54 protein-coding genes (1 of these 54 only partly in view) are annotated in these 57,671 nt (G+C 33.5%); 18 read left to right on the top strand and 36 right to left on the bottom strand.

What is annotated here, in order from left to right:
• A protein-coding gene (locus AC07XU_RS07005) for a polysaccharide biosynthesis/export family protein (protein ID WP_494942906.1) crosses the window boundary here: on the bottom strand, positions 1–502 show its 5' portion. It extends 230 nt beyond the left edge of the window; the window shows 502 of its 732 coding nt (coding positions 1–502); its start codon is at positions 500–502; the stop codon falls past the left edge of the window.
• A 5-nt stretch (positions 503–507) separates the two neighbouring features.
• Positions 508–942, bottom strand: a complete 435-nt coding sequence (locus AC07XU_RS07000; RefSeq protein ID WP_494942905.1) for a response regulator — start codon at positions 940–942, stop codon at positions 508–510.
• 208 nt (positions 943–1,150) lie between these two features.
• Between AC07XU_RS07000 and hemW the strand changes: the two genes are divergently transcribed.
• The 6 genes from hemW (at position 1,151) to AC07XU_RS06970 (ending at position 6,043) form a co-directional block, all read left to right on the top strand.
• Complete coding sequence (gene hemW / locus AC07XU_RS06995) at positions 1,151–2,293, top strand: radical SAM family heme chaperone HemW (protein ID WP_494942904.1); 1,143 nt, start codon at positions 1,151–1,153, stop codon at positions 2,291–2,293.
• Positions 2,293–3,078 carry an SDR family oxidoreductase gene (locus tag AC07XU_RS06990; protein WP_494942903.1) on the top strand — a complete coding sequence of 262 codons (786 nt, stop codon included), beginning with the start codon at positions 2,293–2,295 and terminating at the stop codon, positions 3,076–3,078. Before hemW ends, AC07XU_RS06990 begins: the two co-directional genes overlap by 1 nt.
• Before the next feature lie 109 nt (positions 3,079–3,187).
• Positions 3,188–3,739, top strand: coding sequence for a fasciclin domain-containing protein (locus tag AC07XU_RS06985; protein ID WP_494942902.1), 552 nt, complete (start codon positions 3,188–3,190; stop codon positions 3,737–3,739).
• 186 nt (positions 3,740–3,925) lie between these two features.
• Positions 3,926–4,807: a cupin-like domain-containing protein gene (locus tag AC07XU_RS06980; protein WP_494942901.1), complete on the top strand. Its 882-nt coding sequence runs from the start codon at positions 3,926–3,928 to the stop codon at positions 4,805–4,807.
• Between the two features lie 249 nt (positions 4,808–5,056).
• On the top strand, positions 5,057–5,680 hold the full coding sequence (locus AC07XU_RS06975; RefSeq protein WP_494942900.1) for a hypothetical protein: 624 nt from the start codon (positions 5,057–5,059) through the stop codon (positions 5,678–5,680).
• Positions 5,681–5,722: 42 nt separating this feature from the next.
• On the top strand, positions 5,723–6,043 hold the full coding sequence (locus tag AC07XU_RS06970) for a hypothetical protein (protein WP_494942899.1): 321 nt from the start codon (positions 5,723–5,725) through the stop codon (positions 6,041–6,043).
• 194 nt (positions 6,044–6,237) lie between these two features.
• Here AC07XU_RS06970 and tnpA read toward each other — a convergent pair whose 3' ends face one another.
• The gene (gene tnpA / locus AC07XU_RS06965; protein ID WP_494942898.1) at positions 6,238–6,525 is read right to left on the bottom strand and encodes an IS200/IS605 family transposase; all 288 of its coding nucleotides are present in this window, start codon (positions 6,523–6,525) and stop codon (positions 6,238–6,240) included.
• Between the two features lie 625 nt (positions 6,526–7,150).
• Here tnpA and AC07XU_RS06960 point away from each other — a divergent pair.
• The 8 genes from AC07XU_RS06960 (at position 7,151) to AC07XU_RS06925 (ending at position 15,947) form a co-directional block, all read left to right on the top strand.
• The gene (locus tag AC07XU_RS06960) at positions 7,151–7,765 is read left to right on the top strand and encodes a sugar O-acetyltransferase (RefSeq protein WP_494942897.1); all 615 of its coding nucleotides are present in this window, start codon (positions 7,151–7,153) and stop codon (positions 7,763–7,765) included.
• Between the two features lie 524 nt (positions 7,766–8,289).
• Positions 8,290–9,558 carry a DUF5690 family protein gene (locus AC07XU_RS06955; protein WP_494942896.1) on the top strand — a complete coding sequence of 423 codons (1,269 nt, stop codon included), beginning with the start codon at positions 8,290–8,292 and terminating at the stop codon, positions 9,556–9,558.
• A gap of 1 nt (position 9,559) precedes the next feature.
• Positions 9,560–10,426, top strand: coding sequence for a carbohydrate kinase family protein (locus AC07XU_RS06950; protein ID WP_494942895.1), 867 nt, complete (start codon positions 9,560–9,562; stop codon positions 10,424–10,426).
• A 45-nt stretch (positions 10,427–10,471) separates the two neighbouring features.
• Positions 10,472–10,699 carry a DUF433 domain-containing protein gene (locus AC07XU_RS06945; RefSeq protein WP_494942894.1) on the top strand — a complete coding sequence of 76 codons (228 nt, stop codon included), beginning with the start codon at positions 10,472–10,474 and terminating at the stop codon, positions 10,697–10,699.
• A 250-nt stretch (positions 10,700–10,949) separates the two neighbouring features.
• Positions 10,950–12,047, top strand: coding sequence for a vWA domain-containing protein (locus AC07XU_RS06940; RefSeq protein ID WP_494942893.1), 1,098 nt, complete (start codon positions 10,950–10,952; stop codon positions 12,045–12,047).
• 110 nt (positions 12,048–12,157) lie between these two features.
• Positions 12,158–13,642 (top strand): P-loop NTPase family protein, encoded by a 1,485-nt coding sequence (locus AC07XU_RS06935; RefSeq protein WP_494942892.1) that lies wholly within the window; start codon positions 12,158–12,160, stop codon positions 13,640–13,642.
• Positions 13,643–13,718: 76 nt separating this feature from the next.
• Positions 13,719–14,975, top strand: a complete 1,257-nt coding sequence (locus tag AC07XU_RS06930; protein WP_494942891.1) for a metallophosphoesterase — start codon at positions 13,719–13,721, stop codon at positions 14,973–14,975.
• A 90-nt stretch (positions 14,976–15,065) separates the two neighbouring features.
• Positions 15,066–15,947 (top strand): UbiA prenyltransferase family protein, encoded by an 882-nt coding sequence (locus tag AC07XU_RS06925; RefSeq protein WP_494942890.1) that lies wholly within the window; start codon positions 15,066–15,068, stop codon positions 15,945–15,947.
• Positions 15,948–16,022: 75 nt separating this feature from the next.
• On the opposite strand, the gene AC07XU_RS06920 is transcribed toward AC07XU_RS06925, so the two are convergent.
• The 3 genes from AC07XU_RS06920 to AC07XU_RS06910 form a co-directional block, all read right to left on the bottom strand.
• On the bottom strand, positions 16,023–16,712 hold the full coding sequence (locus AC07XU_RS06920; protein WP_494942889.1) for a response regulator transcription factor: 690 nt from the start codon (positions 16,710–16,712) through the stop codon (positions 16,023–16,025).
• A gap of 81 nt (positions 16,713–16,793) precedes the next feature.
• On the bottom strand, positions 16,794–18,464 hold the full coding sequence (locus tag AC07XU_RS06915; RefSeq protein WP_494942888.1) for a sensor histidine kinase: 1,671 nt from the start codon (positions 18,462–18,464) through the stop codon (positions 16,794–16,796).
• Positions 18,465–18,478: 14 nt separating this feature from the next.
• Complete coding sequence (locus AC07XU_RS06910) at positions 18,479–20,371, bottom strand: S9 family peptidase (RefSeq protein WP_494942887.1); 1,893 nt, start codon at positions 20,369–20,371, stop codon at positions 18,479–18,481.
• A 222-nt stretch (positions 20,372–20,593) separates the two neighbouring features.
• Between AC07XU_RS06910 and AC07XU_RS06905 the strand changes: the two genes are divergently transcribed.
• The 3 genes from AC07XU_RS06905 to rfbC are packed head-to-tail and all read left to right on the top strand — an operon-like array spanning position 20,594 to position 23,297.
• Positions 20,594–22,402, top strand: coding sequence for a tetratricopeptide repeat protein (locus AC07XU_RS06905; protein ID WP_494942886.1), 1,809 nt, complete (start codon positions 20,594–20,596; stop codon positions 22,400–22,402).
• A gap of 38 nt (positions 22,403–22,440) precedes the next feature.
• Entirely contained in the window at positions 22,441–22,743 is a 303-nt protein-coding gene (locus AC07XU_RS06900) for a DUF4286 family protein (RefSeq protein ID WP_494942885.1), read from the top strand.
• The gene (gene rfbC, locus AC07XU_RS06895) at positions 22,743–23,297 is read left to right on the top strand and encodes a dTDP-4-dehydrorhamnose 3,5-epimerase (RefSeq protein ID WP_494942884.1); all 555 of its coding nucleotides are present in this window, start codon (positions 22,743–22,745) and stop codon (positions 23,295–23,297) included. Before AC07XU_RS06900 ends, rfbC begins: the two co-directional genes overlap by 1 nt.
• A gap of 94 nt (positions 23,298–23,391) precedes the next feature.
• Here rfbC and AC07XU_RS06890 read toward each other — a convergent pair whose 3' ends face one another.
• The 26 genes from AC07XU_RS06890 to AC07XU_RS06765 all read right to left on the bottom strand — a co-directional run bounded on the left by AC07XU_RS06890 (position 23,392) and on the right by AC07XU_RS06765 (position 53,402).
• A complete protein-coding gene (locus tag AC07XU_RS06890) occupies positions 23,392–24,234 on the bottom strand; it encodes an OmpA/MotB family protein (RefSeq protein ID WP_494942883.1) in 843 nt (280 codons plus the stop codon).
• Between the two features lie 79 nt (positions 24,235–24,313).
• Positions 24,314–24,985 (bottom strand): DUF2461 domain-containing protein, encoded by a 672-nt coding sequence (locus AC07XU_RS06885; protein WP_494942882.1) that lies wholly within the window; start codon positions 24,983–24,985, stop codon positions 24,314–24,316.
• A gap of 24 nt (positions 24,986–25,009) precedes the next feature.
• Complete coding sequence (locus AC07XU_RS06880) at positions 25,010–25,417, bottom strand: DUF983 domain-containing protein (RefSeq protein ID WP_494942881.1); 408 nt, start codon at positions 25,415–25,417, stop codon at positions 25,010–25,012.
• 24 nt (positions 25,418–25,441) lie between these two features.
• Positions 25,442–25,747: a hypothetical protein gene (locus tag AC07XU_RS06875; protein WP_494942880.1), complete on the bottom strand. Its 306-nt coding sequence runs from the start codon at positions 25,745–25,747 to the stop codon at positions 25,442–25,444.
• Between the two features lie 51 nt (positions 25,748–25,798).
• Positions 25,799–27,151, bottom strand: coding sequence for a DUF4302 domain-containing protein (locus AC07XU_RS06870; RefSeq protein ID WP_494942879.1), 1,353 nt, complete (start codon positions 27,149–27,151; stop codon positions 25,799–25,801).
• Between the two features lie 3 nt (positions 27,152–27,154).
• Positions 27,155–28,549 (bottom strand): substrate import-associated zinc metallohydrolase lipoprotein, encoded by a 1,395-nt coding sequence (locus AC07XU_RS06865; protein ID WP_494942878.1) that lies wholly within the window; start codon positions 28,547–28,549, stop codon positions 27,155–27,157.
• 7 nt (positions 28,550–28,556) lie between these two features.
• Positions 28,557–30,035 carry a RagB/SusD family nutrient uptake outer membrane protein gene (locus tag AC07XU_RS06860; RefSeq protein WP_494942877.1) on the bottom strand — a complete coding sequence of 493 codons (1,479 nt, stop codon included), beginning with the start codon at positions 30,033–30,035 and terminating at the stop codon, positions 28,557–28,559.
• 11 nt (positions 30,036–30,046) lie between these two features.
• Complete coding sequence (locus AC07XU_RS06855; protein ID WP_494942876.1) at positions 30,047–33,712, bottom strand: SusC/RagA family TonB-linked outer membrane protein; 3,666 nt, start codon at positions 33,710–33,712, stop codon at positions 30,047–30,049.
• 27 nt (positions 33,713–33,739) lie between these two features.
• A complete protein-coding gene (locus tag AC07XU_RS06850; RefSeq protein WP_494942875.1) occupies positions 33,740–34,693 on the bottom strand; it encodes a FecR family protein in 954 nt (317 codons plus the stop codon).
• A 68-nt stretch (positions 34,694–34,761) separates the two neighbouring features.
• A complete protein-coding gene (locus AC07XU_RS06845; RefSeq protein WP_494942874.1) occupies positions 34,762–35,355 on the bottom strand; it encodes an RNA polymerase sigma-70 factor in 594 nt (197 codons plus the stop codon).
• 89 nt (positions 35,356–35,444) lie between these two features.
• A complete protein-coding gene (locus AC07XU_RS06840) occupies positions 35,445–35,981 on the bottom strand; it encodes a DUF420 domain-containing protein (RefSeq protein WP_494942873.1) in 537 nt (178 codons plus the stop codon).
• A gap of 27 nt (positions 35,982–36,008) precedes the next feature.
• Complete coding sequence (locus AC07XU_RS06835) at positions 36,009–36,716, bottom strand: SCO family protein (RefSeq protein WP_494942872.1); 708 nt, start codon at positions 36,714–36,716, stop codon at positions 36,009–36,011.
• Positions 36,716–37,084: a cytochrome C oxidase subunit IV family protein gene (locus AC07XU_RS06830; RefSeq protein WP_494942871.1), complete on the bottom strand. Its 369-nt coding sequence runs from the start codon at positions 37,082–37,084 to the stop codon at positions 36,716–36,718. Before AC07XU_RS06830 ends, AC07XU_RS06835 begins: the two co-directional genes overlap by 1 nt.
• A 27-nt stretch (positions 37,085–37,111) precedes the next feature.
• Positions 37,112–37,819 carry a cytochrome c oxidase subunit 3 gene (locus tag AC07XU_RS06825; protein WP_494942870.1) on the bottom strand — a complete coding sequence of 236 codons (708 nt, stop codon included), beginning with the start codon at positions 37,817–37,819 and terminating at the stop codon, positions 37,112–37,114.
• A 31-nt stretch (positions 37,820–37,850) separates the two neighbouring features.
• Positions 37,851–38,429, bottom strand: coding sequence for a cytochrome c oxidase subunit 3 (locus AC07XU_RS06820; protein ID WP_494942869.1), 579 nt, complete (start codon positions 38,427–38,429; stop codon positions 37,851–37,853).
• A 10-nt stretch (positions 38,430–38,439) separates the two neighbouring features.
• A complete protein-coding gene (gene cyoE, locus AC07XU_RS06815) occupies positions 38,440–39,345 on the bottom strand; it encodes a heme o synthase (protein ID WP_494942868.1) in 906 nt (301 codons plus the stop codon).
• Between the two features lie 8 nt (positions 39,346–39,353).
• Positions 39,354–40,415, bottom strand: a complete 1,062-nt coding sequence (locus AC07XU_RS06810; RefSeq protein ID WP_494942867.1) for a COX15/CtaA family protein — start codon at positions 40,413–40,415, stop codon at positions 39,354–39,356.
• Positions 40,416–40,505: 90 nt separating this feature from the next.
• Positions 40,506–42,398 carry a cytochrome c oxidase subunit I gene (locus tag AC07XU_RS06805; protein WP_494942866.1) on the bottom strand — a complete coding sequence of 631 codons (1,893 nt, stop codon included), beginning with the start codon at positions 42,396–42,398 and terminating at the stop codon, positions 40,506–40,508.
• A 21-nt stretch (positions 42,399–42,419) separates the two neighbouring features.
• Positions 42,420–43,646, bottom strand: a complete 1,227-nt coding sequence (locus tag AC07XU_RS06800; RefSeq protein WP_494942865.1) for a cytochrome c oxidase subunit II — start codon at positions 43,644–43,646, stop codon at positions 42,420–42,422.
• Positions 43,647–43,707: 61 nt separating this feature from the next.
• Positions 43,708–44,946 carry a quinol:cytochrome C oxidoreductase gene (locus AC07XU_RS06795; protein ID WP_494942864.1) on the bottom strand — a complete coding sequence of 413 codons (1,239 nt, stop codon included), beginning with the start codon at positions 44,944–44,946 and terminating at the stop codon, positions 43,708–43,710.
• 15 nt (positions 44,947–44,961) lie between these two features.
• The gene (locus AC07XU_RS06790; RefSeq protein ID WP_494942863.1) at positions 44,962–45,567 is read right to left on the bottom strand and encodes a c-type cytochrome; all 606 of its coding nucleotides are present in this window, start codon (positions 45,565–45,567) and stop codon (positions 44,962–44,964) included.
• Positions 45,539–46,075, bottom strand: a complete 537-nt coding sequence (locus AC07XU_RS06785) for a DUF3341 domain-containing protein (RefSeq protein ID WP_494942862.1) — start codon at positions 46,073–46,075, stop codon at positions 45,539–45,541. The genes AC07XU_RS06790 and AC07XU_RS06785 overlap by 29 nt, the downstream gene beginning before the upstream one ends.
• A 2-nt stretch (positions 46,076–46,077) precedes the next feature.
• Positions 46,078–47,550 (bottom strand): NrfD/PsrC family molybdoenzyme membrane anchor subunit, encoded by a 1,473-nt coding sequence (gene nrfD, locus AC07XU_RS06780; protein ID WP_494942861.1) that lies wholly within the window; start codon positions 47,548–47,550, stop codon positions 46,078–46,080.
• 22 nt (positions 47,551–47,572) lie between these two features.
• Positions 47,573–50,677 carry a TAT-variant-translocated molybdopterin oxidoreductase gene (locus AC07XU_RS06775; RefSeq protein ID WP_494942860.1) on the bottom strand — a complete coding sequence of 1,035 codons (3,105 nt, stop codon included), beginning with the start codon at positions 50,675–50,677 and terminating at the stop codon, positions 47,573–47,575.
• Between the two features lie 47 nt (positions 50,678–50,724).
• A complete protein-coding gene (locus AC07XU_RS06770; RefSeq protein ID WP_494942859.1) occupies positions 50,725–52,023 on the bottom strand; it encodes a c-type cytochrome in 1,299 nt (432 codons plus the stop codon).
• Positions 52,024–52,421: 398 nt separating this feature from the next.
• Positions 52,422–53,402 carry a deoxyhypusine synthase family protein gene (locus tag AC07XU_RS06765; RefSeq protein ID WP_494942858.1) on the bottom strand — a complete coding sequence of 327 codons (981 nt, stop codon included), beginning with the start codon at positions 53,400–53,402 and terminating at the stop codon, positions 52,422–52,424.
• Between the two features lie 364 nt (positions 53,403–53,766).
• Here AC07XU_RS06765 and AC07XU_RS06760 point away from each other — a divergent pair, with 364 nt between their 5' ends.
• Positions 53,767–54,912 carry a retropepsin-like aspartic protease gene (locus AC07XU_RS06760; protein ID WP_494942857.1) on the top strand — a complete coding sequence of 382 codons (1,146 nt, stop codon included), beginning with the start codon at positions 53,767–53,769 and terminating at the stop codon, positions 54,910–54,912.
• Between the two features lie 47 nt (positions 54,913–54,959).
• On the opposite strand, the gene AC07XU_RS06755 is transcribed toward AC07XU_RS06760, so the two are convergent.
• From AC07XU_RS06755 to AC07XU_RS06740, 4 genes are all read right to left on the bottom strand, one after another.
• Entirely contained in the window at positions 54,960–55,412 is a 453-nt protein-coding gene (locus tag AC07XU_RS06755; RefSeq protein ID WP_494942856.1) for a VOC family protein, read from the bottom strand.
• Positions 55,413–55,486: 74 nt separating this feature from the next.
• The gene (locus AC07XU_RS06750; protein WP_494942855.1) at positions 55,487–56,275 is read right to left on the bottom strand and encodes an ion transporter; all 789 of its coding nucleotides are present in this window, start codon (positions 56,273–56,275) and stop codon (positions 55,487–55,489) included.
• A 30-nt stretch (positions 56,276–56,305) separates the two neighbouring features.
• Complete coding sequence (locus AC07XU_RS06745) at positions 56,306–56,752, bottom strand: DUF4440 domain-containing protein (protein WP_494942854.1); 447 nt, start codon at positions 56,750–56,752, stop codon at positions 56,306–56,308.
• A gap of 61 nt (positions 56,753–56,813) precedes the next feature.
• Complete coding sequence (locus tag AC07XU_RS06740; RefSeq protein WP_494942853.1) at positions 56,814–57,644, bottom strand: alpha/beta hydrolase; 831 nt, start codon at positions 57,642–57,644, stop codon at positions 56,814–56,816.
• Positions 57,645–57,671: the final 27 nt, after the last annotated feature.

Raw genomic sequence — 57,671 nt, 5'->3', positions numbered from 1 at the left:
TATTCGCATAAAAATCGAAATCGCCAGCTGCACCAATTAGCTCTAAAAGCGTGTTTTTCTCTTTCTCTAAAATATATTTACCAGGGCTTTTAAATTCTCCAATTAGCGTAACTTCTTTATTCAAAACTTTTATCTCTACAACCGGCTCAACAATCCACTTTTTATAAATCTCTTTTAAGGATGCTTTTGCTTCAGCAATTGTTAGGTCTTTAACCCTAAATGCTCCAACTTTAGGTATTGTAACATTACCAGCAGCATCTACCATTAACCATTTCCCATAAACTTCTCCAGAATTGTAAATGCCATAAATAGAACCAACACTTAAATCATCGTGATCCCAAACGCTGATATTTATTTTATCATTGTTTCTTAATCGGTATTCGTAAGGCTGCTTATTTTCTAGTAATGAGGCATCAATTGCTGAATTTGTTACCAAAATATTTTGCGTGCCGCATGAGCAAAACGCAAGAGTTACAAATAAACCCAGTAGTGTATATTTCATGATCATTAAAATAAAAATGGAAACAATCTTTTTCTAAATCCTTTACTTTCGGCAATGAGCGTTTTTAAACTCCCAATTTTAGTAAGCACTTTTTCGATACTTTTTAAAGTATCCTCATTTTTTATAATGTAATCGAAAGCTCCGTACTTAAGTGCATCAACAGCGGTTATAATTTTGCTCTGACCGGATAGAAAAACCACATAAATGTTAGGGTTAATTCTTTTAATTTTCTTGAGCACATCTAAACCATTCATGTTAGCCATATGTTGATCTAAAAAAATAATATCAGGACTATCAATTAAGTGGTTGATGCATTCACTACCATTTTGAAATTCAAATAAATTGGTATAGCCCAAATTTTTTAAATGCTGAACATAATATGCTCTGCTTAATTCATCATCGTCTACTAAGAAGATTTTTTGATCTATTAAATTTTTCATTGTTTTGTTTTGCAGGCTCAATTCAAGTGCGATGCCAAAAACTTAACAAACTGATTATTAATTAATTAAACAGTATACACAATCTACAAATTCCAAAAATTGGAAACGTATTCTGTAATTCGGATAAAGAAATCATAGCATTTAAACATTTTTAGCCCAACATATCAACTATCAATTTTATTGCAACTACCTTTGTATTTGATTTTTTATGCAAAGTATTTACATCCACATTCCGTTCTGCAAAAAAGCATGTACTTATTGCGATTTTCATTTTACAACTTCATTTAAATACGCAGATGAAATGGTTGATGCCATTTGCAAAGAAATAAGGTTAAAAAAAGATAGAATTACTGAACAAATAGGCAGTATTTATTTTGGCGGAGGAACTCCTTCTGTACTATCATCAGCTTCGCTACAAAAAATTTTTGATACGCTTGTCAATTGCTTTTCTATATCAGCCGATGCTGAAATTACTATTGAGACAAACCCCGATGACTTAGATACTAAAAAAATAAACGAGCTTAGAACATTGCCTATTAACAGATTTAGTATTGGTATCCAATCATTTTTTGAGGAAGATTTGGTTTGGATGAACAGAGCCCACAATGCTACTGAAGCTGTTTCTTGCATTAAAAGAAGTCAAGATGCAGGTTTTGAAAATTTAAGCATTGATTTAATTTATGGTTATCCGTTACTTACTGATGAAAAATGGTTCGCTAACATCGATAAAGCAATTGAGTTACAAACTCCACATATTTCTGCATACTCATTAACTGTAGAAGCTAAAACAGCCTTGGCTATTGCTATAGCAAAAGGCAAGCAAAGCGATGTTAGCGATGAGCAAAGTGCATCACAATTTTTAGAGCTTACTAATAAACTTCAACAGGCAGGTTTTGAGCATTATGAAATTTCTAATTATGCCTTACCAGGAAAATATGCCATCCACAATACCAATTACTGGAGAGGCGTTTCATATTTAGGTATTGGCCCTTCTGCACATGGTTTCGATGGACAAAACCGATACCTTAATGTTGCCAACAATGCCAAATATTTAGCAGAATTAAGCAACGGCAAACTTGCAGAAACATTGGAAGAACTAAGCGAAACAGACCATGTTAACGAGTACATTATGACATCCTTACGTACCATGTGGGGAATGGATCTTACTCAAATCAGTAACATGTATGGAGAAATTTATGCTCAAGAAATTTCTAAGCAAATTGAACCGTATATTGAAAATGAAAAGGTTATATTTAGCAATAACATAATTAAACTAACTGATAAAGGAAAGCTTTTTGCAGATGGAATTGCTGCAGATCTTTTTGTAGATGATGATTTAAAAAGAAGGTAATGAATAACAAAGTAATTTGGATTACTGGGGCTTCATCTGGCATTGGAGAAGCATTAGTTTACGCTTATGATCAATTAGGCGTAAAATTAATTATCTCATCAAGAAAAACTGAAGAATTAAATCGAGTTAAAACCAGTTGCAAAAACCAAGCTAACATCCAAATTCTAACATTAGATTTAGAAGATCATCAATCTTTATCTAGCAAAGCTGATGAAGCAATTCAAGCATTTGGTAAAATTGATGTGCTGATTAACAGCGGCGGAATAAGTCAACGAAGTTTGGCATTAGAAACTGATTTAGCAACTGAGCAGCGTTTTATAAACATTAATTTTTGGGGTACAGTTATTTTAAGCAAAGCTATTTTACCTCAAATGATTGCTCAAAATACAGGTAGCATTGTATGCATTAGCAGTTTAGTTGGCAAATTTGGCACAAAATACCGTTCTTCCTACTCCGCATCTAAACATGCTTTACATGGTTATTTCGATTCGTTAAGGGTAGAAATCAGCAACCCGAAAATTCATATTATGCTGGCTTGCCCAGGTTTTATAAAAACTAATGTTACCATTAATGCCTTAACAGCAAATGGAAAAGCGCAAGGCACAATGGATAAAGCTCAAGAAAATGGAATGCATCCCGAAATTTTTGCTCAAAAACTGCTTAAGGCAATTGATCATAAAAAAGACGAAGTTTACATTGGTGGCAAAGAAGTTTATGGTGTTTTTATCAAAAGATTTTTCCCAAAATTATTCTCTAAAATAATTAAGAAGGCAAAAGTAGTATAGCGAAAATATTTGTAATATACTGATAATTAATTTATTACAAATAATATTCAATTGTTTAAATCCGGCATTGCTTAATCTGCGTATCTCCATTCATAAAACTCAAAAAATTATGAAAAAAATATTATTCTCAGCAATTGCCGTAGTAGCTATGGCATTTTCAAGCAATGTTTACGCTCAAAAAAATCCAATGGTTGGTGGTGCAGCAATGTATGCCGATAAAGACATTGTTGATAATGCAGTAAACTCAAAAGATCACACAACTTTAGTAGCAGCAGTAAAAGCAGCTGGCTTAGTAGAAACTTTAAAATCTGCTGGTCCGTTTACAGTTTTCGCACCAACCAACGATGCATTTGCAAAATTACCTGCAGGCACTGTAGAAACTTTAGTTAAACCAGAAAACAAAGCTACATTAACAACCATTTTAACTTACCATGTTGTTGCAGGTAAATTAGGTTCTAAAGAAGTAGCTGCTGCAATTAAAGCTGGTGGTGGTAAAGCAGAATTAACTACTGTACAAGGTGGTAAATTATGGATTTACATGGAAGGCAAAAACGTAATGATTAAAGATGAAAAAGGTGGAACTGCTAAAGTTACAATTGCAGATGTTTTCCAAAGCAATGGTGTAATTCACGTAATTGATACGGTTTTAATGCCGAAATAAGAGGTCAGTCATCCCTCTAGATTTACTTAAAAAAGCGCCCCTACAAGTTGGGGCGCTTTTTTTACTTAACATCAATTTATCATAGCCATAACATTTATGAGATAAATCATATTTTTTTCGAATATTAATTTACACTTTTGTATAGGTGAACTATACTTTCGCCTGAAATTTACTTTATCGCACATTATGAGCTTTATTTTAAAACCTGTTGATACCGTTGAGACGATAAGTCCGGAAGATTTTAAAAAAAATTACCTGGATGCCAGAAAACCATTAATACTTAAAGGCTTAACAAAAGATTGGCCAGCTAGAGAAAAATGGACAACCGAATACCTTAAACAAATTGGCGGCGATATTGAAGTTAATTTGGTAGACAACTCGAAAGCAGACCCAACCAAGCCTATCAATGCATCAATTGCAAGCATGAAATTTGGCGATTACCTGGATCTGATTAAAAGAGAGCCTACCGAGTTACGTATTTTCTTTTTTAACTTATTTAAACACGTTCCAAGTTTAATCAACGACATTAAAATTCCTAAAGATTTAATGGGCGGTTTTATAGAAAGCATGCCTGCAATGTTTTTTGGTGGCTCAAACTCTGTTACTTTTTTACATTACGATATAGATTTACCTCATCTTTTTCATACGCATTTTGGCGGAAGAAAACATATCATCTTATTCGACAATAAATGGAAAGAGCGTTTGTATTGTTTGCCCAATGCTACCTATGCTTTAGAAGATTATGATGTAGCTAACCCTGATTTTGAAAAATTCCCTGCCTTAAAAGGCGTAGAAGGTTACGAAGTTTTCTTAGAACACGGCGATACTTTATTTATGCCTACCGGAATGTGGCATTGGATGAAATATGTTGACGGTTCATTTTCATTAAGCTTAAGAGCTTGGGATGCATCATTATCAAGAAAAGCTGCGAGTGTATTTAACTTGGCAGTAAAAGGTGGTGTTGATAGTGTGATCAAAATGATTTTCAAAAAATCTTATGCCGAATGGCGTGAAAGAAAAGCGGTTCAAATTGCAGAAAAAGCATTAAAAAAAGGATTACCGAAATAAGTTTTTAATTCCCCTAGTTAATTTAGGGGGTAAAGCAGTTTAAGCGGGGCATCGGTTACGGTAGCCCCGCTTTTTGTTACAAGGTTTTTGTAGCTTAATCAAGTCATTCGATGAATATTTTCCGCAATTCGTTATTCATCGGATGACTTCCATCGCTAACAAAAACCTTTTCACGTCAATCGGGTTTATTTAACTTTGGTTTATGCAAAAATCAACAACATGATCAAATAAAAATAATATATTAGCTAAATGATAAGAAATTTAAAAATCTTAATCATCCCTCTAATATTTTATTTTAATGCAAATGCCCAAGATTACTATCGATATCAAAGGCTAATTAATGCTATCGATGAAGACATTATAAACAATGATTTAAAATCGGCATTAGCTAAAACAAACACCATTTACAACGACTATGATTTTATATATGCCCGTCATTGTATTAAAGCATTACAAATTAGTTGTGAACTTAATGATAGTCTCAAAGCAGAAGTTTGGCTTAAAAAATCATTTCTACAAGGGGTTCCAAAATGGATAATTTATTATAATGATATAACTAAAAAGGCAACTACTTATAAAAACACACAAACTATTTTGGCAGATTATGATGTTTTACATCAGCAACATTTAAGCAAACTTAATCTATCTGTACGCAAAACTGTAGATAGCTTAAGAGTACTTGACAAAAAATATACTGATAAAGTTAATTTAGATAATAATATACTTAAACTGATAATTTATAATTTGCAATGGCGGCGAAATAGCAGAAAGCAAGTAGAAATTTTAAAACCAATAATTACGAAATATGGATTTCCTGGAGAGAGATTAATTGGTTTTGTTGATACAATTAACCTTTCTTCAAAATATAAATAAAATTCATGGTACCGTTATTTAATCAGCAATTCTTCAGGAATAATGTTTACGCATTATTTTAGTATAAGAAGGAAAGACTTAAACAATTTATTATTCCCAAATATTAAAACGGGTTATTTACCCCCTAATGAGTATGCTGGTTTTAATGACTTTTTAGGACAATGGGGCAAAAGAAAATACAATAATTATCACTATAACGTTTGGCACAAAGATAAAGACCTTTCTCATCTGCCAGATATTGAAAAAAGAAGAGTCGAAATTGGCATGGAGACATTTGCAAGGCAAGAAGAAAAAATAAGTTTATTTAAAAAAATACAAACACCTAATGAAAAGAATAAAAAAATACTATTAGAGATTTTTTAATATACTAAAATTGAAATCAACACTCAAACCCATTTAAACAAGTAATCACTGTCAAATTCAATTTCAAATTTTTTCAAGAAATCTAAATACTCGTCCTTAAATGACACTTTTTGGTGGTGCTTTTTCTGATTTTGAATATAGCTAATGACATTATCTAATTGGCTATGGCTATATGAAAATGCACCAAAACCTTCTTACCATTTAAAGCTAAATTTTGAAAATTGTTTTTGATTGATAAAAGCATTAGACGACTTTTTAATTTCTCTAACTAAGTCTGAAAGGTTACAAGTTGGCCGCATTCCAATCAATACATGAATATGATCTGGCATTCCATTAATTGAAATTAACTTTTGATTTTTATTTTGAATAATACCTGTTATGTATTTGTACAATTCATCTTCCCAAGAAAAATCAATTAGTGCATTTCGGTTTTGAACTGCAAATACAATTTGAATATAAATTTGCGAATAGGTATTTGCCATAATTGAGTTTTAATTGCAAGTAAGTAAAATGTTTAATTTTAATAAATTGAATATACTAAATCAGCAGGATTTATTGTATCTATTGATAGCATACAAAATTATCCCAGCGGGATAAAATCTTTATAGAAATTTAAAAACCAATATTCGACCCCAGCTGGGGTCGAATGATAATTATTTTGAATCTATAAATATTTGACCTCGTTGAGGTCAAATGAATAGGTTTATACAATCTATTAGAGATCAATAGTTTTAATAATCGTAATTAATTAACACTTATAAGTCACTAAAGCTATATCAAACCACTTGATTTTAATAATTTGAAACTAAAACTATAAAATGGAAGTTTTTAGTTTTAATAAGTAATTCTTCTTTTAACAATTTACTAAATTATCCCAGAGGTATAAAATATTTATAGCTAATGATATAGAAAATATTCGACCCCAGCTGGGGTCGTACATCGATTGATTATTAAACCTATAGATATGTGACCTCTCCGAGGTCTATTAAATTTACAGGTAATAAATATGCGCTTTAGTATAAACAGAGCGTTAAATTAAAATATTTATGATTCACTATGGCTTCATCAAACCAGTTGATTTTATTAATTTGCAACTAAAACTATAAAATGGAAGTCGATAAATTCTCAGAAAAACAAAAAATGCTAGCGGGTAAAGCTTACCAAGCAGGCGATGCAGAATTAGCTAAAGAGCGATTAAAAGCTCGTGAAATTGTTTATGAGTTTAACAATTTAGCTCCAAAGCATATTAAACAACGCAAAGAGTTGGTTAAAAAGTTGTTCGGTAAAACCGAAAGAATGTTTTACATAGAACCACCTCTTAGATGCGATTATGGTTACAATATTGAAATAGGTGATAATTTTTACGCAAACTTTAATTTGGTAATTTTAGATTGTGCCAAGGTAAGTATTGGAAATAATGTCTTTATTGCACCAAACGTTGCAATTTACACTGCTGGGCATCCTATCCACCAACATCTCCGCGATCAAGAATATGAATGGGCACAAGAAATTACTATTGGAAATAGCGTTTGGATTGGTGGCAATGTAGTGATTAATCCTGGGGTTAAAATTGGTTCTAACGTTGTGATTGGCTCTGGAAGTGTAGTTACCAGAGACATTCCAGATAACGTTTTTGCAGCTGGCAATCCTTGCAGGGTAATACGCCAACTTACAGATGCAGATAAGGATTATTACTATAAAGATTTTAAACTTGGCGAATAGTTTCATTAACCACAGATAAAAAAGGATAAACACAGATAAAATTTTTTCTGAAGTGTTTAACACAGCTCTTCGGAGTTTGTAACTCCGAAGCCGTACCGAAGGATCTCTGATCCTAAGTAACTACAAATTGAATTGGAAAATAATAATTCGACATTACAAATGTTGAATAGCATTGACTGTAAAATATCGAATTAAATTAAACGTTGGCGGAGACGCCAACGTATGAGCTTTTTCATCTTGGCGTCCTCGCTAACATCTGCAGAAAAGATTTTAAACACAGCTCTTCGGAGTTTATAACTCCGAAGCCGTATCGAAAGATCTCTGATCCTAAGTACACCACAAATTGAATTAAAAATATAATAATTCAACATTACAAATGTTGAATAGCATTGACTGCAAAATATCGAATTAAATTAAACGTTGGCGGGACGCCAACGCTGGAGTTTTCTCATGTTGGCGTCCTCACCAACATTTATAGAAACAAACTGACATTGCTTTTCTAAAAAATTAGCCTATATTCAAAAATGGTTAATACAAACAAGCAGCAAATTAAAACCGGACTTTATGCAGCGGTAGTTGTTTTTTTAGCCTACACCATGATTTTCGGCTTCAGAAAATCCTTTACTGTTGCCACATTTGATGGCTTAACCATTGCAGGTTACAGTTATAAAACAATCTTGGTAATCAGTCAAATGTTGGGGTATTTACTGGCTAAATTTTATGGCATCAAATTTATTTCAGAACTAAAAAGAACAGGAAGAGGGAAAATCATCATAGTCTTAACCTCAATTGCTTGGCTAAGTTGGCTGTTTTTTGCTATTGTTCCTTTACCATATAATATCATTTTTTTGTTTATAAACGGTTTCCCTTTGGGTATGCTTTGGGGAGTAGTATTTTCTTATGTAGAAGGGCGCAGAAGTACCGATTTTATTGGTGCAACTTTGGCAGTTAGTTTCATTTTTGCTTCGGGCTTTGTAAAATCTGTTGGCGCTTGGCTAATGGTAACATTCGGCATAACAGAGTTTTGGGTTCCATTTTACACCGGTTTAGTTTTTTCGTTACCCTTAGTTTTATTTATCTACTTAATGGAAAAAATACCTGCTCCAATAGAAGATGATATAAAATTTAGAGCAGAACGTATCCCCATGACTAAATTAGATAGGCAAAAATTCATTACAGACTTTTTAGGCGGCCTAATTGCATGTGTAATTATCTACTGCTTTGCTACCATTTTTAGAGATATAAGAGACAATTTCGGCGCCGAGATGTGGAAAGAAATGGGTTATTATAATCAGCCAGCTATATTTGCAAAAACAGAAACGCCAATAACCCTTATTGTTTTAATATTAATTGGCAGCATGGTTTTAATTAAAAACAACTTTTTAGCCTTAAAAACTGCACATTACTTTATTTTTATTGGTTTCATTTTGGCAGGTACATCTACTCTACTTTTTAAAACAAATGCACTAAGCCCAATATGGTGGATGACTTTAGTTGGCCTAGGCCTTTACATGGTTTACATTCCTTTTAACGCTGTATTTTTCGATCGTTTAATTTCTACATTTAAATACGCCAGTAATGTTGGGTTTTTAATTTACATCGCCGATTCTTTTGGTTATGTTGGCAGCATAGGTGTGTTATTAAGTAAAGAGATTTTTAAAATTCAACTGAATTGGGTTGCATTTTTTTCGAACAGTGTGATGATTTTATCTGTTGTTGGAGGGTTGTTAACCATATTCTCATTAATTTATTTTAGCAAAAAATATAAATTAATGGTACCAAATCAAAAGTAAGATGCAAAAAACAGTAGTTTCTATTGGCGAAATTTTATGGGATGTTTTCCCAGAAGGCAAAAAAGCGGGTGGCTCATCTATGAATGTTGCCTTAAATTTACATAAACAAGGTATAAACAGTAAATTTATTAGTGCCATAGGCGATGATAATAATGGAAAGGAATTAATTGATTTTTTGGCATCTAATGATTTCCCTACAACCTTAATTCAGGTTAACAACTTGCCTACAAGTACAGTTGAAGTTAAACTTGATGAACAACAACAGGCAACTTATACCATTGTAGAACCAGTTGCTTGGGATGCGATTGAACTTAGCGATGAAATTATTGATACGGTTAAAGATGCCGATGCTTTGGTTTATTGTTCATTAACCTGCAGAAATGAAACAAGCAAAAACACAATTCTGAAATTATTAAACCACGCCAAATTAAAAGTTTTTGATATAAACCTACGAGAACCATTTTATACGCTAGCAACTTTGAAACTGCTGCTTTCTGCTGCAGATATTTTAAAAGTGAATGAGCATGAGTTGGTCTATTTAAAAAACGAGCTTAATTTATCGGGTAATACAGATGAGCAGTTAGTAAAACAATTAAGCTTGACTTTCGACATCCAAATTATCTGTTTAACTGTTGGCGAAAAAGGTGCTTATGTTTTACATGATGAATTTTTCCATCATCACAAAGGCTACGCTATTAAAGTAGCCGATACTGTAGGTGCAGGCGATTCATTTTTGGCAACTTTTGTAGCAAGTTACCTAAATGGTTATCCGATGGATGCAGTTTTAGATAGAGCTTGCAAAGTAGGTTCTTTTGTAGCATCGCAACATGGCGCAAATCCAACTTATGGTGATGAGGTTTTTAATTAGAAATTTTTACATGTATTTTTCTTAACTTATTATAAACTCTTGACCATGGAAAATTTCATAAAATATATAAATATTGATCCAAATGTGCATTTTGGTAAACCTTGCATAAAAGGCACAAGAATTACTGTTCAAGATATTTTAAGTTGGCTGGCTTCTGGTATGTCATCTGAAGATATAGTTCACGATTTTCCGAAATTACAAGAAGAACATATTAAAGCGGCTTTATTTTTTGCTGCCAACAGCGAAACTAGAACTCGCTTAATCTCTGCATAATGAAATTAGTGCTTGCGTTAGGGATTGTAAGGGTTTGTGCCGTTTTTCACGGCACCGAAGCGAAGCGTAGCCCTGCAAAGCCCGACCCTTGCGCAGCTTGGGAAACGCCCAAATTAAGTTAGCAATTTTCAGTTTACAGTTGGCAGTTGTAACTTTCAGCTTTAGTCTTTCAACTCCCTTAAATATGACACCACGCTTAAAATACTAAGTTGCTAAACTTTTACCTTCGATAATTCGTTTATACAAGCACATGAGAGGTTTCGAGTTTTCTAAATTTTTACCCAGCGATTTACCAAAAGGTGGTTTCGACGAACTGTTAAAGCTTTTTACCGAATTGCTAAACTACACCGCGGGTGATGCTGGTGAAACTTTAGCTTGGATGAATGAGCTAGATAAGCAATATAAATTTACCAATAACGATTATGGGATGGGTGATTTTATTGACGATTTGAAGGAAAAAGGTTATCTAAAAGAAGAAAATGGTGAACAAAAAATAACTGCTAAAACCGAACAAACCATCAGAAAATCTGCTTTAGAAGAAATTTTTGGTAAACTGAAGAAAGCCGGAAAGGGAAACCACAACAGCAACATTTCTGGAATTGGTGAGGAGAAAAATGCTGACAGAAGGGAATATTCTTTTGGCGATAGTCTGGATCAAATAGACATGACAGCTTCTATCCAAAATGCACAAATAAACCATGGTATTGGAGATTTTACATTAACAGATCGGGATTTAGAAGTAGAAGAAAAAGATTATAAAACCTTAACTTCAACAGTGTTGATGATTGATATTTCGCACTCGATGATTTTGTATGGTGAAGACAGAATTACTCCAGCCAAAAAAACTGCAATGGCTTTAGCAGAGCTGATTAAGACGAAATATCCGAAAGATACCCTAGACATTGTTGTTTTTGGTAACGATGCTTGGCCAATAACCATTAAAGATTTACCTTACTTACAAGTTGGCCCTTACCACACTAATACCTTAGCAGGATTAGAACTCGCAACAGATTTACTAAGAAGAAGAAAAACACATAATAAGCAAATTTTTATGATTACCGATGGTAAGCCAACTTGCCTTAAAGAGAATGGTAGATATTATAAAAATAGCATGGGTTTAGATAGAAAAGTAATTGGTAAAACAATGAATATGGCTGCACAATGCAAGCGATTAAATATTCCAATTACCACCTTCATGATTGCTCAAGACCCATATTTACAACAATTTGTTCGTCAGTTTACACAAGTTAACTGTGGTAGAGCTTTTTATAGCTCATTAACCGGCTTAGGCGAATACATTTTTGAAGATTACATTAAAAATAGAAGAAAAACTTTTAGGGGAAATTAAAATTGAAGTCCGAAAGTTATTGGTCCGAAAGACGGAAAGATATGACACATTATTAGGCTTCCAAACTTCGGACTTACTGACTTTACTGACTTCCCGACTAAATAAAAAATATGCAAGCAAAAACATTAGGCGAATTAAAAGCCAGCAACTATATTTCATTAAGCGTTAAAGACGAATTAAGAAAAAATCTAATCGCTCAGTTAAAAGCTAAAGAAGAAGGCTTTGAAGGGATTTTAGGTTATGAAGAAACCGTAATTCCAGAACTACAGACTGCAATTTTATCACGACATAACATTTTGTTGCTAGGTTTACGTGGCCAAGCAAAAACAAGAATTGCCCGTTTACTGGTTAATTTATTAGATGAATATATTCCTTACGTTGCTGGAAGTGAAATTTTTGATGACCCATTGAATCCAATCTCGTGGTTTGCTAAAAATGAAATTGCTACCAAAGGTGATGATACTCCAATTTTATGGCAACACCGCAGCGAACGCTATACCGAAAAGTTAGCTACGCCAGATGTTACCGTAGCCGATTTAATTGGTGATGTTGACCCAATAAAAGCCGCAACTTTAAAGTTAACTTATAATGATGAACGTGTAATCCATTTTGGTTTGATACCAAGAGCACACCGTAGCATTTTTGTAATTAACGAATTGCCAGATTTACAAGCTCGTATACAAGTGGCATTATTTAATATGCTACAAGAAAAAGATATTCAAATTCGTGGTTTTAAATTACGTTTGCCTCTTGATATTCAGTTCGTATTTACGGCAAACCCTGAAGATTACACCAATCGTGGTAGCATTGTAACGCCATTAAAAGACAGAATTGAAAGTCAGATTTTAACGCACTATCCTAAAACGATAGAAATTTCTAGAAAAATTACTTTTCAGGAAGCGAAACTTACAGAAGAGCAACGTACGTTAATTGAAGCTGATGGTTTGGTAAAAGACCTAGTAGAGCAAATTGCTTTCGAAGCTCGTAAAAGTGAATTTATAGATCAAAAATCTGGAGTTTCAGCACGTTTAACCATTTCTGCCTATGAAAATCTGATTAGCAACGCAGAGCGAAGAATGCTAATCAACAATGAAAAAAATACTTTTGTTAGGTTATCAGATTTAAGTGGAATAATTCCGGCAGTAACTGGTAAAATAGAATTAGTTTATGAAGGTGAGTTAGAAGGACCAGCAAAAGTTGCCCATACCCTAATTGGCAAAGCGATTAAAAGTTTATTCGCACGTTATTTTCCAGATCCGGAAAGAGCTAAGAAAAGTAAAAATGCTAATCCTTATACCAAAATTACCGAATGGTTTACCGAAGGCAACACTATTGCTGTTGCTGATGACCAAGATTTAGCAAAGTATACCAAAGAGCTAAAAGCAGTTGATGGTTTATATGATTTGGTTAAAAAATTCCATCCAAAATTAAGCGAAAATCAAACCTTATTATTGATGGAATTTGTATTGCATGGTTTGGCAGAATATTCTCAGGTAAGTAAAAACTACATTAATGGTGGTTTTGGTTTCGCAGATATGTTTGATAGCTTGTTTAATGTAGATTTAGATGATGAGGAAGATGAAGATTTTAGGTAACAAGTTAAAAATTAGTTGTAAAACTATGAATCGTAACTTTATTAAAATTTTTAATCTAAAGCTATAAAACTTTTAAATGTCTCAGTTCATTACGTTATCTATCATCACATTAATTCTATTAGTTCTAGATTTTTATTGTTTTAGGGCAATTTCATCAGTTTTTAAAAATTGGAAACCAAATACTAAAAAATGGTTTAAAATTTCTTATTGGGGCTATACTATATTATTAATTATAGGTGTTTTTGGTTCTGTATATTTTAAAAATTCGTTATTTCTATCTTTAAAATCTATTATCCTGGTATCATTCTTTTTAACATTGGTATGCAAATTAATGTTGCTTCCATTTTTGTTGGTAGATGATTTAAGGAGATTGTTACTGAAATTATTTAAACCTAAAAAGAAAGAGATTGAGCTCGCTAAAGAAGAAATTACAGCCGATAAAATTAGTCGCTCAGCATTTTTAGTAAAAGCAGGCTTGGTAGCCGCTGCTGTTCCTTTAACATCATTAAGTTGGGGTATTGTTTCTGGTGCTTATGATTATAGAGTTAACCGAGTAAAATTGGTTTTGCCCAACTTACCAAAAGCATTTGATGGCATTACCATGGCGCAAATATCTGATGTGCACTCTGGTAGTTTTTACAACAAAACCGCAGTTAAAGGCGGTATTGATATGCTTTTGGCAGAGAAACCTGATTTTGTATTTTTTACAGGCGATTTGGTTAATAATTTAACCAACGAAATGAGAGATTATCAAGATATTTTCTCGAAAGTGAAAGCACCGCTAGGTGTTTTTTCGACTTTGGGTAATCATGATTATGGTGATTATCATTTTGGACAAGAAAGTTCTCCTGCTAAGATCAAGAATTTACAGGATATGTTTACAACTCATAAAAACATGGGTTGGAATTTGTTAATGAATGAAAACCGACGCTTAAAAGTTGATGGAGAAGAAATTGGCATTTTAGGAATAGAAAATTGGGGTATGGGTCGTTTCCCTAAGTACGGTAAAATGGAATTAGCTCACCAAAATACTGAAGACTTGCCTATAAAGTTATTACTCTCACATGATCCATCGCATTGGCGAGGAGAAGTTTTGCAAAAATACAAAGATATTGACGCGATGTTTAGTGGCCACACCCACGGTATGCAATTTGGAGTGAAGCTAAAAGAAATACAATGGAGCCCTGTTCAATACATTTATAAAGAATGGGCAGGTTTATATCACGAACAAAATCAGCAGTTATATGTTAATGTGGGATATGGATTTTTAGGCTATCCAGGTAGAGTTGGTATTTTGCCAGAAATCACGATATTTACCTTGAGCAAGGCTTAACAGAATTTTGAGTGACTGTTTTTTTATTGATTGATATTTGCGATAAGCTTCATCATTCCATCATGCAAAATGCTAACATTGTATCATTTTATGATTAAAAAGGTATTTTTTGCCATATTAGATTTTCTGCTTTTTAGCAATTTATTTATTGCATTGTGCGCTGTAGCACAAGGTCTGGTTACCTATCACCTACTTCAACTTCCGCCAGATAAATATGTTTTAATGCTCTTGTTCTGTTCAACTTTGTTGATCTACAATTTAAGCATGTTATTAGCAAAGCCGAAAAACCCAGATCAATCACCTTTTAAAAGAGTGAGATGGATTTTTGAACATCATCGGCTCATTATATCAATTACTTTAGTAGCTGTTTTATGTATCATCCCGTTGGGCTTATGGTATTTGAGCATTCAATCTCAAATTTTGATGGCGTTTGTGGGTTTAATTGCACTGGCCTACAACTTCCCCTTCCTAACATTAAATGAAAAAAAAATCGGGCTTAGAAATTTACCAGGTATTAAATTATTTTTAATTGCATTTGTTTGGTCTATGAGCTGCGTACTTTTGCCAATAGTACAAATTGAAAGTAATTTAAGCTTTTCTATTACTTTAGGTGCCACTTTGCTGTTAATCGCTAAGCGATTTTTATTCATTTGCGCCATCACCATACCATTTGATATTAGAGATTTATATCAGGATAAATTGTATGAACTTAAAACTATACCGGTAATTTTGGGCGAAAAAAAAGCTTGGATTTTTTGCCAAGCTTTATTAGTAATCTGTTTTATTCTTTTAATTCTTTTCACCAAAGAGTTTAATCTTGATGTTTTAGGTTTAGCCTTAACACTTTTGTTAACAGGCTGGCTTATCTTTAAATCTAACCTAAAAAGAAACGAATATTATTATTTCTTTTTTTTAGATGGGATGATGATTTTGCAGTTTATTATTTTAGCAATTTTAGCATTGCTAAAATAATTTAGAATGCGAAATGGATTGAATTATTGAATACCAAAATCCAAAACTTCAATCATTCAAAATTCAATCAATTTACTATCCAGCATTAAAACGATAGCCAATACCTCTAACTGTTTGCAACAATTGCGGATTATCTGGATTTAGCTCTATCTTTTTACGCAAACGTACAATATGCATGTCTAGCGTACGGGTATTCACATCAGAATTGTAACCCCAAACTACCAACATCAATTCATCACGATTAATAACCTTATTTGGATTACGCAAAAAGTACAACAATATTCTATTCTCCAGAATTGTTAATTCAATTTTCTTGCCATCACGAAACAAAGTATGAATGTTTGGATGATGTTCCATATTGCCAAAACGATGAATTTCTGAACGATCGTTGTTTAGCAAAAACTTCACTTTACTATCTAACATAGCTACCAAAACGTCCATATTAAATGGTTTAGTTACGTAATCTGATGCACCAAAATTATAAGCATCGATTTTATCTACATCTTGCGCTTTGGCTGTCATCATGATAATTAACCCTTCATAACCTTTTTTACGAACTTCTTCGCACACTTCAGCGCCTTCTTTACCTGGCAACATCCAATCTAGTAAAACGATGTCTGGTTTTTCATTTAGAATGGTATCTACGGCAGTTGTACCATCACTATTCTCAAGCACTTCATATGCTTCTGCTTGCAAACGATGAACTACTAAAAAACGTAAATTTTCATCATCTTCAACTATTAGTATTTTAATTCCTTTAGACATATTTTTATTGTTTTAAGGTTGGAAAGTTGAAAAGTTGGAAAGTTGGCAAGCAACATTACAACGTTAAAACACTACAACATTTCAATTATTATAAGGTAATACAATTTTAAATTCCGTTCCTTTATCTACCACACTTTTCACCGAAATTTCGCCGTTCATAAAGTTAACAAGTTCCTTACAGAAAGCCAAACCTAAACCTACGCTCCCGTTTTGGTTATACCGATTTTGTACACGATAAAACTTTTTAAAGATATTATTAATTTCTGATGACGGAATACCTATTCCACCATCTTTAAACCTTAACACAACTCTATCTTTAATCAATCTGGCAGTAATATGTAGTTTTTTATGATCAACAGGCGAATATTTATAAGCGTTTTCGGCCAAGTTATCAAATAGACTACCTAGCAACACCGGATCTGTTACAAATGTTTTAAACCCAGAAATCTCATAGGTAAAATTAAAATCAGGATGTTTTAAAGTATGCGCTTCAATTGTGCTTTCAATAAAATCTTCAATATTAATTTCATCTTGATTTAAAGTAATTGCTTTGTTTTCAATTTGAGTAAAGGCAAGCAATTTATTCATTAAGCCATTTAACTTATCAGCCTCTTCATCTAAAATCCGGCCATACATTTGTTGTTCTTTAGACGACAGACTTGCGGCACTCTTTATGTTATTACCTGCAATTTTAATTACACTTACCGGCGTTTTAAACTCATGTGTTAAATTGGTAATAAAATCATACTGTAGCTTAAACATTTTATGATTGATATTTAAGTTTCTATAAATTAGAAAGCCTACTAACATTAACAATCCATAAAAAAACAAAAGTAAAGCGGCTATTGGCAGAAAATAGCTAAATACTTCATTTTTAATAAAAGATCTAGACGACATGAAAAATAGCTTATAGTCAGAAAACGGGCCCCCTAATGTAATTTCGCCAGTAACATATTCTGATGAAGCATCTATCGGATCATAAGTAATAGGAACAACTTTAACGCTTTGATATAATAACGGCCTTGTGTTATTGATTTTAATCAGATTTGGATCTAGCTGAAAAGAAAGCATATCTTGCTGATATACAGGTTCATCCTCCAACTTATTCATCACCATTTTTTTGTAGTTTTTTAAAATTTCAAAACTTGGAATGTTAAAATAATCAATCCTATTGGCCTGGATATTGGTAAAATTACTAAATAGCTCTTCCTGAGTTGGAACAACAGTAGTGTCTAATTTTTGAACAAAATTGATTAATTTAAAAGTTACCGTATTAAAATTTTCTAGCGTCGTGTTGCTTTTATCTTGGTTTACACCAACAATTTTTCTTGCTTTTCCTTTGCCAACACTATTAAATTGGTAAACCCGCTTCATTCCAACAGAAAAGTTTCCAAGGTTTATGCCATCATCAAAGTAATTTTCGTTTTTTACCTCAGTATCATAAAACACAACTTTAGTAATAAATGGATATTGGATCAAAATTGTATCAACAAATTTAGAAGCTGTGGCAGAATCTAAATAACCGTTATAAAAAGAAATTTCGGGAAGCTTATTCAGAAAAAAATCATTGTATGGCTTAATACTTTCTTCTAACACATTGGCTTTGGCCGATACAAAATCATTTTCGATATTCTTTCGGCTAAATTTATAAGCTAAAAAAAGTGAAAGAATAAATATGGCAGAAATTAAGCCAATAAAGGTTGCAATTAGCAAGAAATTTTTACGGTAACCACTGTCTTTTTCTGATACCATTATAATTGATCAGGTTATTTCTTTTTCAAATTACTATCCAAAAATTGTACTAAAGCTGAATAAACTTTTTGCCTGCTTTCCTCACGTTTACTTACAAAATGCGAATCTTCCTTTTCGAAATAAGTTACGGGTACATTTCGCTTTTTAAGTTCTTTTACCAACCTAAGTGCATCATTAGCATTAATGCGTGGGTCTTTATTATTTTGTGTAATAAAAATAGGAATATTAATTTTATCGGCATGAAATAATGGCGAAACTTGGCTCATGTAATCAGCCTCAGTTATTGGATTACCAACAATTTCATAAAACATCTGCAAATTAGATTTAAAATATGGTGGAATGGAATTTAAATAACTAAATAAATTTAATACACCAGAGTTAGACGCTGCACATTTGTATAATTGCGGACTTTTTATTGCAGCGCTTATAGCGATGTATCCACCAAAACCACTGCCATAAATAGCTATCTTTTTTGGGTTTGCAATATTTTCATTAATTAGCCATCTCACACCATCATCAATATCATCTTGTATTTTACCGCCCCACTGCTTAAAACCAGCAGCATAAAAGTTTTTACCATAGCCAGCAGATCCTCGGTAATTAATTTGCATGACCGCATAACCTCTGTTTGCAAAAAACTGCACTTCAGCATTATATCCCCACGTATTTCTTTGTCCTGGGCCACTATGTGGTAACACAATTAATGGTAAATTTTTAGCCTCTTTATAAAGTGGTAGTGTTAAATAACCATTAATTTTTAATCCATCTCTAGACGTGTAACTAATTGGCTTCATCTCACACATCTGATCTTCTTTTATAGCCGAATTAATATCAGATAGTTTTTTGAGTTTACCAGAGGCTGCGATATATAAATAATACGAACCCGGATTTCGATCTGTAAATGTTCTAATGATAAAAACATTTTCATTTTTATCCCTATCTATTACTCGATATTCTGTTTTAGGTAAAAGCTTATCCAATTTTTCATAAAATACCCTTGCAGTATCATCTAAATAGTGCTTTTCCTTTTTCCAAGTTTCACCAACCACATATTCCATCTTACCCTTTCTTCGCGAATATTGAGCATCAACAACGTTTAAAGTATCACTGGCAAATAACACACTTTTTTCTTTACCTGTAATACAATCTAGCTCAATTAATGCACTTTTATCTCTGTTTACATCAGATACGGCGTAAACAATGTTTGGCTTATTTTCTGAAAAAGCTACTGGAAACAAAGTAGTTTTAAAATTATTAGTGATAATAGATTTAAATTTTTGGTTTTCACTTTCGCGATATAAAAACGTTTGATTAACACCATCGCTTGAAATAGCCATTCTTAGTTTACCTTTGTTATCAGTCATCCAATTGGTAATGTTACCTGGATTTTGGGCAACAATTTGCATCTCGCCATCTCTAACATTTAAACGATATACATCAGAAACTGTAGAATCTCGTTGATTTGATAATACCAACAGATATTTATTTTCTATTAACTGATCTTCTAAAACTCTAATCCGAGCCTTTGCATTTGTACTTAACTGGCGTTCATCTTTACCCTCTTTATTGATGATAAAAATATCAGACTGAAAGCGTACGCCTTCTTTTTCTTTGTAGTAAATCAATTCATTGTCACTTACCCATGAGTGAAAACTGATGTTTTTTTCTTGAAGTTTAGTAAGCTGCACTAATTTGCCTGTTGCAATGTCTTCTACAAAAAGATTTTGTTTTTTATCCTGCAACTTTAAGTACGACAGGCTTTTACCATCTGGAGAAATGCGATAGCTTGCCTTATCCTGCGATTTAAAAAAATCGTTTACAGGAATAATAGCAACCTTATCACTTGAGTTACAAGCAAAAAAGAAGGCCAAAAGCACCAACCAAAGATATATTTTCTTAACTGTCATTTTCTATGCAAAAATAAGCAACCCTATTTGGCAAAGTAAGTAATCATTAATATTGTTACTTAACCAAAATTACTTGCAATGCTCAATGTAGCTACATTGTGAATATTTCAAAACACATAATCCGTAACAATTAGAATACGCTCAATAAATTTTCGTTATTTTAGTAACTAATAAAGCAATAGCTTTAGGATGAGATTAAGCCAAAAACATTTTTTAAACGTAATGAATAAATTAATTTTTATCATATTTTTTTTAACATGCAGCATTACAGTATATGCACAAAATAATGTTGATGAAGCTTTGGCATATCAATACTATCAACAAGCAGATTACGAAAAGGCTGTTGTATTGCTAGAAAAGCTCTTTAACAATACTAAAAACGACGCTTACTTTGATTTGTATTTTACTTCCCTCATTAAAATAAAAAAATACACTGAAGCCGAAAGCATGCTTAAAAAGCTTATTAAACAATACCCGCAGAAACAAAACTATGCCATTGCCTTAGGCAGAGTGTACCAAGAAAACGGACGAACTGCAGAAGCTGATAAAATTTTTCTAGAAGCAATTAACAGCACGCCAAAAGACGAAAACACGTTTAGAGAACTTGCCAATAATTTTTACAGAATTGAAGCTTACGATAAGGCCATCTTGGTTTTTTTGCAAGCCAGAAAACTTTTCGATGATGAAAAAATGTTCGTTTACGAGTTACTGAGTATTTATAGATTTAGAAAAGATAAACAAGCCTTAATACAGGAATACATTAACGCATTAGCAGATGAACCGATACTTTTACCACAGGCTCAAAATGTTTTTGCTTCTATTTTTGAAGACAAAAATGATTATCTATTACTACAATCAGCTTTGCTAAAAAAAATACAAAAAACCCCCGAAATTGAAGTGTATAATGAACTATTGACATGGCAATTTATACAGCAGCAAGAATATGAAATGGCTTTAAGGCAACTAATTGCACAAGATAAACGCACCAAGGGTGATGGCAATTCTTTATATAATACTGCCAATATTTTTGTAGCAAACAAGGCATATCCAACCGCTATAAAAGCATACGAGTATATTTTAACTAAAGGTGAGGATAACGAATTATTTTTACCTTCTAAAGCTCAATTGGTTAATGTAAAATATGAGTTGGCTATCTCTGGAAAATTTGAACAACAGCAAATTGAGCAACTAGCTAATGATTACGAGGCTATTTTAACACAATATGGAAAGAATAGACAGACCCTTTTTGCTTTAAGAAAACTTGCTTACTTAAAAGCATATCATCTTAACGATTTAAAAAAAGCGGAATTAACTTTAGAGCAAGCTTTGTTGGTGCCCCAAATTTCACCAAATGATATCGGACAAATTAAACTAGAGCTAGGAGACATCTATATATTGACTAAACAACCTTGGGAAGCAATATTAACCTATGAGCAGGTTGCCAAACAATTCGAAAACCAAGCAATTGGCAATGAGGCCAAATTTAAATCTGCAAAATTATCATTTTATCAAGGCAACTTTGAATATGCTAAATCTCAAGCAGATGTACTTAAAGCGGCAACAACGCAGCTCATCGCAAATGATGCTATTAATTTGAGCCTTCTAATTTCAGACAATTTACAAAACACAAATGATAGCTTAGCTCTTAAAATGTATGCAGATGCCGAGATGCAACAATTCATGAACTTATCTAAACAAGCTTTAACAAAATTAGATAGTATAAATATCGTACATCCAAACAATAGTTTAGCAGATGATATTTTAATGGCAAAATCTAAAATTTACCTTAAGTTAAGTGAAATTGAAATGGGCACTAAAATGTTAAAGGAAATTATTGCCAATCACCCTGAAAGTATTTGGATAGATGATGCCTTATTTACTTTGGCCGATTTGATGGAGAAAAAATTAAACAATACAGAAGAAGCCAAAAATCTATATCAAAAATTAATGACAGACTTTCCGGGAAGTATGTTTAATGCAGAAGCTCGCAAAAGATTCAGAAATATTAGAGGAGACAGTTTGGGCATTTAAACGTTAAAGGCTTAAAAAAATAAATTTATCTTTGTGGCATGTTATTATACAACGTTACTGTTATTATAGAAGAAGCAGCTGCTGATGAATGGCTGCAATGGATGAGAGAAACACACATGCCAGAAGTTATGGCTACTGATAAATTTGTTTCTAATCGCATGTTAAAAGTTTTAGATTCTCCGAATGAAGGTGTTACTTATTGCATACAATATGTTGCTGAAAATTTAACTGCATATAATGATTACCAGCAAAACTTTGCTCCAAAATTACAAGCAGATTTACAAAGCAAATTTGAAAACAGATTAGTTACTTTTAGAACATTGATGGAATTTATTGACTAATGAATATTATAGAAACTCCAATTGAAGGACTTTTAGTTATCGAGCCAAAAGTTTGGGAAGATAGCCGAGGATATTTTTACGAAAGCTACAGTGATAAAGCCTTTGAGAACGCTAACATACATGCAAAATTTGTGCAAGATAACCAGTCATTTTCTCAAAAAGGCACCTTACGCGGCTTACATGCACAAGCGCCACCTTTTGCACAAGGCAAATTAGTTAGAGTTATACAAGGTGCGGTTTTAGATGTTGCTGTTGATATTAGAAAAAACTCTAAAACTTATGGTCAGCATTTTACTATAGAATTAACAGGCAAAAACCATAAGCAACTTTGGATGCCCCCTGGTTTTTTACATGGCTTTGTTACTTTAGAAAACAACACCATATTTACCTATAAAGTAACCAACTATTACGATAAAAACTCTGAAATAGGCATCATGTGGAATGACCCTGATTTGAACATCAACTGGTCTGAAACAGTAAGTGAAAATGAGTTTTTATTATCAGAAAAAGATCTGCTTTTGGGTGATTTTAAAACACTTAAAAGCCCTTTTTGATTTCCTGACATTATATATTACGAAGCAATTTTACGATAAACATACGTTAAGATATCGTTTTTGATTGCTTCGTAATTTGTGAATAACGATGTGCTTATTGCTTTATCAAATCGTATAATTCATCTAATTTAGGTGAAAGTACAATTTCAATTCTACGGTTTTTGCTTCTTCCTTCGACGCTAGTATTTTCGCCTAATGGCTGAAACTGTCCTTTACCTGTAGCTGTCATTCTTACACTTTCTACTTTTTGTTCATCAGTTAAAAAACGAACCACTGATGTAGAACGTAAAACACTCAAATCCCAATTATCCTTGATTTGCCCCAAATTGTTTATTTTTTGAGAATCTGTATGCCCTTCTACCGCAATATTTATTTCTGGTTGTTGTTTTAAAACAGTCGCCAACTGCGTTAAAGCCTGTTTTCCTTTTTCATCAATAATAATACTACCTGATGGGAAAAGCAATTTATCGGTAAGTGAAACATATACCTTTCCGTTTTTAATTTCAACTGTTAATCCGTTTTTGGTAAAGCCCAATAAAGCATCTTGCAATTTGGCTTTAAGCTGATTGGTTGCCGCATCTCTTTTCCTCAAAATCTCTTCAACCTCATTTAAACGTTGTTCTCGTTTCTTTAAATCTTCAGATAATTTGTTAATTTCTGTAGAACTATTACTTCTCAATTTGGCGTAATTCGCGTCCATTGTTTCATATTTCTCTCTCAAATCAACTAATTGACTATTTAAGTTTGCAGTGTCTGTTCTTAAACGAGCTATTCTTGTTTCTAAACTTTCATTGTTTAACTGAGATTCATTCCACCCTGTGTTTAATGAATCTTGTTTGGCCAATAATGCTTTATATTTTTTGGGAGATAAAATTACGCAAGAACTAATTGATGCAGCAAATAAGAAAACTGTAAAGGCAATGAAGAGGTTTTTCATGTATGGCTTGTTAAAGTTTATTGGTTTTTATTAATTGAGTAACGAATAAAGCTTGCTAATATTTTTAATCGATTTTAGATTAATCCACATTGGCATCGGTAGCTTTTCTCAAAAATAGCACAAATGGTTGTATGGTAACAAATGCAGTTATCAACTTATCAACTATTGTTGGTTTTAAAAATTCAGAATCAGCTATCGGAAAAGTAGCTATAAAGCTTTTTAACTTTAAAAATTCTATTTGCGGATGGTCAATTTCATATCCCTTTGGTGCTTTTTTAAGTTTATCTTCTTCACTAAGTTTATAAGTTTGTTTAAACTTTGTATCGTTTACAATTTCCAAAAACTCATCCGTACTATAATCTATCTCTTCTCTAATTTTTTTAAGTACTGCTGCTTCTGGTTGCCAAAAACCTACCCCAAAAAAACAGTTGCCCGGTTGTATGTGTAAATAATAACTTGGCGTATTTGGACCATAACCCTTTACATCAAAAGCAATTCCGTAATTTTTTTTGTAAGGATCTTTATTTTTACTAAACCGAACATCTCTGTAAATACGCATTAATGCTTTTTTGGGCTCAGTATCTGATGAGTATTGAGGGTCAATTGCAGAAAGTTCTTTAATCAGCTTTGCGATGAAAGGAAACAAATCTGCCTTTGCTTCTTCATATAAATGTTTATTTGCGGCAAACCATTCTCTATTGTTATTTGCCGCAACGAGATTTAAAAAATTGATGGTTTCTTTTTTTAACATGGCGTATTGTTTTATTAAAAATTGCTAACTGGAAGCTATTTTATCATAAGCTGCATTATATTTAATTTTTGGAGACAATAAATGCAATAAAATGATGCGTGAATATCGATAATTAAAAGGCGATAACAACAATGAGGTTAAAAATATAACGCCAACATACAGCCAAACAGAGTCGAAATCTAATCTTCCGCCAGATAAATAATATGTTACAAAACCCATGCTGATCATTTCAATCATATTCATAGCATAACTCACATACATTGCGGCATAAAAGTAGCCCGGTTCTATCTCAAACCTTTGGTTACAGTGCCCACATTTGTTATTGGTACGCTGAATATTAAAACCGTAAGTATTGCCGGTAAAAATATCTCCTCTTCTACAGTGCGGACATTTACCTTTTACAATTGCATACAATTTAGATGTTTTCTGCATAGTATGACAATATATAGAATGGTACTAACTATTGGCAGTTAATGATGATGCCTTTTTACGGTAATTTCTATACCACAACACGCCAATGCCAGTAATTAATAGATAAGGAATTGCCAAAAGATAGATGATACCCGAATTTAAGCCCTTACTTTGTGTATTGCCATTTTTTGTGCCTTGCTCTGCACTAATGGTACACATAGAACATTGTGCTTTTACCTCTGGCGCTACTGCGGTGGTAGCTACCAAAATAAATAAGATAAATAGAATTTTCTTAAACATTAACACAAAGGTAATGATAAAATTTAAGGAGAGTTTTAAAATTTGTGTCATAAAAAAACCCTCACTTTAACGGTGAAGGTTTTTTTATTTATGGAGTTCTTTTTAAAAAGTTAAACCACCATAAAAATAGGATGTTGGGTCTGCTACGCGATATAAGCCGCCCATAGTTAAGGCATTTGCAGGATCTGTTGATGTTACCCAATCTATTTTGAACGGACCACTTAAAAAGAAATCTCTAACCCCATCATATTCTGTTCCTCTCGCGGTCCAGTTACCATCGTATGCTGGATTACTTAAGGTAATTACATCGTTATTAATGGTATAATTAAATGTTGCATTTGCAACAAATGTGGTTGTAGCATTTCTTGGACTAATAGATAGTGTAGCTGTGGTAGAATTTGTAAGTGTAAATGAAATAGAAACAATAGTTCTTGCCCCTCCACTAGTTACAGCAGCCAACCTTGTTGCCAAAGCTTGATAAATAGCATTAAACTTAGAGTTTACGCCAGTTGGCAATGAAGAACCCACAGAAATCCTTCTGTAAGTGCCATTATATTTTAACAATAAATTTAATGGGGTAAGTGGTGTCGGATTACTTTTAATGATATACTCTTTACCCGTTTTATCATAAACTGCCAAAGTAGTAGCATCTTTCCATAAAATCTTTACAAAAGTAATTCCGTTAAAAACCAAGCCACCACCTAATAAATCTGCTCCATCTAATTTTAATGCAAACTTGGCTGTACCTGCTGCTGTGCTAACTCCATCAGCCAAAACACCTGTAAAATTAACTCTTTTACCAGTTGCAAGTGTGTTATTAAAATCTAAAGACATGCCTGCTCTAAGCGTAGCATTACCAGAGGTATACTCAATATAAGGATTTCTGGTATTGCTAAAAAAAGCTTTAAATTTATCAATTGCCGTTTTATAATCGCCAGCCTCATAAAGCGCTTTTTGTGCAGCAGTTGCTTTAACCATTACCAACGGCTGTCCGTACTTTTTACCTGTAAAAAATAAACTATCAGCGGTTGATCTGTTATGCACAAATTCTATGTCACTTTTGTAACCAGTAGCAGCAGCACCACCAAATACAGAAGGTACAGGGTCTACCAATAATGAAATGTAGTTAAAGGTATCAAAAATCAACTCGGTACCTAAAACGGTTTTTAACCTATATGTTGATGTAGCTGGTGTTACGATAGATGTATTATTTAAATCTCCCATCATTTTAACATTTTCAGCCTCATCGAAAGACATGTAAAAACCATAACCGCCACCGGCGAAAGTTGGCAATGTTGCAATCCAACCACTTGGCGAACTTAATAATTTGGCTCTTACTTCAGTAATCGATTCTTTTAATCTCTCTTCAGGTTTCTGTTCAAAAACTGGATCTGAAGACTTTTTACAGCTACCAAAAGCAATAAGTGCTGTAAATAATATAAATAATTTTTTCATATCCTATTTCAAAGTTATTGGTCCGTAAAAATAATTTGTTGGCGTGCCACTTACCGAAAAGCCAGCAAAAGTTCTATACAATGGATTGGTTGCTGTAATGCCAGTTGGAAGCCAAGATGCAATAAATGTTCTATTGGTTAAATATGGTAACATATAGGTTTCAAACGCTGGCAAAGTGGCCGGATTTTGTCCATTGGTATAGTTTGTACCAACTCCCTCTGGAATAACTTTTGAGAATATTACCTCACCCGTGGTCGAATTTACGGTATAGCTAAAATTATAGTCAGCATTTAATGTACTCGTTCCACTAACGTACACTATCCTAAAAGTCATTGTAGAAGCACTAGTAAAAATAAATTGGAAATTTTGTAAAACTCTTGGAGCTACAATCATTGCCTTGTAGTTATTAAACAATGTGTTAAAGGCTGTTGAAAATCCATAAGTAGTATAATGAGATGCAGCTGGATCGTAAAGCAATGTATTTATTCTATTATTTTTTAGCATAATAGGAAATGTTTGCGTAATATCTGCTGGATCTGTAGCACCATAATTAGTTTTTAAAACCCTTTGTACTTCATTCTGAAGTGACTTAAAATCGATATTATAATAATCTTTGTAATAACCGTAAACTAACTTCTCCTTTTCTCTAAGTTTAGCAGCCGCATTGGTATTTGTTGTTGCCAGATAGTTCTCAAAATAAACCTGCCCTTCAACTAATAAAAAAGCTACCATTTCCGCGAAATCTTCACCAAATGAACTTCTAGAATATCTAGAAATAAAACCTAACTCTTTAGCGACGGCATCTGTGTTTGCTGAACCAGTCCAATCTGCTGTATAATCTGCTTTTGATACCTGTTCAAAGGCTGGTGGGATAATGATATTTTGGTTTAAAATATGAGTAAACTCATGATGTATGGTTCTAATTTTTCTTTTTACATCATTTGCACTTGCAAAGTTTAAGCTATTCAATTCGTATAGTATTACTGTTCTTCCCGCATCTGCAGAACCTAATGTAATAGAGCCATTGGTGTTATAAGATGGCGATCCATAAAGCACAAATTGTTTTGGAGTATATGTTTTAATGAAAGCTTTGCCTGCTATTTTTTCAAAAGGTTGTAAAAACGAAGTTAATACGGCATTCATCATTGGCTGCACCTTATTCAATTCGACAGGAGATAAATCTCTATTTACATCAGTTAAATTTCTCTCGAATCTGTAAACTGTAGATATGTTGTAAGGTTGCTCTAAATTTGTGATTAACCACTTATCAATATCACCTTTAACATAGTTATCGGTATTGAATTGAGTTAAATCTACATCTAAATTCTCTTTTTTATTACAAGAGAATATTGCTAATGCAATTAAAAGTAGGGTTAATTTATTTATAATATTTTTCATGATCTAATTATCTAGGATTTAATGATACACCAGCCAATTGAGCTTCTTTTGGTATTTGAAACATCCTTCTATTATCTGTTGGCGATAAAGTTTTAAAGGTTTCTGTACCATCAGGTGCTAAAAAATTATGTCTAACTGGCAAATGATGTCTTACAATATCCATCCAACGCATTCCTTCGCTCATCCATCCAATTTGCTTAAACTGTAGCACTGTTTTCAACAAAGCATCTTTATCATCAGTTACATTAAAAAATGTTTTTGCTTTGGCTAAAGTTACCCCATGAGTTGTAGCATTATAATTTGCTATACGGGCAGATGCAAAGGTATTTAAGTCTGCAATTGCCGCATCGAAATTTCCCTTCTGTATATAAGCTTCAGCACGATTAGTTAAGCCTTCTTCTGCTAAGAATAGTGGTTGCATAATGTAAGGAAAACCTATCCCTGCAGTAACATTAGTGTAATAAAAATATTCATTTAAAGTATAGGTTACGTAATTATTGTCTGACCATCTTAAACCTTTATTGATAAATCTTGCGCCAGTTACAGTTAAACCATTATAAATGTTTGTAAAAATAGATGTTCCAAAACCATAACGGGTTGTTCCACCTACTGAACTTCTTTGATAGGTAGAATAAGTCTCACCCAATAGAATATTGTAATTTTTATCTGCTTTGGTAATTTCTGTTCTGAATTCTTCAGACGTATAATTTACAAGTGTAGTATTCCAAGGACGTTGGTTGTTTAAATAGTTACCGTTAGGAACAACTAAGTTTGAATGCTCAATTACTTTGTCCCAATTACCTTTAAACAGATAAAATCTTGATGCAAAAGCATGGGCAGCAGCAGGAGTGAAATGATACTTTGGCACTTTCCAAGTTCCACCATCTAATAAAGGTAACCCTTCTTCTAAATCTTTTTCAATTTGTGCATAAACTGATGCAACGGTACCTCTATTGTATTGTGGTAAAGTAGTTGTTTCTGGAGCTAAAACATAAGGAATACCTGGCGAGTCATTTGCTGTACCAATTGTATATTCCTTTGCAAAAAAAGTAACCAACATAAAATGGGCATAAGCTCTAGCAACTAATGCTTCACCTTTATACGGATTAACGGTGGTGCCAAAGTTATTTTTTGCAATAGCATCCAATGCTTGATTTGCATTATTAATTGCTGCATAACAAGCATTCCAATATTGAGTTGGTGTATTATTTCCTGAATCTTCAATATCCTGCCAATTGTATAAGCTTACAAATGGCTCATTGATATGACCTACGCCAAAACCCTTATCTACTACATTGTCAGAATAAGTTTCGGCCATTGCTAAATAATTATTTTTAGGATAAGCTGACACTAATAATTGAGCTACCTTGTCAACAGTGTTGATTTCTGCTCTCATATCGGGGTTTTTGTCTAAGTATTTTTTACAAGAACCTAGAGACAATGATATCCCGATTAGGGCTAATATATATTTATTACTAAATTTCATAATTCAATTTTTTAAAATCCAACCTTTAGTGAAAGCGTGTATTGCTGTGGAATTGGCATTGCAACACCGCCATTATTAAAGAACTCTGGATCTGCTCCATTTAATTTTTTATCTGAATACAATAACGCTACATTATTACCTACCAACGAAATTTGTGCATTAGATAAACCCACTTTAGATGTTAATTTAGAAGGTAATGCATAAGCTATACTTATATTTTTTAACCTAACAAAATCACCCTTCGCAACACGCTCTGTAGAATAATTGTAGGCATTATACGGATAAACTGCACTAACAACTGTTGTTCCATCTGCTTTAGTAACTCTAGCTGCTGCGGTAAACCTGTCTAAGATCGAAGGGATATTGGTAAAAGCTTCGTCTCCAGGCTTAATCCATCTATTCAACACATCTCTAGACATAGCTGTCATATCATTATATGTAGCACTTACTGTAGGTTGTAACCTTACATAATTACCAGTGGAGAAAGTGAATAATGCTGATAATGTAAAGTTTTTATAAGAGAACTGATTCCAAAAACCACCTGTTAAAGTTGGGTCGACTGGGCCATGATAAGTTAAGCTTTCAACATTTGTGTCCTGAAGATTTATGTTGGTTTCATTTCTAACTCCATTTACGCCAACAAATGTTGGATAACCGTATTGCGGATTTAACCCGTCAAATTGAAGCGAAAATAATCCTCGTTGTGCAAAACCTTGTTTTGGAGCTCCTTCTGCTCTAACTAAAGTCCAAATATTTTGGTCAACATCTAACCTTGTAACTTCATTTTTATTGAAACCAAAGTTAAACTGAGTTCTCCATTTAAAACCACTTGCAGTTTTCACCGGACTACCAGAAATTGTTAACTCATAACCATGTGCTTTCATTTCGCCATAGTTGGCAAATTTTGTAAACTGGCCTCCAATACCTGATGTTCTTATTGCTCCAATAAGATCAAAAATATTTCTCTTATAATAATCGAACGTTAAATTAACTTTATTATCAAATAGTGTTAAATCTGTACCAATATTAAGTTCATATAATTTTTCCCAAGTTAATTCAGAATTTTCTAAACTACTTGTATAAATTTGAGATTCTTTCTCGTTTTCATATGGCCTATAAGCTATTCTATTGAAAAATACGGCTGATGAATTATTTGCAGCACCCAAACTAGCTACTAAACCATAGGTACCTCTTATCCTAGCACCAGAAATATAGGGCTTAGCTCCAACAAAAAATTTCTCTTGATCAATATCCCATGCGCCAGAAATATTCCAAGTTGGTAACCAGCGAGCAACTTTAGATTTACCCATTAAATTAGACCCATCATTACGAACAGTAGCATTGATACTATATTTTTCTTTAAATGAATAAGCAGCTCTTGCCATCATAGCTAAAAATCTATCATATCCTAACCCCATAGAAAAATATGGATCGCCACCTTCAATTGCTTTTTTGAAATATCTGTAATTTGGATTGACTAATCCACCATTATCATATTGATAACCAACTCCATCGAAATCACTGTTTTGCCTATCAGTATATCTCATTTCATAAGATGCGAAAACATTCAATCTGTGGTCTGTACCGAATTTCGAATCATATTCTAGGTTATTTCTAAGATAATAATTTAGAATGTTGTTATTTGTGGTGTTAAAGAAACCGCCTTCAGGTAAAACAACAACAGATGGGTCATTTGGGAAATCAGGATCTGGATACAATAAAATATTTGCATCATTTACTCCTGGGTTTTGATTTGCCCTAAATGCTTGAGCCATGTTAGAGTTATCTAAAATGTAATGTTGTCTTTCAGATCTTGCATATCTATAAGCTCCATCAACAGAATATGTTAATTTTGGAATTATCTTATATTTCACCCCAGCTTGAACTTTTAAATCAAGCATATTCAAGGTGAGGTAGTTATTATCTAATTCATTAATAATATTAAAAGGCGCATAACTACGCGTAAAATATTCCAAACTACCATCCTGATTGTAAGGAGTTAATACGCGACTTGTATTTAACGCATAAGAATATGGGTTAATATCAAAATCTCTAGAATATTGTCCAAAAACTGGATCTGATTGACGAGTTAATGTGCCTGGTGATCTTTGATCGCGAATTGATCCATTCACCAATAATTCTGCGCTTAACCTATCATTAACTTGAAAATTGGTACGCAAGTTAGCTGTAAAACGTTTAACATTATCTCCAAGTGTTTGTCCGCTATCATGAGTATAACTTGTAGAAAAATAGTTCTGAGCTCTGGCGGTTCCACTACTTACGCTCAATGAATGTTCTTGTAGTAATGAATTTTTAAATAAAACATCAAACCAATCAGTATTTGCATTAGCATATCTTGTTAAAAAGCTAAGACGACTTTGTGTATTATTATTTAATGAAAATGAATCTGTTGATGGATTATACTCATACATTTGATTATACATTTTATTAAAAACACCACCATTTGCAGAATTAGCCAATGAACTGTGAGAATAATATCCTTTATTCTCCATCTCTAAAAGAACAGACATTTGCTCTGCCGAGTTCATGATATCAAAGTTATCATAGGATGGTTTCAAGTAAGTGGTATAAGTTCCTGAATAATTGATGTTTGCCTTTCCTTCAGTATTTCTCCCTTTCTTTGTAGTTACAACAATTACCCCGTTCATTGCTCTAGCACCATACATCGCTGTTGCAGCTGCATCTTTTAAGATGGTGAAAGATTCGATATCATCTGGATTTATGCCCGCAACAGAAGAACCAATCAAAGTGCTAGCATCACCAGTAGAAAGTGCTTCATTAGAAATGTTTACAACATCTTCTAAAATAATACCATCAATAACCCATAATGGCTTATTATCACCTGATAATGATGTAGCACCACGCACACGAATTTTTGGTGCAGCTCCGAAAGTACCTGAAACATTTTGAACAGAAACACCCGCGGCCTGACCTTCTAACATACGTGAGATATCAGGAACCCCACTTCTTTCAGAATCTTTAGCACTAATTTTTGTAGTAGAACCAGTGAAAAGTTTACGATCAAGATTTTGATATCCTGTTGATACTATATTAACTTCTTTCAACTGACTTGCATCCTCCTCTAGGTCTACATTTATTGTTTTGTTGGAGCCCACAATCCTCTCTACAGTTTTGTAACCTAAATATCTAAATACTAAAATACTTGTAGCATCTTTAACTGATATTTGAAATTCTCCCTTTTCATTGGTTGAAACAACATTAGATGTTCCTTTTACGAAAACACTCACACCAGGAACTGGCTCCCCGTCAGATTTATCTTTAACTACACCTTTTACTACAACGTCTTTTTTAATTGGAGTAGTAACAATAGTTTCTTGTACTTTCAAAATTACTTGATTACCAACCTGTCTGTAACCAATGTTTTTTTGTTTCAATTGTTCTAATGACTCCGTTATTGATCCCAATTTATCAGGGACATCCAATAACATAGTTTTGTTAATTTCTGAGGCATCATAAACAAAACTGATTTTGTAAGTCAGTTCTAATTTTTTAAGATAATTTTCTAATCTTTCTGGTTTAACCTTGCCCTGCTGCGCATCAGCTTTAGCTAGGAAAGACCAAAAGATGGCACAAACAAGCAATACCATTCGGCATATACTCATTCCGGCTTTTCTTTTGTAGAAGTTTTTCTTCATAGTTTGTTTGGTTAATTAATTATTTGTTTAAGGTGTTATTAAGTTGATTTGGTTATTTTCTTTGTTTATTTTTATATTATAGGTTTCATTCAAAATATCAAGTACTTGTTCTAAACTTTGATCTTTAAAATTAGCGTTTAGCTTCTTTTGAGTAACTCTATTGTCTTTCAATTTTATTTCAGTACCATAATAAGCCGTAAGTTGTCTACAAACTTCTTCTAGGGGTGTGTCTATAAAAACCAATTCCTTGGTTAACCATGAGTCTGAATTTTGAGAATTCTTAGCGATAAATTGCTTTTTTGACACCTCGTAGCTTAATGCTTGTCCCGCAGTAAGAATAGATGTGGTGCCATTTGGATAAGGGCTAAAAAAAACTTTACCCGTAATTACACCCAGATCAATTTTAGAATCCGAAATTTTAATATTAAAGGAGGTACCTAAAACCGTAACGCTAGATTGATTTATCATCACCTTAAAAGGATTTGTTGGATCACTTGCTACCTTAAAAAACGCCTGCCCTTTACTTAAAGATATTTCTCTATTTCCTCCGAACTTATCAGGATAGGTAAACGAACTATTCTCTGCAAGAATAATGATAGAGCCATCTACCAATTTAACTGAATCAATTTCGTTTCGTGAAGTTGTTTTGGTGATATAATTAACTTTTGTGGCTTGGCTATAAATCCAATAACCAACAATCAACACAAATAATGATGCTGCAACTCCTTTCCACAATGCAAATCCTTTTGCTGAGTTCACCATTAAAGCCTTGCGTATATTTTCAACGGACTGCTTTTGATTGGCCGTTTCAAATACTGCTGCAGACTGCGAAAGTTTCCAAACCCTTTCAATTTCTAAAAAATATTTATTGTTTTCTGATGATGATGATCTAAATTTTTCGACAAATAATTGCGAATCCAAGTCATCTGGATTGTTTAAATATCTAGCTATTAAAACCAGAGATTCATTGTTTTGGAGCATTGTAGTTTGTTTAGGTTATCAATAAGACAACCGGAAACAATAAAACCCCTAGTTTGTTTTAAAAAAATCTAATAAAGATATAAAACCAGCACTAAGTTGTATCCTTTAGATGATTTCTTAATGTTTTTCTGTTCCAAAAGTGATTTGCGGAGGATTTTTAATGCGTTTGCAATATGATTTTCAACTGTTCTCTCAGACAATTGAAGTAAAACTGCAATTTCTTTGTACTTTAAATGTTCAAACCGATTTAGTTTAAATATCCTCTTGCATTGTGGAGGTAGCTTTTCTATCTCTTGATGCAATAGTATAACCAGTTCATTCTCTTCATCCAATTCTATTAAATATTCATCAGATATAGTAGTTGCCAGTTTTTTGTGATGCTCAACAATGTTTTTTTGCCTATTCACATAATTTATAGATGCATTAATCACACACCTATATAAGTAAGATTTAATGGAAGCTATTTTATCAAGATTATCAGGACTTTCCCAAATTTTTAAAAATACATCTTGTACTATTTCTTCAGCAGCGGGAGTATCCCTTACATACTTATCTGCGATTATAAGTAATTTTTTAAAAAATTGATTATAAAAGTTAGTAAAAGCCTTTATATGACCATTATCTATTAGCTGCAATAAATCTTTTCCTGTTATTATATCCACCTCTAAAGCTCAAATTACTTGAGCCTAATATAGACATTAAACGTTTTACAGTAAAGAGAATTTTACAAATTGATATTTATACTTGAATTTCAAATATAATACGGTGAGATCATCAAATACACAATAACGCCAGTAACTGCAACATATAACCACATTGGGAAAGTAATTCTAGCCAGCTTTTTGTGCTTATCAAATCGCTCTGCTAACGCTCTTACATAAGTTATTAATACAAATGGTATAATAATGATTGATAATAGAATATGAGTTATCAATATAAAGTAGTAGATATATTTTATAGCACCTTCACCTCCAAATTTTGTTGAATCTGATGTCATGTGATAAGCAACGTACATTCCCAAAAAAAGGATAGAGAGTAAAATGGCAAACTTCATTAAATTTTCATGAAGCTTTCTTTTGCCATTTTTAATGGCATTTACTGCTAACACCAATACAATAGCGGTTAGTCCATTAGTTGTTGCATAAATTGGCGGTAAAAAGGTTAAGGGTTTTACGTCATAGCCTAAATCCCTTAAGTTTACGCCAAATAAAATGGCTACAACCAAAGGAATTGCAATAGATAAAATGATAATCCAAATATTGTATTTTTTTTCAACCGACGATTTCATATTCAATTTAATAAAAATTTAATGGTACTATCTGCCGTCACGCATATTCCGCAACTCTTCGGCAATTAAAACCTTAATCTCATCATCTAATTTCGATAATGCTTCTTGGCTAGTTGCTTCGTAAAAACCTCTTATTCTGTGTTGTGAATCGACAAGTACAAACATATTACTATAGGTAAAAACTGGCTCTCCGTTTTTTGCACTTTTTAAAGCATCTAGTAAAAGGCCGTTTTTAATGAACTTATTTACAGCTGTACTATCACCAGTAAGTAAATCCCACTTTAATGAATTTGCTTGAAGCCTTTTTGAGTAACCTGCTAAAACACCAGGTTTGTCATTTTCAGGATCGATGCTTAAACTTACAAAATGCATCATCTTGTTGTTTTCGTAAAGATTAGCAAATCCAGCCATGGCCTTATTGGCATAATCTACTCCGAAATTTTTACCAGTAGTATAAAATAGGTTTAACAAAACAACCTTTCCCTTGTAGGTATCCCAATTGACAGCTTTATCTTGCTGATTGATTAAATTAAAATCATCAATCTCATGATAAATGGTATCCGGTATATCTTTTCCTCTTACGCTATGAAAAGTTTTAGCTACTACTTTTTCGCCATAAATAGCTAAAGGTCTGTATCTATTTTTACCCTTTTCTTGTAGTAAATAATATAAAAATCCCGGTACCGCTAAAATGGCTACCAGGATTAATATTTTTTTTAATGGATGATATTTCATTAAATATTTGGCATGTGGTCATGCAAATAACCGCCTTCAATAAGCATCAGAACAATAAAATAAATGATGAAAATAAAAGAAACTGAAAGAGCTAATTGTAATCCAAGTTTTTCAAATTTCAAGTGCATAAAAAAGGCAACAATATAATAAGCTTTTAAAAGTGTTAAAGCAATATAAAGTGTGTTACCAATTAAAATTGCATGATTACCAAAGTATCCCGCTGGTTTAATCCATAATGCAATAATAAATTCTATTACAGTAATGAATAATAAAATGAAGAATACTTTCCAAATTCTTCCTTTAGACATTCCCTCATGATCTCCATGAGCGTGGTCTTCTGATGTATGCAAGTTGTTATGTTCAGACATAATAATATTTTTAAAGAATAGTAATAATTAAACTAAATAGAAGAATGTAAATACAAACACCCAAACTAAATCTACAAAGTGCCAGTATAAACCAACTTTTTCTACCATTAAATAATGACCACGTTTCTCGAAAGTACCGTTTATAGTCATGATTAAGATGATGATATTGATGACTACACCACTAAATACGTGGAAACCGTGGAAACCAGTAATTGTAAAAAACAAGTTTGCAAATTGTTGAGCCGCAATGGTTGAAACTGGTCCATTAAAGAAATGGGTCAATTCTTCTGCAGTTGGGATTTCTCCCCACCAGAAACCTTCATGGTGTAAGTGTGTCCACTCAATTGCCTGACAGCCTAAGAACATGAAACCACCAATAATAGTAGCTACCATCCACCAAATCACTTCTTTCTTAGCTCTTCTATGTCCAGCTTCTACTGCTAAAACCATAGTTACCGAACTCATAATTAGAATGAAGGTCATGATACCCACAAATACAAGTGGAGCACCTGTATCAGTTATACCCGGAATTGATTGAAATACTAAATCTGGCGATGGCCATGTAGCTTTAGTAAAACGCTGAGCGCCATAATAAACCAATAATGATGAGAATGTAAAGGCATCTGATAATAAGAAAAACCACATCATTATTTTACCATATTCCAAATTCCAAGGTGAACGGCCACCGGCCCATGGAGTGGTTTTTACTTGGTCTAACTTCGATAATGAATCCATTTAGTAATAGTATATTAGTTTGTTAAAAAATCTAATTGTTCAAAAGTAAAAAAACATACAGATATATCCATAAAATATCTATAAAATGCCAAAAAATAGCAGTAATATCTTGGCGATAGGTCGCCTTTTCTAGTGGCAACTGCTTGTAAGAGCCAACCAAAGCATTTAATACAAAACAAACTCCTGCAAAAATGTGTAGCAAGTGAAAACCTGACACGATATATATCATTGATATTGCCGCATTATTATTGATTAGCGCTGCCCCACTGTTGTATAAGCTACTCCATCCCTGAAATTGTAGATAACCGAACACTAAGCCTAAAGCCATAGTTAACCACAAAAACATTTGTTGCTGTTTTCTATTGTTATTTCTTAGCGATCTTGAAGCCAAATAAAGCATCACACTACTTAATAATAAAACCACTGTACTATAAGTAAATACATCAGGCAAAACTAAACCATGTCCTTTACCCTTGGATGCAGCGAAAACAATATAATAACTTGTCCATCCCCCAAACATAATGGTTGATGAAACAACAAATAACCAAACCACAAACTTTTTAGGTTTGGCGTTAAAATTTAAATCTTGTTGTGTTATTGTCTGTACCATTTTTAATATTTTAAACTATTAAATCAAATAATAAAACTACCTGTACCAATGGGATGTAAAAAAATGAACAAAACATCACTTTCTTAGAACTCGGTAAATCCATTTTAACCATTAATTGATAAGCGTAATAACTGAAAAGCAAACCTGCAAGAATTGAAACTGCTGCAATGTAATATCCACCAAAGCCAAAGAAAGTTGGCAATAAGCTTACCGGAATTAATATCAAAGTGCTTATAAATGTCATTACAGCACTTACTTTGTCTCTTTTCTTTGTAGGTAACAATCTAAATCCAGCCTTTTTATAATCATCATCTAAAACCCAAGCAATTGCCCAAAAATGAGGAAATTGCCAAACAAACTGAATTGAAAAAAGTATGATTGCAATTAAATAATCAACCGGAACATATCCTATTTCAGATTGCCCACCTATTGCTGCTATATATCCAATTAGTGGAGGTAAAGCACCTGGAATGGCTCCAACGAAAACCGCTATTGGCGATTTCTGCTTTAATGGAGTATAAGCAAAAGCATACAGCAGAATTGAGAATACAGATATCAATCCTGTTTCCAAATTTAATTTACCTAAAAGCCATGTTCCGGCAATACCCATGATTAGGCCTAAAACCAAACCCTGACCAGTAGTCATTGTTCCAGCTGGCATCGGACGATCTTTTGTCCTATCCATCAACTTATCTAAATCCTTTTCAATAATTTCATTAAAACAATTTGCGGCTGCAGTAACTAAAAATCCTCCAACTATCAAAATCAACCAGTTTGTCCAATTAATTCCTGGAGCAATTCCTCTATCAATTTGTATTTTCGATCCGATTAAAAAAGTAACAGATGCAGAAAAAACAACCAAAAAGGTAAGTCTGAATTTAATTAGTTTCGAGAAATCTGAAAAAAACTGTTTCAATTTTTTGATTAATTTGGTTTGTAAGTTTCTGTTCTATAAACCAATAGATACAGGTAATATTGCAATGTAAATAATACTGTTGCAAAAAATATATGCAAAGCTTGAGCGTATGGTGGTAATGAAAAATAAGAAAGTAAAAATCCAGTTGCTATTTGAATAACTAAAACAATAATAATATAATTTGCAGTTAGCAATGACCAAGCTTTTCCACTAAATCTATCTATTACCATTTTATATACAATTAAATTACTTATTGCTACAAGTATGGCTAAATCTCTGTGCCATACAAAAACCGACCCTACTTTAGCAACCCAACTATCTCTACCACTGAAATTTAATGATTTTGAAATAGAATCTATGCTTTCTCTTACTTCTGTACCCAGAATAATCTGAATAATTGATATCACTATTGTAAAAGCTAAAAATCCTTTTAGCCACATAATGCGATACATAATCACACTTTTTTCTTTATGCAACATTACAGCATAATTGTAGGTATAAATTAATATCCCTAAAATGATTAATGCCAAAAGCATATGAACTGTTACTACCCATTGTGTTAGGTTAGTTGATACCACTATCGAACCTAACCAACCCTGATATCCTACTATCAATATATTTAGTAAGCTTAAGACAACTATTCTTTTTGCAGACTTCCTATAAGTAAAAGAGAGAATAGCAGTGATAATTAGAAATAACCCTAATGCTACGCCAGCTAATCTATTTATATATTCTGTCCAGGTTTTTGACACATTAAATTCTTCCGGTACAACAATGCTTTTATCATGTCTAATGCTATCGGCCAGCTCATTTTTGCCCATACTTTCTAAGTACTTGGCAAATTTTTCATTCTTTTTTAATCTACCTTCAACATATTTATCTTTATAGTTAGCAGGTAGCTGAGATATATCCGTTGGTGGAATATATTGATCAAAGCACTTTGGCCAATCTGGACAACCCATACCGGAACCAGTGCTGCGAACAATTCCTCCAGCCAAAATGACTAGCAATGTTACAGCTATGGTAATAAAGTTTATTCTTACAAATCTTCTTTCAGATTTCGCAATCATGAGGTTAGTAGATTAAAAAAATAAGGTATCTGTTGCAAGCTTATTTACTTCCGCAGATACCTTATTTTATATGTAAACTAGCGATGTAGTTTATTCTGCTTCAGTAGATGCTGGTTTATTTTTAACTTCCCAAGTCTTCTGAATTTCTTCAGCTTCTGTATTTCCTTCAAAATCATGCGGTAAATTAGAACTCATCGTTTGAGAGAAAGGAACTGTCTGAGGAATAAAATCAGTTTCTGCACCAGGCTTACTGTAATCATATGGCCAACGATATACGGTTGGAATTTCTCCTGGCCAGTTACCATGTAAATGTTCAACTGGAGTTGTCCACTCTAAAGTATTTGCTTCCCAAGGATTTTGAGGAGCTTTTTTACCTTTAAATATTGAGTAGAAGAAATTGAATAAGAAAGCTACTTGAGCCAATGCAGCAATAATAGCAGCCCATGTTACAAATACGTTAACTGTTAACCACTTGTTCATGAATTCAAATTCAGTAAATGCATAATAACGACGTGGAACACCATCTAAACCTAAAAAGTGTAATGGGAAGAATACCAAATATGCACAGATAAATGTCAACCAGAAATGTAAATATCCCAATTTAGCACTCATCATTTTACCAAACATTTTAGGGAACCAGTGATATACACCTGCGAGCATACCAAAAATAGCAGCTGATCCCATTACCAAGTGAAAGTGAGCAACTACGAAGTAAGTATCGTGAAGGTTAATATCTAAAGCCGCATTACCTAAGAAAATACCAGTTAAACCACCAGATATAAAGAATGAAACTAAACCAATGGCAAATAGCATGGCTGGAGTAAATCTGATGTTACCTCTCCACAATGTAGCTAAATAGTTAAATGTTTTTACTGCTGATGGTACTGCAATAATTAACGTTGTAATCATGAATACCCCACCTAATAATGGGTTCATACCTGTTACGAACATATGGTGACCCCATACAATAAACGACAAGGTTGTAATACCAATTAATGAATAAATCATCGCGTGGTAACCAAAAATCGGCTTTCTAGAATTGATAGAGATAATCTCTGATGAAATACCCAAAGCAGGCATAATTACAATGTATACCTCTGGGTGACCTAAGAACCAGAATAAGTGTTGCCATAGAATTGGAGAACCACCTTCGTTAGGTAATACTTGAGTACCCATTACGATATCTGATAAATAGAAACTTGTACCAAAACTACGATCGAAGATTAACAATACCACGCCAGCTACTAAAACTGGGAAAGACAAAATACCTAAAATCGCGGTTAAGAAAAACGCCCAAATTGTTAATGGCATTTTCCACAAATCCATGCCTTTGGTACGCATGTTTAATACAGTAGTCACGTAGTTAATACCACCCATAAGAGATGAAGCTACGAACATTACCATACTTATCAACCAAAGTGTCATCCCCATCGCAGAACCATCAATTGCTTTTGGAATTGCTGATAACGGAGGATAAATTGTCCAACCCGCACTTGCAGGACCAGTTTGTATAAAGAATGAACTCATCATTATTACACAAGCAGAAAAGAAGAACCAATAAGATAACATATTTAAGAATGGCGATGCCATATCTCTAGCTCCTAATTGTAATGGTATTAATAAGTTACTAAAAGTACCGCTTAAACCAGCGGTTAACACAAAGAATACCATGATAGTACCGTGGATGGTAACTAAGGCCAAATAAAAATCTGGTTTTATTCTTCCACCTTCAGCCCATTTACCTAAAAACGATTCCAACAAGGGGAAACTTTTATCAGGCCATGCCAATTGTAATCTAAATAAAATAGATAATCCCATGGCAATAACAGCCATAATGATACCAGTAATTAAAAATTGCTTGGCAATCATTTTGTGATCTTGACTAAATACATATTTAGTTAAGAACGTTTCATGGTGATGTCCATGAGCATGATCATCATGGTTATCGTGGTGGTGTGTATCTTGAAGTGATATAGTTGACATAATAAGGGCTCTCCAGTATTATTATTTTTTTAAAGCTATTTGATTTGTTATTGCTGTTGAATCTTTTGCAGTTGTATCAGTAGTTTTAGCAGGTGCCGCTGGAGCTACAGGTACAGGTAAATTAAATACCTTTCTCAAATCATCAGTTAAATATGGTGTTTGCTTAGCAACCCATTCATCATACTCTGCTTGAGATACAACTCTAACAGGTTTTTGCATATTGTAGTGGTTAGATCCACAAATTTTTGCACAAAGTAACAAGTAACTAAATGAAGGATCGTTAGTTTTAACTTTCATTTCGTCAGTTGTAATAGTTGGCGTGAATTCGAAATAAGAAGTCATACCTGGAACAGTGTTTAACTGCACTCTAAAATGTGGCATGTAAAAACTATGCAATACATCCTTACTTGTTAAGATAAAGCGAACTGGTTTATTAACTGGCAAAACAATTTCCTCAGCCATTTGATCGTCAAGACTTTCTTTCTTGCTAAAATCAATACCTAACGCATTAATAGCTGTAATTTTTTTATAATTCTTTAAACCTACGACACCATCAGCTCCTGGATAACGGATATCCCACTGGAATTGAGAAGAAGTAACTTCAATACTTAATGGTTTATTATTAGGATCTTCGATTTTATAGAATATAGATCTCCATGTTAAAAATCCCATTAAAACTAACACAGTTAAAACTAAAGCTGGAACAATAGTCCAAATACGCTCTAAAGAGTTGTTGTGAGGGTAGTAATATGCTTTTCTATTGCCACTGCTTTTGTAAAAATAGGCGAATGCAAATAATACGATATGAGTAAGGATGAAAACAATAGTAGTTATGATTAATGTTAAATTAAACATTTCATCAATTCGTTTACCATGTTCTGATGCTGCTTCTGGCAAAATCATTTCTCCATGTACTGTATATTCCCAATACACACCATATAAACCAACAACTAAAAATAGAGCAAACAGCACACCGTTTACAGTATCCCAGTTAATACCCTCTGGCTTACCTTGTGTTTCACGAGTTAACTCATAAACCCTTAATGCCTTACCAACTATCGCGATGAATAAACACAATAGCAAAAACAACAATACATAGAACAAGGTTGATTTATAAATCGGAGCCATGTCTATTGGTTTCGCGGTAGCGGCAGCCTCTTGGGCAAACACACTTGTACTTGCAAATACAGATAATATTACTGCAAATGCCGACATTGTTTTATCACTTATTATTTTTCTTAAACTCATTTTCTTAAAAGCAGTACGATGTACTTTTATATTAATTTATAAACCTTTAAACCTTCTTCTATTATAGATGGTGGTTTAAACTTTCTTGTAAAAACGGATGGTTTTTCGCAATTAGAGGCTTTTTACTTAGTGAACTCAGTACACTAAAAGTAAATAGTCCCACAAAACCTAAAGCAGTTCCTATCTCAATAATCCCGAAACCACTACCCGGTTTACCATCAATTACTTTAGTTCCAAATTCGAAAATACCTGGCATAATCATTTGGTAGTAATCAACCCAGTGACCACAAAGAACCAATATACATACCACCATCAAAATGTTTTCACTTCTTTTGTTATCACGATCCATTAAAAGTAGTAATGGCGTTAAGAAGTTTAAAATCAAATTGATGTAGAACCAAGCTTCATAGTTATTAAAACGCTTGTAAAAATAAACAGTTTCTTCAGACATGTTTGCATAGTAAATCAATAAAAACTGAGCGAACCATACGTAAGTCCAAAAAATTGAGAAACCAAAAATAAACTGTCCTAAGTTATGTAGGTGGCTATTGTTTACCCAGCTCATGTAACCAGCTTTTCTCAAAAGAATAATGATTAGAGCGATAGTTGCTAAACTACTAACCCACATTGCTGCAAAGTTATACCAACCGAACATAGTAGAGAACCAATGAGCCTCTAATGACATGATCGTATCGAAAGCAAATATTGGAGTTGTAAATCCATAAATAACTAAGAAAATACAAGCATTTTTAAAACTTTTACGATAGTAATTTAAACCACCAACTAAATCCTCTTGTGCAGACCACTGTGCTAATTTAACAGCAAAGAAACTGTAAATTGACAGAAAAATTATCTGTCTTGACATGAAGAAAGGGATATTTAAGAATGCAGATTTACCTGCAATTAGTTTATCATATTTAGGACCGCCTTCAACTAAAAGTTCAGGATCTGCCCAATGGTGATAAAGATTATGGGTAAAAAGACCCGCACCAATAACAGCTAATAAAATTACTACAGCTATTGGAAGTGTTTTTGCCATTGCTTGTGGTACTCTTAATATCGATGCAGACCAACCAGCCTGAGCAACATATTGCACGGCTAAAAAGAAAGCACCAGACATACAAACACACGCAAAGTAATATGCCATAAGTAACAGGTTTGCGAAAGTACGCTCGTGTGCACCACTCATAAAACCATAAACTATAGCTATTGCACCTAAAACGATGCCTACCATACTTAGTGTTTTAGCTTTTCCTGTAAACTCAAATTGTTCACTTAAATTATAATGATGAGTTGCCATTTATATCTGCTTTTCTTATTTAGTTTTTTGTAATTGTTGTACATACAACACCACTTTCCATCTTTCTGTAGGAGTAAGTTGTGAAGCATGAGATCCCATAGCGTTTAATCCGTAGGTAATTGTATGATAGATTTTACCAGCTGATAAGCTTGCCATTGCACCACCTCGTGATGAAACTGCATCAGCTCCGTAATAAGCTGGAACGCCTGAAATACCTTTATCTAATTTTACGATATGTCCTTGGCCATCTCCTTTTTCACCGTGACATGGAGAACAAAATACCTTGTAAAAGTGCTTGCCTTCTAAAAGGTTCTTTTCTGTCAATTGTAATGGATTAACCACTACAGATGAAGCTTCGTATCCTTCTTTAGTATTTGCGTATTCAAACTTCACAAATCCTATTGGATCTGTATTTGCTGGCGGAGTTTGTGAAGTAGCTCCATTTGCAAAGTTTTTGTTTGGTTGATCCTGATTGTAAGCAATTGGATCATACATATTTCTTGCATACTCTAAACCTGTGCTTCTTTTATCTTTACAGGCCGAAAGCATTACAACAGCAACTAGCACCGTAAATGCAGCGTATACTATATTCTTATTCATAGCTAATGTACTTCCTTTCATTGTACTTTACTTCTAAAGCACCTGCACCTTTTAATAGTTCGTCAATTTTGGTGTGTTCAGTGTTTTCTTTTGCATCAACAGCAATAATAAAACGATCATTCGTTGCTCTGATATCCATTACTCTTGGTGCTCTACCAGGAAATAAATGTGTAGATGCATAATATGATCCTACTAAACCGAATGCACAAAACAAGATTGTTAACTCGAATGTAATTGGAATAAAATCTGGAAGTGCAAAATGCGTTTTACCTCCAATGTTTATAGGCCAATCTACAACTGTTGCCAAATAAACACCTGTTAGCATTGTTAATGTTCCGGTGATACCGAAAAAGAACGCTGCGATGTCTAATCTTGATCTTTTAACACCTAATTTTGCTTCGATACCGTGAATAGGCATTGGCGTATATACATCATGTATCTTGATGTTATTTTCCTGCAACTTCTCGATGCCATGCATCATTTCGTCTGGATCGCCGAAACTACCTAAAATATATTTGATATTACTCATTGTTATATTTTTGCGTATTCTTCTTGTTTAACACTATCAAACTTATCTAAAGACTCTACATATTCTGCAACTTGTTCTTTATCTAAGTGACCATCTTTGATCAGTTCTAATTTTGCTTGCTCACTTGCACTCTTCAATAATAATTTTACCTCAGCTATTGCAATTGAAGGTAACACCCTTAAGAACAATAAGAATAAAGTAAAGAATAATCCGATTGAGCCAACAAATACACTTACATCAACCCAGGTTGGTGTAAACATTGTCCAACTTGATGGTAAATAATCTCTGTGTAATGAGGTAACGATAATTACGAAACGCTCAAACCACATACCGATATTTACTACGATTGATAAAATCCAAGTAGCTGCAATGCTTGTTCTTACTTTCTTAAACCACAACAACTGCGGAGAAATTACGTTACAAGTCATCATCATCCAATATGCCCACCAGTAAGGACCAGTAGCACGGTTAATGAACGCATATTGCTCATACTCTGAACCAGAGTACCAAGCGATGAAAAATTCTGTTAAGTAAGCTACACCCACAATTGAACCAGTAAGAATGATAATTTTATTCATCGATTCGATGTGGAACATAGTGATATAGTTCTCTAAACCTAATACTTTACGTGCCACTAACAATAATGTTAATACCATTGCAAAACCAGAGAAAATCGCTCCAGCCACAAAATATGGAGGGAAGATTGTGGTGTGCCATCCTGGAATTACAGATGTTGCAAAGTCCATTGATACAATTGTGTGTACAGAAAGTACAAGTGGTGTTGAAATACCTGCCAAGATTAATGATACGGCCTCAAAACGTTGCCAAGTTTTTACGTTACCATTCCATCCGAAAGAAAGAACAGTATATACTTTTTTACGCATTCCTGCAGCTCTATCTCTAATTGTTGCAATATCTGGCAATAAACCTGTGTACCAGAATAATAATGATACCGAAAAGTAGGTTGAGATTGCAAACATATCCCATACCAATGGAGAGTTAAAGTTTACCCAAAGTGAACCAAATTGGTTTGGCAATGGTAATACCCAATACGCTAACCATGGACGACCCATGTGAGATACAACGTAAGTAGCGGCACAGATAACAGCGAAGATTGTCATAGCCTCCGCAGATCGGTTAATTGAATTTCTCCAATTCTGACGGAAGAGTAATAATACCGCAGAAATTAATGTTCCGGCGTGACCAATACCTACCCACCATACGAAACCTGTGATATCCCAAGCCCAGCCAACTGTCTTATTTAAACCCCAAGCTCCGATACCGAACCAGAAGGTATAGCCTACGGCAACAACCCACAGTGTTGCTCCGCAAAGTGAAAGAATAAAGCCAATCCACCAAGCCTTATTCGGCTTGCTCTCTACTGGTAGTAAGATATCATCAGTAATTTGTGCATACGTGATATCTTTACCAGTAATTAATGGTTCTCTTAAAATTGATTCGTTATGTCCTGACATAATTTATATTGCTAAGTACGGCTTACGCGTGTACTTCTTTAGTTTCTGAATCTATATTTCTAATTTTTGTCATGTAACCAATACCTGGTTCTACGTTTATCTCTTCTAAAACATAGTAGATACGTTCGCTCTTTAATGCTTTTGAAACTTCTGAATTTGGATCATTTTTGTCACCAAAGATAATCGCATTAGCAGAACAAGCTTGTTGACAAGCCATTTTGATATCGCCATCTTTTAAAGGACGTTTATCTATTTTAGCTGCTAGTTTACCAGTTTGGATACGTTGAATACACATTGAGCATTTTTCCATTACTCCGCGTGAACGTGTAGTAACATCTGGATTTAACACCAATTGAGTAAATTCATTGTTTAAATAGTTATCGAAACGTGAATCATTCCAGTAGTTAAACCAGTTGAAGCGACGAACTTTGTATGGACAGTTGTTTGCACAATAACGTGTACCAACACAACGGTTATAAGCCATGTGGTTTAAACCATCAGATGAGTGTACTGTTGCCAATACCGGACAAACTGTTTCGCATGGAGCGTGATCACAGTGTTGACACATCATTGGTTGGTGAACAACAGAAACGTTGTTCATTTGATCTGCTTCTAAGTGCGCAATTTCTTTTTCTTTAGTTACAGCACCTGTTCCAGAACCATGACCAGCATGATCATCAGCTTTTGCAGAAGGCTCTTGATTGTAGCTGTAATAACGATCGATACGCAACCAGTGCATTTCTCTACGTTTACGAACTTCATCTTTACCAACTACAGGAATATTATTTTCAACATTACAAGCAACAATACATGATCCGCAACCAGTACAAGCATTTAAATCGATTGCCATTACCCAGTTGTTTCCAACCATTTCATGCTTATCTGTTGTCCATAAATCGTAAACTTTATGTTTATGATGATTTCCTGAACCAGCAGCTGGATCTTTTAAGTAATCTTTTAAAGTAGCCTCGCGAATGATATTTCTTCCTTCGAAAGAATAATGTGTTTGTGTTTGAGCCAATTCTTCTCTTCCGCCAGTAGCAGAAAGAGTAGCAGTAGTAGCATATTTTAATGTACCGTTACTAAAAGTTACAAATGGGAATGCGTTTTTACCTACATTATCACCTGCTTTACCAACTTTAGTACGACCATAACCTAATGCTACAGAAGCTGTACCCATTGCTTGACCTGGCTGAATTAGAACAGGTAAGTCAATCGAAACACCTTGATCGTTTTTAATGGTTACGATATCAAATTCTTTATAACCTGAAGCTTCTGCTTGTTTAGGCGCTAAAGCGATATAGTTATCCCAAGTTACTTTAGAAACTGGATCTGGTAATTCTTGTAAGAATGCATTATTAGCATATTTACCATCACGTATAGCAACGCTTTCATAAATATGTAATTCTAAAATATCTTTACCGTTTCCTTTTGCTAATGCTTTACTGCTTGTAGCAATTGAAGATGCAACAGCATCTAATGACATGCTGAAAGAATAAGCTCCTGCTGTTTTTGCAGCGGCAGAAATTACTCCAGTTTGCAACACATCATTCCATGTTTTACCAACGCTTGGCAATACACTTTTCTCCCAGTTATTGCGAACGTATTGATAGTAATCTTGTACAGCTGCATCAGACCAAATCAATAAACTTTGCTCTGCTTGACGAGAATTGAAAACAGGATTAATTGTAGGTTGAACGATAGAATAGAAACCTTCGTAGGTATTCGCATCACCCCATGATTCTAAATAGTTAGGAGTAATTGCAACTACATCACATAGATCCGAAGTTTCATCAACTCTATTAGCAAAAGAAACTTTTAAGCCTACTTTTGATAATGCATCTGTAAACGCTTTAGCATTAACCGAATCATAAGCTGGATTTGAATCTAAGAAGAATACAGCTCCAACTTCACCTCTAGTCATTTCATTAATCAATTCAGCAAATTCTGCATCATTACCTTCGTAACGTTTGCAAGCATTATCTAAATCGATAGTTGTACCGTAACTACCAATAGCAGCATTAATGGCATTAACTAATATTTGTGTAGAAACATCATTAGAGCCAGAAACTACTATTGATTTTCCTTTGTTTTGTAATAATTCTTTAGCAACTAATTTCACTGCTTTATCTGCAGTAACATTGTTTCCTAAAGTACCACCTGCTAAACTTCCGCCAGTAACTGCATTATAAAGTGCAATTAATGCTGGTCCTTCTTCAGATAATTTAATTGGCACACGTGTATCAGCATTTGTACCAGTTAAGCTCATTCCACTTTCAAACTGAAAATGACGAGACATTTTTTTGTTCTCTAAAGATTTATAGTTTCTGTTAGATACATATTGTGCAGTATATTCTTCTCCGCTAATCCAGGTACCTAAAAAATCTGCACCAAAACTTACAATTAAATCTGCTTTATCGAAATTGTATTTAGGCAATACTGCTTTACCGAAACTATTTTCATTTGCTTTAATGATACCTGTATAAGAAACGGCATCATATTGTACATGTTTGGTAGTTGGGTATTTTGCAGTAAAATCTGTAATTACAGCTTTAGCCGATGGACTGTTTAAGCTAGAAGATACAATACGGATTTTTTTACCAGATGCTTGAACTTTATTCAATTCACCTTTAACAAAGGTATCAATGTCAGCCCACGATGTTACTTCATCCTTTTTAAGTAAAGGATTTTTAAGTTTAGATACATCATATAAATCTAAAACTGAAGCCTGCGCTTGCGCATCAGTACCGGTACTAAATACACCTGCATTTGGATTAACTTCGATTTTAATAGGACGACCTACTACCGTTTTAACCAATACGCTTTGACCTTTGAAGGTAGAAACATAATAGTTTGGTATACCAGGAACAACTTCCTCTGGTCTAATTAAATAAGGAATTGATTTGTGTACAGGCGCTTTCTGACAAGCCGCTAAAGTAACAGCTCCTAAACCAAAACCAAGGGCTTTTAAAAAGTCGCGGCGTGGTGTAACTGTACTTAATCCTGCTTCACTTAAAACATCTTCAATTGGAATAGGCTCAGCAAATTCGTTTTTGTTATTCTCAACAAAATCGGGAGTGTTTTTATACTCCTCTAGGCCTTTCCAGTATTTTTTATTGCTTTCCATTTAAGCTATATTACTGTTTATCGAACGTTCTTTATAAATTCTATTTATTAATAATGGCATTTACCACACTCTAAACCACCTAATAATGCTGGAGTGATTTTTTCGCCTTTTTTAATTTTCTCGTGTGCTTTGATGATATTAGTATAGAAAGCATCATCTTTTTTACTAGAGATATCTGCATTTCTGTGACAATCAATACACCATTTCATGGTTAATGGAGAGTACTGATATACTTCTTCCATTGTATTAACCGGACCGTGGCATGCAAAACATACTGGATCTGTAGGTTTTAAACCTTTTTCTTTACGAATTGCTTCTTCTCCTACAACTACGTGTTGAGAGTGATTGAAATAAGCAAAATCTGGCAAGTTGTGTACACGTACCCACTCAATTGGTTTCTCTTTAGTTTTATCATAAGTCTGACTATCTGCGTCATAACCCAAGGCATTATAAATTTTCTGAATTTCTGGTGAAACCGCACCATCTTCTGTTCTAGCTTGTACGTTTTTATGACAATTCATACAAACGTTTAAAGAAGGAATAGTTGAGTTTTTAGATTTAAATGCACTAGTGTGGCAATATTGACAATCGATTTGATTGATACCAGCGTGTAACTCGTGAGAGAATTTAATTGGTTGAGCTGGCTGGTAACCTGTATGAACACCAGTTTCCCACATGCCCATCCAACCGAATGAACCCAATACCATTACCAAACATAACACAGTAAAGAAAACAAATTTTTTGTTTTTGAATAAACCACGTACACCAGCAACTAATGAGACGTTTTCTTCTTCAGCTACGGTAATGCCTTGTTTCTCTAAAATTAAGCGCTCTAACATTTTTACTGCACGGCCTAATACAACCAATACAATAATTGATAGAATGATGATTGCAACAACACCTGCAATTGAAAGACCAGAAGCACCTTCATCTACAGCAGCAGCACCTCCGCCTACAGCAGGATCTGACTTAGGTTCACCAGCTTTAGCATAAGCAACAATGTTTAAAATTTGCTCATCGGTTAAAGTCGGAAAAGCAGTCATTTCCGATGTTTTCAATTTAGACGTCTCAATCGCCTCCTTATTACCAGAAGCTATTAAAGCCGCGTTGTTTCTAATCCAAGGAATTAGAAAAGAGTCATCGTGCTTGTTTACACCTGCTGTTAATGCCGGACCAGTTCCGTCGTAATCAAGTGCGTGACAAGAAGCACACTTAGATTTGAACAAAGTTTTACCTTCTACTAAGTCATCTTGTGCTTGCGCTCCAGTTAAAATTAAAAAAGATAGAGCTGCCAAAACGAATGTCGACTTCCAAACTTTCTTAAAAATGAATGAGATATTCCTCATAATGAGTATTTTATGCTGTTTTTTGAAAAAAAATTTAAACCTTTAATTGAATGTGGTGTTAACCGCCTCTAAAAGATTTGAACAAAAGTAAAATTTATTAAGTTACCAGTGACATAATACTGACATTGAAATACAATTTATAATCATTCTAAACAATTGCATTTTCTGCTTATATGCTCCAAAAATCAACGATTTTGTAATTATCAGGATTCTTGAAGCATATTTTTTTAAAAATTATTTGCAACTTAATTTGCAAGTATGCAAACCTTTAATTAATTAATCTGATAAGCAAATTTCTTTATTTGACACCAACCTATTTGCTATAAATCAGCTGTTTATTGCACTATTTAGCAATAACAAAACCTAAAAAATTAAAGTTAATACAATATCAGATTATATTACATTTTCAATATCCAAGCAAAAATTAATGGGCAAACAATAGTTGCATCAGACTCTACAATGAATTTTGGTGTATGTATATCTAATTTTCCCCAAGTAATTTTTTCATTCGGCACTGCGCCAGAATAAGAACCATAAGATGTTGTTGAATCTGAGATTTGGCAAAAATAGCTCCAGAAAGGAATATTTTCCATTTCCATATCTTGATATAACATTGGTACTACACAAATCGGAAAATCGCCAGCTATACCACCGCCTATCTGAAAGAAACCTATTCCTTTACCATCTGAATTTGCAATGTACCAATCAGCCAACCAACCCATGTATTCAATACCGCTTTTCATGGTGCTTGCTTTTAATTCACTTTTCATTACATAAGAAGCAAAAATATTACCCATTGTACTATCTTCCCATCCAGGTACAACAATTGGCAAGTTTTTTTCTGCCGCAGCCAACATCCACGAATTTTTTGGATCAATCTCGTAATACTGCTCCAAATCGCCGCTCAAAAGCATTTTGTACATAAACTCATGCGGAAAATATCTTTCACCAGCTGTATCAGCATCTTTCCAAATTTTATGGATATGTTTTTGCAAGCGACGGAAAGCTTCCTCCTCTGGTATGCAAGTATCTGTAACACGGTTGTAATGGTTTTCTAACAAATCCCATTCATCCTGCGGACTTAAATCACGATAGTTAGGAACACGTTTATAATGAGAATGTGCTACCAAATTCATGATATCCTCTTCTAAATTAGCACCAGTACAAGAAATAATTGAAACTTTATCTTGTCTAATCATTTCTGCTAATGAGATACCTAACTCTGCAGTACTCATTGCGCCAGCAAGGGTAATCATCATTTTTCCGCCTTCATCTAAGTGGGTTTCGTAACCTTTAGCTGCATCCATCATCGCGGCAGCATTAAAATGAAGATAGTTAGTCTCCATAAATTTCGATATCGGTCCTCTTGTAGTACTCATCTTTATATTTTTAATGTTCGGCTGCAAAAGTACAAATGATTTACGATTTTAAGTTTACGATTTTAGATTTACCTAAATGCGTAGTGAAACTGCTTACTGTAAGTTGTAAATTAAATTTGGGCGTTCGGGCGGGCTTTACGCTATATCCCCGATGAAAAATCGGGGGATGCCGCTTCAATCCCTAACGCATCAGCATTTGCAAAAAACCTATAAATTAAAAACCGTATGATGAACAAAACTCAATTAATTTTGCTAAATCATAAATTAACTTAGATATTCACATTTAAGTTATGCAATTGGATTATTTACTATGTTGTGCAACTATTTATCTAAAACAAGCATCTACTAAACATACCATTTCGCTATGAAAAACCACATATTGCTTTCGCTGTTAATATCATTTTTAATTTTTAATTCAAAATGCCTAGCTCAAGATAACCGCATAGACACCCTAAGTTTCAGTATGAAATCTAGCCTATTGGTAATCAAAGGAGCTATTAATGGCAAAGAAACGCTCTTTGCTTTTGATACTGGTGCTTATGCTGGTGTTTTAAATAGCAAACAAGTTGCAGCCAATAACATCACCAATGCCGGAAATAAATCGGTTCGCGATAGCAACAATAAAAACAAAAAAATGGGCAGAGGTAAAATAAACGAAATCTCTATTGGTTCTTTTTCTTTTGAAAATATAGAGAGCGTAATTTTCGATATGCCATTTCTTAGCTGTAACGAGTTATATTTATTAGGTGGTGATGTGATTAACAAATTAAATTGGAAATTTGATTTCAAGAATAATATTGCTTACCTATCTAAAACGGCATTTATGCCTACAGCTGACATGACTGCTTTGCCTGTACAATTTATAAATAACAGACACTTTGCAGATTTAGAGGTTAACGGTAAAATGGTTAAATATTTAATAGACTTTGGCTTTGCAGGAATACTTGATGCTCCAGAAAACGAAGTAAACTTTACTAAAATAAAAAAGCAAAAGGACAGTCAATCTCTTGTATTGCGATCTCAATCTACCTCAATGGGTTTAAGCAGCATGGTTGTTGGCAAAGAGGTGAGTACTTTTTTTGCAGACTCAGTTGCTTTAGGAAAAGCTATATTTAAAAATATCAAGGTTAATGTAAAAGATAATGTCGACAAAAAAATTGGACTAAAATTCTTTAAAGACAATCTATCATCTATTATACTTAACAATACCGATAAAAAATATTGGTTACAAAAATTAGATAAACCTATCAAATCAGATTTAGGATTTGATGCCGATTACTACTTAATTGATGGCAAATTACAAATTGTAGGCAGAAATTTAAGCGAAAATAGTACTGCAAAATCACTTAAGGTTGGCGATGAAATTAAAGCAGTAAATGGTAAAACCGCATCCTCATTTGCTGATGAATGTAGCTTTATTATTTGGCGCCAAGAACAAGCAGGAAATAAAGACCTAGTTATAGAAACTTTAAAAGGTGAAAAACTAAACATTCTAAAAACAACATTTTAAGCTAATGGCTTCAAAAAAATCATTTTATCAAATAAGATGCAAATCCATTAATATTTAAGTTTTATCCATTCTTCGTAACTCACAACACCAAGCTCAGGTTTTCCTTCACCTTCTAACATGGCTATAAATTCTAAATCATGGCCATCTGGATCTTTAAAATAGACGGCTATAGCAGGCATCCAAGCAAAAACCATTGGTTTTTCTTTACCATCTTTTAAAAAGTTATAGGGTTTTATGTTTTTAGCTTTTAAAAAAGCTACAGATTTGTTTAGTACATCATCAACATCACACTTAAAAGCAAAATGCCTAATATCTATTTGTTCTTTTGGCTTCTCCCATAAACCAAGCATTGCACATTTAGGTTGGCCAATCCAGAAAAAGGCAACTCTCCTATCATCTTGGTAATTGCATTCCGTTAATCCTAATACATTTTTGTAGAAATCTATTGAGCGTTCCAAATTTTCTACAAAAAGATGAGTTTCAAATAATCCTTTAATCATGCCGTGAAGTTACAGCTAATAAGAAGCTAGAGAAAATCATTATTTTCAATCGCTGCATCATTATAATTGATAGCTTAAAACTTTAAGCCACATTGGTTGCAATAGTTCGCATTATCTGGATTATCGTGTTTACAATCTTCACAAACTTTATCTTCAGATTTTTTACTTGCTAACTCTACAGTTATTATGCCTGTTGGCACAGCGATAATGGCATAACCCATAATCATGGCAATAGATGAAAGGATTTTACCCAAAACTGTTTGCGGCACTATATCTCCAAAACCTACGGTAGTAACTGTAACAATAGCCCAATAAATACTTTGCGGAATGCTTGTAAAACCATTTTCGCCACCCTCTATAACATACATTAACGTACCTAGAAGTACCATTATAGAAATTACCGCCATCAGAAATACCCCAATTTTGTGGCCGCTAGCTCTAAGAGCTAGTAATAGTTTTTGCGCTTCTTGGTTAAATCTAACTAGCTTCAAAATTCTAAATACGCGTAGCAATCTAAAAATTCTAATCGCTAATAAATAATGGAAACCAAAGTTAAAGAGCTCTAAATAAGTGGGTAATATAGAAAGCAAATCAATTATCCCCCAAAAACTAAAAATATACCTTAGTGGTGTTTTAGTACTCCAAATTCTAACAACATATTCTAAGGTGAAAACAATTGTAATAAGCCATTCAATATAATAGAAATACCTGTAATAGTTAATATGAAGCGAAGGAATGCTTTCTAATATAACAATGAGTACACTTATTAGAATAACCCAAAGTAAAATAACATCAAAAAGTTTTCCTGCCTTGGTATCGTGACCAAAAATTATTTCCTTAACTTTTTCTCTCAATTTATCCATATGTATTGTAGCAAGTTTAAGGAACTATCATTATTTTTTGTCTGGCAATTCTGTGGAGTGTAAAAGTGTCATTTTCCATTTACCTTGATCTTTGGTCATCACTACACTTTCTATCCATTTTACACGTTTTTTTCTGCCATTGTTTTCAACAAAATCTGCTTTATTGTTATAGATTACATATGCAGCATTCTGGTAAACTTCAATTTTAAGAAACTTTAGAATATTTGTTCTTTTAACAGCTTTACCAACATTTGGTTTTAATTGATCAATTAAAATGTCTAAATCCCAAACTTCTCCATACTCAACAAATTTGATAGCCTTTGTATGAGACTTCATTTTTTCGAAATCTAAAGCTGATATTGCATCGAAAAAGCTTAGAATAGTTTGCTCTATTTCTTTTTGATCTTTAGATTTTTCTTGGGCATTTACAGCAAAGCTAGTAAGAATAACAAATGATAATGCCATTAATATTTTCATCGGCCTATTTTTTTAATAAACCAAATTAATAAAATAAGCTAATAATCAGCTGCTTAAAAAATTAAAGTATAATATTGGATTTAGTTTTTGGGAAGGCCCATTCTAAAAATTTAGGCATTGCTTTAGCCCAAGTTGGCACGTCGTGTTTACCTCCAACCATTTCATAGTAAAAAATATCATTTGGTCTTTGGAACCCTTTTTTCATCAATTCTTTAACAACATCAATGGTATCATCAATAGAATCGATAATAAAATTATGATTCCGGTCTGCAGTTTCATCATTAGTACCAGTCATTAACCAAAATTTAAGGGATGGTTTTTGAGGTGTATCTTTGATCATTTGATGTACAATGCGGTCATCATCAGTATAGCCTGCACTTAAATCTTTTTTTCTCCACCAGAAAGAACCAGAAAAAACTCCAACGGCATCAAAATAGTTATCATGGTTCCAAGCTATATCAAAAGCAGTGATACCTCCTAAAGAAAAACCAGCAAATGCACGTTTGCCATTTATTACAACATCAACTTCGCTTTGCACATAAGGTATTAATTCTTTGATCACAAAATCGGTATATGCAGCAGCCTTTGATCCACGTTTTTTAAAATCTGGTTTTCCGGAAATACCATATTCTAAAATGCGTTCACTGCTGGCCTTTATGCCAATTACAACAGTTGGCTCAATTGTCCATTTTGCATATAAGGTTGCCATCATCTCTTCAAGATCCATTTGAGCCAAGTCTTGCCCATCATTTAATAACAAAAGGTTAACTTGCTCATTACCCAATAAGTGTTCAGGAGTAAAAATTTCTATTTCTACGTCTCGTTTTAAATGGGCAGATTTAATATGGCGGATGGTTTTAATAACGGCAGGTAATGTTAAAGTGTTGTACATAAGCTTTCTCACAAATCTGCAACAAAG

The organism is Pedobacter sp. GW456-11-11-14-TSB4 (assembly GCF_059424425.1).
The sequence above is the reverse complement of the archived record's forward strand: the minus strand, read 5'-3'. Positions and strand labels throughout refer to the sequence as shown.

Bases quoted from the DNA above. Each gene is read 5' to 3' on its own strand.
- AC07XU_RS06870 (WP_494942879.1), bottom strand. From the start codon at position 27,151: ATGAAAAAATTATTTATATTATTTACAGCACTTATTGCTTTTGGTAGC.
- AC07XU_RS07000 (WP_494942905.1), bottom strand. From the start codon at position 942: ATGAAAAATTTAATAGATCAAAAAATCTTCTTAGTAGACGATGATGAA.
- AC07XU_RS06955 (WP_494942896.1), top strand. From the start codon at position 8,290: ATGGTTAATACAAACAAGCAGCAAATTAAAACCGGACTTTATGCAGCG.
- hemW (WP_494942904.1), top strand. From the start codon at position 1,151: ATGCAAAGTATTTACATCCACATTCCGTTCTGCAAAAAAGCATGTACT.
- AC07XU_RS06770 (WP_494942859.1), bottom strand. From the start codon at position 52,023: ATGAGGAATATCTCATTCATTTTTAAGAAAGTTTGGAAGTCGACATTC.
- AC07XU_RS06805 (WP_494942866.1), bottom strand. From the start codon at position 42,398: ATGTCAACTATATCACTTCAAGATACACACCACCACGATAACCATGAT.
- AC07XU_RS06945 (WP_494942894.1), top strand. From the start codon at position 10,472: ATGGAAAATTTCATAAAATATATAAATATTGATCCAAATGTGCATTTT.
- AC07XU_RS06900 (WP_494942885.1), top strand. From the start codon at position 22,441: ATGTTATTATACAACGTTACTGTTATTATAGAAGAAGCAGCTGCTGAT.
- AC07XU_RS06940 (WP_494942893.1), top strand. From the start codon at position 10,950: ATGAGAGGTTTCGAGTTTTCTAAATTTTTACCCAGCGATTTACCAAAA.
- AC07XU_RS06835 (WP_494942872.1), bottom strand. From the start codon at position 36,716: ATGAAATATCATCCATTAAAAAAAATATTAATCCTGGTAGCCATTTTA.
- AC07XU_RS06775 (WP_494942860.1), bottom strand. From the start codon at position 50,677: ATGGAAAGCAATAAAAAATACTGGAAAGGCCTAGAGGAGTATAAAAAC.
- AC07XU_RS06755 (WP_494942856.1), bottom strand. From the start codon at position 55,412: ATGATTAAAGGATTATTTGAAACTCATCTTTTTGTAGAAAATTTGGAA.
- AC07XU_RS06765 (WP_494942858.1), bottom strand. From the start codon at position 53,402: ATGAGTACTACAAGAGGACCGATATCGAAATTTATGGAGACTAACTAT.
- AC07XU_RS06915 (WP_494942888.1), bottom strand. From the start codon at position 18,464: ATGGTATCAGAAAAAGACAGTGGTTACCGTAAAAATTTCTTGCTAATT.
- AC07XU_RS06960 (WP_494942897.1), top strand. From the start codon at position 7,151: ATGGAAGTCGATAAATTCTCAGAAAAACAAAAAATGCTAGCGGGTAAA.
- AC07XU_RS06865 (WP_494942878.1), bottom strand. From the start codon at position 28,549: ATGAAAAATATTATAAATAAATTAACCCTACTTTTAATTGCATTAGCA.
- AC07XU_RS06905 (WP_494942886.1), top strand. From the start codon at position 20,594: ATGAATAAATTAATTTTTATCATATTTTTTTTAACATGCAGCATTACA.
- AC07XU_RS06930 (WP_494942891.1), top strand. From the start codon at position 13,719: ATGTCTCAGTTCATTACGTTATCTATCATCACATTAATTCTATTAGTT.
- rfbC (WP_494942884.1), top strand. From the start codon at position 22,743: ATGAATATTATAGAAACTCCAATTGAAGGACTTTTAGTTATCGAGCCA.
- AC07XU_RS06850 (WP_494942875.1), bottom strand. From the start codon at position 34,693: ATGCTCCAAAACAATGAATCTCTGGTTTTAATAGCTAGATATTTAAAC.
- AC07XU_RS06950 (WP_494942895.1), top strand. From the start codon at position 9,560: ATGCAAAAAACAGTAGTTTCTATTGGCGAAATTTTATGGGATGTTTTC.
- nrfD (WP_494942861.1), bottom strand. From the start codon at position 47,550: ATGTCAGGACATAACGAATCAATTTTAAGAGAACCATTAATTACTGGT.
- AC07XU_RS06875 (WP_494942880.1), bottom strand. From the start codon at position 25,747: ATGACACAAATTTTAAAACTCTCCTTAAATTTTATCATTACCTTTGTG.
- AC07XU_RS06800 (WP_494942865.1), bottom strand. From the start codon at position 43,646: ATGAGTTTAAGAAAAATAATAAGTGATAAAACAATGTCGGCATTTGCA.
- AC07XU_RS06910 (WP_494942887.1), bottom strand. From the start codon at position 20,371: ATGACAGTTAAGAAAATATATCTTTGGTTGGTGCTTTTGGCCTTCTTT.
- AC07XU_RS06820 (WP_494942869.1), bottom strand. From the start codon at position 38,429: ATGGTACAGACAATAACACAACAAGATTTAAATTTTAACGCCAAACCT.
- AC07XU_RS06760 (WP_494942857.1), top strand. From the start codon at position 53,767: ATGAAAAACCACATATTGCTTTCGCTGTTAATATCATTTTTAATTTTT.
- AC07XU_RS06990 (WP_494942903.1), top strand. From the start codon at position 2,293: ATGAATAACAAAGTAATTTGGATTACTGGGGCTTCATCTGGCATTGGA.
- AC07XU_RS06740 (WP_494942853.1), bottom strand. From the start codon at position 57,644: ATGTACAACACTTTAACATTACCTGCCGTTATTAAAACCATCCGCCAT.
- AC07XU_RS06810 (WP_494942867.1), bottom strand. From the start codon at position 40,415: ATGATTGCGAAATCTGAAAGAAGATTTGTAAGAATAAACTTTATTACC.
- AC07XU_RS06785 (WP_494942862.1), bottom strand. From the start codon at position 46,075: ATGAGTAATATCAAATATATTTTAGGTAGTTTCGGCGATCCAGACGAA.
- AC07XU_RS06830 (WP_494942871.1), bottom strand. From the start codon at position 37,084: ATGTCTGAACATAACAACTTGCATACATCAGAAGACCACGCTCATGGA.
- AC07XU_RS06855 (WP_494942876.1), bottom strand. From the start codon at position 33,712: ATGAAGAAAAACTTCTACAAAAGAAAAGCCGGAATGAGTATATGCCGA.
- AC07XU_RS06935 (WP_494942892.1), top strand. From the start codon at position 12,158: ATGCAAGCAAAAACATTAGGCGAATTAAAAGCCAGCAACTATATTTCA.
- tnpA (WP_494942898.1), bottom strand. From the start codon at position 6,525: ATGGCAAATACCTATTCGCAAATTTATATTCAAATTGTATTTGCAGTT.
- AC07XU_RS06790 (WP_494942863.1), bottom strand. From the start codon at position 45,567: ATGAAAGGAAGTACATTAGCTATGAATAAGAATATAGTATACGCTGCA.
- AC07XU_RS06860 (WP_494942877.1), bottom strand. From the start codon at position 30,035: ATGAAATTTAGTAATAAATATATATTAGCCCTAATCGGGATATCATTG.
- AC07XU_RS06980 (WP_494942901.1), top strand. From the start codon at position 3,926: ATGAGCTTTATTTTAAAACCTGTTGATACCGTTGAGACGATAAGTCCG.
- AC07XU_RS06795 (WP_494942864.1), bottom strand. From the start codon at position 44,946: ATGGCAACTCATCATTATAATTTAAGTGAACAATTTGAGTTTACAGGA.
- AC07XU_RS06970 (WP_494942899.1), top strand. From the start codon at position 5,723: ATGTTTACGCATTATTTTAGTATAAGAAGGAAAGACTTAAACAATTTA.
- AC07XU_RS06840 (WP_494942873.1), bottom strand. From the start codon at position 35,981: ATGAAATCGTCGGTTGAAAAAAAATACAATATTTGGATTATCATTTTA.
- AC07XU_RS06985 (WP_494942902.1), top strand. From the start codon at position 3,188: ATGAAAAAAATATTATTCTCAGCAATTGCCGTAGTAGCTATGGCATTT.
- AC07XU_RS06885 (WP_494942882.1), bottom strand. From the start codon at position 24,985: ATGTTAAAAAAAGAAACCATCAATTTTTTAAATCTCGTTGCGGCAAAT.
- AC07XU_RS06925 (WP_494942890.1), top strand. From the start codon at position 15,066: ATGATTAAAAAGGTATTTTTTGCCATATTAGATTTTCTGCTTTTTAGC.
- AC07XU_RS06745 (WP_494942854.1), bottom strand. From the start codon at position 56,752: ATGAAAATATTAATGGCATTATCATTTGTTATTCTTACTAGCTTTGCT.
- AC07XU_RS06975 (WP_494942900.1), top strand. From the start codon at position 5,057: ATGATAAGAAATTTAAAAATCTTAATCATCCCTCTAATATTTTATTTT.
- AC07XU_RS06890 (WP_494942883.1), bottom strand. From the start codon at position 24,234: ATGAAAAACCTCTTCATTGCCTTTACAGTTTTCTTATTTGCTGCATCA.
- AC07XU_RS06880 (WP_494942881.1), bottom strand. From the start codon at position 25,417: ATGCAGAAAACATCTAAATTGTATGCAATTGTAAAAGGTAAATGTCCG.
- AC07XU_RS06920 (WP_494942889.1), bottom strand. From the start codon at position 16,712: ATGTCTAAAGGAATTAAAATACTAATAGTTGAAGATGATGAAAATTTA.
- AC07XU_RS06825 (WP_494942870.1), bottom strand. From the start codon at position 37,819: ATGGATTCATTATCGAAGTTAGACCAAGTAAAAACCACTCCATGGGCC.
- AC07XU_RS06750 (WP_494942855.1), bottom strand. From the start codon at position 56,275: ATGGATAAATTGAGAGAAAAAGTTAAGGAAATAATTTTTGGTCACGAT.